Annotated in this window: 59 protein-coding genes and 1 pseudogene (2 of these 60 cut by a window edge); 35 read left to right on the forward strand and 25 right to left on the reverse strand. The window is 70.2% G+C overall.

Annotated elements, in window-relative coordinates; all coding sequences use genetic code 11:
- A protein-coding gene (locus tag J1792_RS16875) for a TetR/AcrR family transcriptional regulator (protein ID WP_086571780.1) crosses the window boundary here: on the forward strand, window positions 1-309 show its 3' portion. It extends 279 nt beyond the left edge of the window; the window shows 309 of its 588 coding nt (coding positions 280-588); its start codon lies off the left edge, out of view; the stop codon is at window positions 307-309.
- Between the two features lie 37 nt (window positions 310-346).
- Here the strand turns inward: J1792_RS16875 and J1792_RS16880 are convergent, their stop codons facing one another.
- On the reverse strand, window positions 347-883 hold the full coding sequence (locus J1792_RS16880; RefSeq protein ID WP_207247605.1) for a hypothetical protein: 537 nt from the start codon (window positions 881-883) through the stop codon (window positions 347-349).
- Window positions 884-1325: 442 nt separating this feature from the next.
- On the opposite strand from J1792_RS16880, the gene J1792_RS16885 reads away from it, so the two are divergent.
- Window positions 1326-2555 (forward strand): MFS transporter, encoded by a 1230-nt coding sequence (locus tag J1792_RS16885; protein WP_242646231.1) that lies wholly within the window; start codon window positions 1326-1328, stop codon window positions 2553-2555.
- A 63-nt stretch (window positions 2556-2618) separates the two neighbouring features.
- On the opposite strand, the gene J1792_RS16890 is transcribed toward J1792_RS16885, so the two are convergent.
- Window positions 2619-4865: an MMPL family transporter gene (locus tag J1792_RS16890; protein WP_242705148.1), complete on the reverse strand. Its 2247-nt coding sequence runs from the start codon at window positions 4863-4865 to the stop codon at window positions 2619-2621.
- Between the two features lie 333 nt (window positions 4866-5198).
- Between J1792_RS16890 and J1792_RS16895 the strand changes: the two genes are divergently transcribed.
- The 4 genes from J1792_RS16895 to J1792_RS16910 all read left to right on the forward strand — a co-directional run bounded on the left by J1792_RS16895 (window position 5199) and on the right by J1792_RS16910 (window position 8583).
- Window positions 5199-6386 (forward strand): sensor histidine kinase, encoded by a 1188-nt coding sequence (locus J1792_RS16895; protein WP_242705149.1) that lies wholly within the window; start codon window positions 5199-5201, stop codon window positions 6384-6386.
- 8 nt (window positions 6387-6394) lie between these two features.
- The gene (locus J1792_RS16900) at window positions 6395-7093 is read left to right on the forward strand and encodes a response regulator (protein WP_242645943.1); all 699 of its coding nucleotides are present in this window, start codon (window positions 6395-6397) and stop codon (window positions 7091-7093) included.
- Window positions 7094-7236: 143 nt separating this feature from the next.
- Window positions 7237-7665: a hypothetical protein gene (locus J1792_RS16905; RefSeq protein ID WP_207247607.1), complete on the forward strand. Its 429-nt coding sequence runs from the start codon at window positions 7237-7239 to the stop codon at window positions 7663-7665.
- A 216-nt stretch (window positions 7666-7881) separates the two neighbouring features.
- Window positions 7882-8583, forward strand: a complete 702-nt coding sequence (locus tag J1792_RS16910; protein WP_086571791.1) for a DUF4232 domain-containing protein — start codon at window positions 7882-7884, stop codon at window positions 8581-8583.
- A 47-nt stretch (window positions 8584-8630) separates the two neighbouring features.
- Here the strand turns inward: J1792_RS16910 and J1792_RS16915 are convergent, their stop codons facing one another.
- Window positions 8631-8996 carry a MerR family transcriptional regulator gene (locus J1792_RS16915; protein ID WP_086571793.1) on the reverse strand — a complete coding sequence of 122 codons (366 nt, stop codon included), beginning with the start codon at window positions 8994-8996 and terminating at the stop codon, window positions 8631-8633.
- Between the two features lie 82 nt (window positions 8997-9078).
- Here J1792_RS16915 and J1792_RS16920 point away from each other — a divergent pair, with 82 nt between their 5' ends.
- Window positions 9079-10221, forward strand: coding sequence for an alkene reductase (locus tag J1792_RS16920; protein ID WP_086571795.1), 1143 nt, complete (start codon window positions 9079-9081; stop codon window positions 10219-10221).
- Window positions 10222-10274: 53 nt separating this feature from the next.
- Here J1792_RS16920 and J1792_RS16925 read toward each other — a convergent pair whose 3' ends face one another.
- Entirely contained in the window at window positions 10275-11516 is a 1242-nt protein-coding gene (locus tag J1792_RS16925) for an MFS transporter (RefSeq protein WP_372446113.1), read from the reverse strand.
- 198 nt (window positions 11517-11714) lie between these two features.
- On the opposite strand from J1792_RS16925, the gene J1792_RS16930 reads away from it, so the two are divergent.
- Complete coding sequence (locus J1792_RS16930; RefSeq protein ID WP_207247608.1) at window positions 11715-12458, forward strand: carboxylesterase family protein; 744 nt, start codon at window positions 11715-11717, stop codon at window positions 12456-12458.
- On the opposite strand, the gene J1792_RS16935 is transcribed toward J1792_RS16930, so the two are convergent.
- A complete protein-coding gene (locus J1792_RS16935) occupies window positions 12388-13356 on the reverse strand; it encodes a GlxA family transcriptional regulator (RefSeq protein ID WP_207247609.1) in 969 nt (322 codons plus the stop codon). The two genes, J1792_RS16930 and J1792_RS16935, sit on opposite strands and share 71 nt — an antisense overlap.
- Before the next feature lie 105 nt (window positions 13357-13461).
- Between J1792_RS16935 and J1792_RS16940 the strand changes: the two genes are divergently transcribed.
- Window positions 13462-14151 (forward strand): HD domain-containing protein, encoded by a 690-nt coding sequence (locus J1792_RS16940; RefSeq protein WP_086567813.1) that lies wholly within the window; start codon window positions 13462-13464, stop codon window positions 14149-14151.
- Between the two features lie 397 nt (window positions 14152-14548).
- Window positions 14549-14782: a hypothetical protein gene (locus J1792_RS16945; protein ID WP_143587592.1), complete on the forward strand. Its 234-nt coding sequence runs from the start codon at window positions 14549-14551 to the stop codon at window positions 14780-14782.
- A gap of 405 nt (window positions 14783-15187) precedes the next feature.
- Here J1792_RS16945 and J1792_RS16950 read toward each other — a convergent pair whose 3' ends face one another.
- From J1792_RS16950 to J1792_RS35075, 4 genes are all read right to left on the reverse strand, one after another.
- Window positions 15188-15682 (reverse strand): hypothetical protein, encoded by a 495-nt coding sequence (locus tag J1792_RS16950; protein ID WP_179198810.1) that lies wholly within the window; start codon window positions 15680-15682, stop codon window positions 15188-15190.
- Between the two features lie 67 nt (window positions 15683-15749).
- The gene (locus J1792_RS16955; RefSeq protein ID WP_207247610.1) at window positions 15750-17066 is read right to left on the reverse strand and encodes an FG-GAP-like repeat-containing protein; all 1317 of its coding nucleotides are present in this window, start codon (window positions 17064-17066) and stop codon (window positions 15750-15752) included.
- A gap of 237 nt (window positions 17067-17303) precedes the next feature.
- Window positions 17304-17435 (reverse strand): hypothetical protein, encoded by a 132-nt coding sequence (locus J1792_RS35390; RefSeq protein ID WP_307843014.1) that lies wholly within the window; start codon window positions 17433-17435, stop codon window positions 17304-17306.
- Window positions 17436-17859: 424 nt separating this feature from the next.
- Entirely contained in the window at window positions 17860-17985 is a 126-nt protein-coding gene (locus tag J1792_RS35075; protein WP_278186286.1) for a hypothetical protein, read from the reverse strand.
- Window positions 17986-18197: 212 nt separating this feature from the next.
- Between J1792_RS35075 and J1792_RS16960 the strand changes: the two are divergent.
- Together J1792_RS16960 and J1792_RS16965 are read left to right on the forward strand one after the other, a co-directional pair.
- Window positions 18198-18994: pseudogene (locus J1792_RS16960) on the forward strand (IS5 family transposase); the annotation flags it as partial.
- A 47-nt stretch (window positions 18995-19041) separates the two neighbouring features.
- Complete coding sequence (locus tag J1792_RS16965; RefSeq protein WP_242645945.1) at window positions 19042-19530, forward strand: DUF4265 domain-containing protein; 489 nt, start codon at window positions 19042-19044, stop codon at window positions 19528-19530.
- A 27-nt stretch (window positions 19531-19557) separates the two neighbouring features.
- Here the strand turns inward: J1792_RS16965 and J1792_RS16970 are convergent, their stop codons facing one another.
- Window positions 19558-20049, reverse strand: a complete 492-nt coding sequence (locus J1792_RS16970; RefSeq protein WP_207247612.1) for a hypothetical protein — start codon at window positions 20047-20049, stop codon at window positions 19558-19560.
- A 49-nt stretch (window positions 20050-20098) separates the two neighbouring features.
- Window positions 20099-22072, reverse strand: a complete 1974-nt coding sequence (locus tag J1792_RS16975) for a serine/threonine-protein kinase (protein WP_207247613.1) — start codon at window positions 22070-22072, stop codon at window positions 20099-20101.
- 256 nt (window positions 22073-22328) lie between these two features.
- On the opposite strand from J1792_RS16975, the gene J1792_RS16980 reads away from it, so the two are divergent.
- The 3 genes from J1792_RS16980 to J1792_RS16990 all read left to right on the forward strand — a co-directional run bounded on the left by J1792_RS16980 (window position 22329) and on the right by J1792_RS16990 (window position 26352).
- The gene (locus J1792_RS16980; protein ID WP_086567835.1) at window positions 22329-23732 is read left to right on the forward strand and encodes a hypothetical protein; all 1404 of its coding nucleotides are present in this window, start codon (window positions 22329-22331) and stop codon (window positions 23730-23732) included.
- Between the two features lie 71 nt (window positions 23733-23803).
- Complete coding sequence (locus tag J1792_RS16985; protein ID WP_207247614.1) at window positions 23804-25066, forward strand: AAA family ATPase; 1263 nt, start codon at window positions 23804-23806, stop codon at window positions 25064-25066.
- Window positions 25063-26352 (forward strand): vWA domain-containing protein, encoded by a 1290-nt coding sequence (locus J1792_RS16990; protein ID WP_207247615.1) that lies wholly within the window; start codon window positions 25063-25065, stop codon window positions 26350-26352. The genes J1792_RS16985 and J1792_RS16990 overlap by 4 nt, the downstream gene beginning before the upstream one ends.
- A gap of 68 nt (window positions 26353-26420) precedes the next feature.
- Here the strand turns inward: J1792_RS16990 and J1792_RS16995 are convergent, their stop codons facing one another.
- Window positions 26421-27173 carry a nucleotidyltransferase domain-containing protein gene (locus J1792_RS16995; RefSeq protein WP_086567794.1) on the reverse strand — a complete coding sequence of 251 codons (753 nt, stop codon included), beginning with the start codon at window positions 27171-27173 and terminating at the stop codon, window positions 26421-26423.
- A gap of 301 nt (window positions 27174-27474) precedes the next feature.
- Between J1792_RS16995 and J1792_RS17000 the strand changes: the two genes are divergently transcribed.
- Together J1792_RS17000 and J1792_RS17005 are read left to right on the forward strand one after the other, a co-directional pair.
- Window positions 27475-27945, forward strand: coding sequence for a DIP1984 family protein (locus J1792_RS17000; RefSeq protein ID WP_207247616.1), 471 nt, complete (start codon window positions 27475-27477; stop codon window positions 27943-27945).
- 786 nt (window positions 27946-28731) lie between these two features.
- A complete protein-coding gene (locus J1792_RS17005; RefSeq protein WP_242645946.1) occupies window positions 28732-30018 on the forward strand; it encodes a M20 metallopeptidase family protein in 1287 nt (428 codons plus the stop codon).
- A gap of 30 nt (window positions 30019-30048) precedes the next feature.
- Here the strand turns inward: J1792_RS17005 and J1792_RS17010 are convergent, their stop codons facing one another.
- Window positions 30049-30333 carry a hypothetical protein gene (locus J1792_RS17010; protein WP_086567791.1) on the reverse strand — a complete coding sequence of 95 codons (285 nt, stop codon included), beginning with the start codon at window positions 30331-30333 and terminating at the stop codon, window positions 30049-30051.
- Between the two features lie 165 nt (window positions 30334-30498).
- On the opposite strand from J1792_RS17010, the gene J1792_RS17015 reads away from it, so the two are divergent.
- Entirely contained in the window at window positions 30499-31254 is a 756-nt protein-coding gene (locus tag J1792_RS17015) for a dienelactone hydrolase family protein (protein ID WP_086567831.1), read from the forward strand.
- A 71-nt stretch (window positions 31255-31325) separates the two neighbouring features.
- Window positions 31326-31898, forward strand: coding sequence for a hypothetical protein (locus tag J1792_RS17020; RefSeq protein WP_242705152.1), 573 nt, complete (start codon window positions 31326-31328; stop codon window positions 31896-31898).
- Window positions 31899-31954: 56 nt separating this feature from the next.
- Here J1792_RS17020 and J1792_RS17025 read toward each other — a convergent pair whose 3' ends face one another.
- Together J1792_RS17025 and J1792_RS17030 are read right to left on the reverse strand one after the other, a co-directional pair.
- Window positions 31955-32920, reverse strand: coding sequence for a glycoside hydrolase family 1 protein (locus J1792_RS17025; RefSeq protein WP_086567829.1), 966 nt, complete (start codon window positions 32918-32920; stop codon window positions 31955-31957).
- A 43-nt stretch (window positions 32921-32963) separates the two neighbouring features.
- Window positions 32964-33605, reverse strand: a complete 642-nt coding sequence (locus J1792_RS17030; RefSeq protein WP_086567787.1) for a PadR family transcriptional regulator — start codon at window positions 33603-33605, stop codon at window positions 32964-32966.
- Window positions 33606-33724: 119 nt separating this feature from the next.
- Here J1792_RS17030 and J1792_RS17035 point away from each other — a divergent pair, with 119 nt between their 5' ends.
- Entirely contained in the window at window positions 33725-34402 is a 678-nt protein-coding gene (locus J1792_RS17035; RefSeq protein WP_086567785.1) for a class I SAM-dependent methyltransferase, read from the forward strand.
- On the opposite strand, the gene J1792_RS35395 is transcribed toward J1792_RS17035, so the two are convergent.
- The 4 genes from J1792_RS35395 to J1792_RS17055 form a co-directional block, all read right to left on the reverse strand.
- Entirely contained in the window at window positions 34355-35104 is a 750-nt protein-coding gene (locus J1792_RS35395; protein WP_242705153.1) for an AraC family transcriptional regulator, read from the reverse strand. The genes J1792_RS17035 and J1792_RS35395 overlap by 48 nt on opposite strands.
- A gap of 59 nt (window positions 35105-35163) precedes the next feature.
- Complete coding sequence (locus J1792_RS17045) at window positions 35164-35538, reverse strand: VOC family protein (protein ID WP_086567783.1); 375 nt, start codon at window positions 35536-35538, stop codon at window positions 35164-35166.
- A 179-nt stretch (window positions 35539-35717) separates the two neighbouring features.
- Complete coding sequence (locus J1792_RS17050) at window positions 35718-36209, reverse strand: SRPBCC family protein (RefSeq protein ID WP_207247617.1); 492 nt, start codon at window positions 36207-36209, stop codon at window positions 35718-35720.
- Entirely contained in the window at window positions 36197-37093 is an 897-nt protein-coding gene (locus tag J1792_RS17055; RefSeq protein WP_086567780.1) for an RNA polymerase sigma-70 factor, read from the reverse strand. The genes J1792_RS17050 and J1792_RS17055 overlap by 13 nt, the downstream gene beginning before the upstream one ends.
- Before the next feature lie 217 nt (window positions 37094-37310).
- On the opposite strand from J1792_RS17055, the gene J1792_RS17060 reads away from it, so the two are divergent.
- The 4 genes from J1792_RS17060 (at window position 37311) to J1792_RS17075 (ending at window position 40457) form a co-directional block, all read left to right on the forward strand.
- Window positions 37311-37883: a hypothetical protein gene (locus J1792_RS17060; protein ID WP_086567778.1), complete on the forward strand. Its 573-nt coding sequence runs from the start codon at window positions 37311-37313 to the stop codon at window positions 37881-37883.
- 158 nt (window positions 37884-38041) lie between these two features.
- The gene (locus J1792_RS17065) at window positions 38042-38650 is read left to right on the forward strand and encodes a DUF7691 family protein (protein WP_207247618.1); all 609 of its coding nucleotides are present in this window, start codon (window positions 38042-38044) and stop codon (window positions 38648-38650) included.
- 77 nt (window positions 38651-38727) lie between these two features.
- Window positions 38728-39660, forward strand: coding sequence for an AraC family transcriptional regulator (locus J1792_RS17070; protein WP_179198807.1), 933 nt, complete (start codon window positions 38728-38730; stop codon window positions 39658-39660).
- A 125-nt stretch (window positions 39661-39785) separates the two neighbouring features.
- On the forward strand, window positions 39786-40457 hold the full coding sequence (locus J1792_RS17075; RefSeq protein ID WP_086567777.1) for a dioxygenase family protein: 672 nt from the start codon (window positions 39786-39788) through the stop codon (window positions 40455-40457).
- A gap of 51 nt (window positions 40458-40508) precedes the next feature.
- On the opposite strand, the gene J1792_RS17080 is transcribed toward J1792_RS17075, so the two are convergent.
- Window positions 40509-41642, reverse strand: coding sequence for an AI-2E family transporter (locus J1792_RS17080; RefSeq protein ID WP_242705154.1), 1134 nt, complete (start codon window positions 41640-41642; stop codon window positions 40509-40511).
- A 274-nt stretch (window positions 41643-41916) separates the two neighbouring features.
- Between J1792_RS17080 and J1792_RS17085 the strand changes: the two genes are divergently transcribed.
- The 4 genes from J1792_RS17085 (at window position 41917) to J1792_RS17100 (ending at window position 45144) form a co-directional block, all read left to right on the forward strand.
- Window positions 41917-42708, forward strand: coding sequence for an alpha/beta fold hydrolase (locus J1792_RS17085; protein ID WP_242705499.1), 792 nt, complete (start codon window positions 41917-41919; stop codon window positions 42706-42708).
- Window positions 42709-42925: 217 nt separating this feature from the next.
- Window positions 42926-43633 carry a M24 family metallopeptidase gene (locus tag J1792_RS17090; RefSeq protein ID WP_086567772.1) on the forward strand — a complete coding sequence of 236 codons (708 nt, stop codon included), beginning with the start codon at window positions 42926-42928 and terminating at the stop codon, window positions 43631-43633.
- 163 nt (window positions 43634-43796) lie between these two features.
- Window positions 43797-44735 carry a GDSL-type esterase/lipase family protein gene (locus J1792_RS17095; protein WP_086567770.1) on the forward strand — a complete coding sequence of 313 codons (939 nt, stop codon included), beginning with the start codon at window positions 43797-43799 and terminating at the stop codon, window positions 44733-44735.
- 250 nt (window positions 44736-44985) lie between these two features.
- On the forward strand, window positions 44986-45144 hold the full coding sequence (locus J1792_RS17100; RefSeq protein WP_107430997.1) for a SapB/AmfS family lanthipeptide: 159 nt from the start codon (window positions 44986-44988) through the stop codon (window positions 45142-45144).
- A 201-nt stretch (window positions 45145-45345) separates the two neighbouring features.
- Here J1792_RS17100 and J1792_RS17105 read toward each other — a convergent pair whose 3' ends face one another.
- The gene (locus tag J1792_RS17105; protein ID WP_086567768.1) at window positions 45346-46686 is read right to left on the reverse strand and encodes a YhgE/Pip family protein; all 1341 of its coding nucleotides are present in this window, start codon (window positions 46684-46686) and stop codon (window positions 45346-45348) included.
- 130 nt (window positions 46687-46816) lie between these two features.
- Between J1792_RS17105 and J1792_RS17110 the strand changes: the two genes are divergently transcribed.
- The 4 genes from J1792_RS17110 (at window position 46817) to J1792_RS17125 (ending at window position 48681) form a co-directional block, all read left to right on the forward strand.
- Window positions 46817-47500 carry a MerR family transcriptional regulator gene (locus J1792_RS17110; RefSeq protein WP_086567767.1) on the forward strand — a complete coding sequence of 228 codons (684 nt, stop codon included), beginning with the start codon at window positions 46817-46819 and terminating at the stop codon, window positions 47498-47500.
- 304 nt (window positions 47501-47804) lie between these two features.
- A complete protein-coding gene (locus tag J1792_RS17115) occupies window positions 47805-48038 on the forward strand; it encodes a hypothetical protein (RefSeq protein ID WP_086567765.1) in 234 nt (77 codons plus the stop codon).
- Window positions 48035-48385, forward strand: coding sequence for a DUF6247 family protein (locus tag J1792_RS17120; RefSeq protein WP_372446114.1), 351 nt, complete (start codon window positions 48035-48037; stop codon window positions 48383-48385). The genes J1792_RS17115 and J1792_RS17120 overlap by 4 nt, the downstream gene beginning before the upstream one ends.
- The gene (locus J1792_RS17125) at window positions 48382-48681 is read left to right on the forward strand and encodes a hypothetical protein (protein ID WP_207247619.1); all 300 of its coding nucleotides are present in this window, start codon (window positions 48382-48384) and stop codon (window positions 48679-48681) included. The genes J1792_RS17120 and J1792_RS17125 overlap by 4 nt, the downstream gene beginning before the upstream one ends.
- Window positions 48682-48874: 193 nt before the next feature.
- Here J1792_RS17125 and J1792_RS17130 read toward each other — a convergent pair whose 3' ends face one another.
- Together J1792_RS17130 and J1792_RS17135 are read right to left on the reverse strand one after the other, a co-directional pair.
- Window positions 48875-49528 carry a hypothetical protein gene (locus J1792_RS17130; RefSeq protein WP_207247620.1) on the reverse strand — a complete coding sequence of 218 codons (654 nt, stop codon included), beginning with the start codon at window positions 49526-49528 and terminating at the stop codon, window positions 48875-48877.
- 39 nt (window positions 49529-49567) lie between these two features.
- Window positions 49568-50185 (reverse strand): TetR/AcrR family transcriptional regulator, encoded by a 618-nt coding sequence (locus J1792_RS17135; RefSeq protein WP_086567759.1) that lies wholly within the window; start codon window positions 50183-50185, stop codon window positions 49568-49570.
- A 67-nt stretch (window positions 50186-50252) separates the two neighbouring features.
- On the opposite strand from J1792_RS17135, the gene J1792_RS17140 reads away from it, so the two are divergent.
- Entirely contained in the window at window positions 50253-51584 is a 1332-nt protein-coding gene (locus tag J1792_RS17140) for an alpha/beta fold hydrolase (protein ID WP_207247621.1), read from the forward strand.
- Between the two features lie 68 nt (window positions 51585-51652).
- Here the strand turns inward: J1792_RS17140 and J1792_RS17145 are convergent, their stop codons facing one another.
- Together J1792_RS17145 and J1792_RS17150 are read right to left on the reverse strand one after the other, a co-directional pair.
- Window positions 51653-52144, reverse strand: coding sequence for a cupin domain-containing protein (locus J1792_RS17145; RefSeq protein WP_179198805.1), 492 nt, complete (start codon window positions 52142-52144; stop codon window positions 51653-51655).
- A 48-nt stretch (window positions 52145-52192) separates the two neighbouring features.
- Window positions 52193-53113, reverse strand: coding sequence for a LysR family transcriptional regulator (locus tag J1792_RS17150; protein ID WP_207247622.1), 921 nt, complete (start codon window positions 53111-53113; stop codon window positions 52193-52195).
- An 89-nt stretch (window positions 53114-53202) separates the two neighbouring features.
- Between J1792_RS17150 and J1792_RS17155 the strand changes: the two genes are divergently transcribed.
- A complete protein-coding gene (locus J1792_RS17155; protein WP_086567752.1) occupies window positions 53203-54123 on the forward strand; it encodes a zinc-binding dehydrogenase in 921 nt (306 codons plus the stop codon).
- Window positions 54120-55069 carry the 5' portion of an alpha/beta hydrolase family protein gene (locus J1792_RS17160; RefSeq protein ID WP_086567750.1) on the forward strand. Its footprint extends 43 nt past the window's final position, so only the first 950 of its 993 coding nucleotides appear in the window; it begins with the start codon at window positions 54120-54122; its stop codon lies beyond the right edge, outside the window. Before J1792_RS17155 ends, J1792_RS17160 begins: the two co-directional genes overlap by 4 nt.

Below are 55069 nucleotides of genomic sequence, written 5' to 3' on the forward strand. Positions count from 1 at the left end.
GCCCTGTTCGGCTCCGTGGCCGTGGCGATCGTCGGTCTCGTCACCTCCCGGGACGAGCTGCGCGCCCGGCTTCGCCGCACCACGCCGACCGGCATCCCCCTGCTGACGGAAGCCGCCGCCGCGATCGCCTCCTACCTCACCGCCGAGCGGGAACGAGGCCGCGTCGCGGCGGACGCCGACGTGGACACGCTCGCACCCATGCTGATCGGGGCGGTGCACATGCTGTTCGCCGACCGGAAGGGCACTCCGCCGGAGAGCGGAGCCGTCCGTAAGGTCGTGGACGCGGTCATCACCGGCATCGGGCGATGACCGCTCACGGCTGTGAGACCCGGAATCTGTTCTTGTGTCAGTTCCAGGGGTTGGCCGGCTGGTCGTTGATGGCCGTCCAGAAGCGGGTGCCCGCGGGTACGTCGCCGTAGGCCCAGTAGCTCCATCCGCCCGAGCTCTCCAGGTTCGGGCCGTATCTGCCGTCATGGAACTCGGCCATGCGCCACCCCGCGCCGAAGGTGTTCGCGCACACCCCGTCCGCGACCGCGCGGTCGGCCAGACGCGTGCCCCGGATCGGACGGGTGGCGGCGACGGCCCCGCGCGCCCAGCCTGCGTAGAAGTCGGGAGTGATGCCGGCGGGGGCCGGGCGGCCGTCGATCTTCAGGCACAGCACGGGAAGCGCCGTGGTGGTGGCGGTGTCCCCCTGGTAGGGGTTGCTCAGGGCGCCACCGCCCACCTGGACCGTGCCGGCGGGTCCGTCCGCGAGCAGAGTCCAGGTCATGGCCTTGCCGCCGGAGGCGGTGGCGGCCGGAGCGGCCGTCGCCGGGGCCACGATGCCTGCCGCGGCGGCGAGCGCCGCCGCACCGAGAGCGAGAACCGTCTTCAGCGTGCGCATGGCTTCTCCTCACCGGCGTGACACGAGATGCATGGCATTGTGCATGGCGTTTCGGTGGGGAATTCTCTCGGGCCTTCGCGCAACTCCCAAGGAGAGAACCGGACACCAGGGTGGCGAACGACCCGATGGGGAACCTTTCTCCTGATGCGCGCATCCTGTACGGCAGAACGCACGGCCCGGGCGCGTGGCGCAGTCGGCCCGGAGCCTCCGCCCCCTCGAGCCCGCTGCGAACATCACGTGAAAATGATCACTGGACGTCACCAACCGCGAGCGACAGGTAGTACACCGGTTCTATTGCCGTAATGGCATCCGCCTTGTCTACCGGAGATGTCCTGTGACCACACTCCCTGTCGATTCCGGCCAGCAACCTGGTCAAGAACCCGGCCGGCAACCCGGCCAGCGGCCCGGCCGCCGACAGCCGCGTCCCGCGCGGCGCTTACGCCTGCTCGCCGATCTGACACCCCTGCGCGACTCGGCGGACTTCCGCCGCTTGTGGTGCGGGCACACGGTGTCGTGGGTGGGCCAGCAGATGACCGCGCTCGCGGTCTCCCTGCAGGTCTACGCGATCACGGGCTCGACGTTCTCGGTGGGCCTGGTCGGCCTGTTCTCGCTGTTCCCGCTGATAGCCGCCGGCCTGTTCGGAGGCGCGGTCGCCGACACGGTCGACCGCCGGACCCTGGGCCTGGCGACCGCGGCGGGCCTGACGGCCCTGTCCGTCGTGCTGGCCACGGTGGCGCTGCTGGACCTGCGGCAGGTGTGGCTGCTCTACACCGTCGTCGCCCTGCAGTCGGTGTGCTTCGCCATGAACAACCCCGCCCGCACCTCGATGATCCCCAGGCTGCTGCCCAAGGAACAACTGCCCGCCGCCAACGCCCTGGCGTCCCTGACGACCAACATCGGCCTCATGGGCGGGCCCGCGATCGGCGGTGCGGTCGTCGGGCTGTGGGGCTACCAGGCCGCGTATCTGATCGACGTGGTCGCGTTCTCGGGCTCCCTGTACGCCATGTGGCGGCTCCCGTCGATGCGCCCCGAGCCGGCCGACGGGCAGGCGGTGCGGCGCCGCGCCTCCGTCCGGGACGGCCTGCGCTTCCTCGTCTCCAGACCCAACCTGCGCGTCACGTTCGTCGCCGACCTCGCGGCCATGATCCTCGCCCACCCCAGGGCGCTCTTCCCGGCCGTCGCGGGACTCTGGTACGGAGGGGACACCAAGACGGTCGGCCTGCTGGTCGCGGCCCCGGCCGTCGGTGCGGTGCTGGGCGGGCTGTTCTCCGGCTGGCTCGGCCGTATCCACCGGCACGGCCTGGCCATCCTGCTCTCCGTCGCCGCCTGGGGAACGGCCGTCGCCGTCTTCGGGCTGACCCGCGATCTGTGGCTGGGGCTGCTCTTCCTGGCGCTCGCCGGGTGCGCCGACAGCATCTCCGCGATCTTCCGCATGACCATGATGCAGGCGGCCACCCCGGACGACATGCGCGGCCGACTCCAGGGCGTCTTCATCGTGGTGGTCGCGGGCGGGCCGCGGCTCGGCGACTTCGTCGCGGGAACCGCGGCCGACCTGGCCTCACCCTCCTTCGCGGTCGCGGGCGGTGGAGCCGCCTGCGTCGCGGCCGTCGTACTGATCGCCGCCCTATGTCGCCACTTCATCCGCTACGACGCGCGTTCACCGCAGCCATAGGATCCCCGGACCGGGGGCGTGCCTCGCCCCCTTCGTGCGCCGACGCTTCGTACGCCGGGCCGGTCAGTGCACGGGGACGCGGTCGACGTGCGGCTCGGCGGCCGGCGGTCCGGCGTGGTGGCGGCCCTGGGCACGGCCCGGTCGGACCGGCCACCAGATGCCCCGGCCGAGGATCGCGGCCAGCGCGGGCACCAGCACGATGGAGAGGACGAAGGCGGAGAGCATGATGCCGAGCGCCGTCGCGAAGCCGATCTGCTGGGTGGAGGGGGCCGCGTCGACGGCGAGGCTGCCGAAGGACGCGGCGAGGACGACGCCCGCCGTGGCGATGGCGGGTGCCGTGTGGCGCACGGCGCGGGCGACGGCCGCGCGGGCCGGGCCGGGGCGTTCCATCTCCTCGCGGATGCGGTCGCTGATCAGGATGTTGTAGTCGGTGCCCAGCGCGACGACGAAGAGGAAGAGCACCAGCGGCAGGACGAAGTTGACGCCCGGCTTGTCGAGGAGGTGCTGGAAGACGAGGGCGGAGGCGCCGAGGGTGGCGGCGAACCCGAGGCCGACGGCGATCATGAGAACGGCCGGGGCGAGCAGGCTGCGCAGCAGGACGAGCAGGATGAGGGCGATGAGCACGGCGGCGACCGGAAAGACGATCCTCAGGTCGTGGTCGACGGCCGTGGAGATGTCCGCGAAGATCGCGGCTGTGCCTCCGACATGGGCTTGCAGGCCGGCGGGGGTGTGGCGGGCGACGGTGTCGCGGACGGGCCCGGAGACGAGGTCGCGGGCCGCCTGGCTCTGGGTGTCGGCGGTGAGGTAGAGGTCGATACGGGCGGCGGTACGGTCGTCGTTGAGGGCGGTCCCGCCGACCTGCCCGACGCCCTTGAGCCCGGCGAGGGCCTGGGGCAGGGCGCCGAGGGCCTCGGCGGTCAGGGCGCGGCCGTCCTTCGCGGTGACGTAGACGGTGGCCGGGTCGGACACTCCGGCGGGCAGGGCGCGGGTTATCTCGGCGGACGTGGCGGCCGCCGGGGTGCGGTGGGCGCCGGAGGTCTGGCCGAAGTCCATCCGGATGCCGACCAGTCCGGCCGCCAGGGCGCCGAGCAGGGCGACGGACGCCAGCACGAGGGTGACCGGGCGTCGGGCCACCAGGTCGCCGACGCGCCCGGCCGTGCCGGGGCGGGGTTCGCGCTTGAGGGCGCGGGACGGCCAGAACATCTTGCGCCCGGTGACCGCGAGCAGCGCGGGCATGAAGGTGAGGCTGGCCAGCAGCATGACGAGCACCGAGACGGCGATGGCGGGGCCGAGCACGCGGAACTGCCCGAACGTCGCGATGCCGAGGGTGGCGAAGGCGGCCACGATGGTGAGGGCGGCGGAGGTGATCGCCGTTCCGACCCGGGCGCTGACCTCGGCCGCCACGGCGCGCGCGGGCAGGTCGGGGTGGGCTCGCAGCTGTTCGCGGAAGCGGAAGAGGAGGAAGAGGAAGTAGTCGACGCCGATGCCGATCAGCACGACGCTGATCATGCTGGGGGTGGAGGAGTCGAGCGTGATGCCGGTGAGCATCGCGACGCCGGTCACCGCTCCCGTCGCGGCGCCGCCGATGACGGCGACCGAGAGCAGGGGGACGAAGGCTGCCAGCACGCTGCGAAACACCAGGATGTTGATCAGCACGATCAGGCCCATCATGACGATGCCGACGACCGTCTGGGTGGTCTTCTCCGCCTCGTCGGTGTCGACGAGGTCGGCCAGGCCGCCGGTGAAACCGGTGCGCATCCCGGCCTCGGCGAAGTCGGCCTTCGCCCGGTCGCGGAAGGCGCGGTAGAGGTCGTGCATGCCGGGGTCCGTGGAGTTGCCGGTCAGCTGTACGGAGAGCAGTTCGAAGCTCCGGTCGGGCGCGACCATCGCGGGAGCGACCTTGGGCGTCTGGGAGTGGTCCTCGGCCAGGAAGGAGGGCGGCCCGTCCTCCTTGGGCGCGGGCATCGCGACGCGCCGGTGGCCCAGTCGCTCGGCGAGCGCGCCGACGCGGCGGTGGTCGGCTTCTGCGAGGGGCTTGCCGTCGGCGCGGGCGACGAGCACGGTCACCGCGTTGGCGTCGGGCTTCACCCCGAACCGCTCCTCGGCGACCTTGAGCGCGGCGGCCGAGTCGTACGTCGCGGGCAGGAAGTCGCCGCTCTGGGCCTGGGTGACGCGGTAGAGCAGCCCCTGTCCGAGCACGGTCAGGAACAGGCCCAGCACCGTCCAGAGGACGATGACCTTCCATGGGTTGCGGGTGGAGAGCCCGGTCAGGGCGCGGATCACGTTGTCCTCCGGCGGTGGGTGGTGCACCGGGTTCTCCCGGCAGGTGTCCAGCTCATCAGCGCGGATCGCGCGAATCGTCCGAGCGCGGGACGAGAAAGGGCCTGGGAGCGGGGGCCGGGCGGAGCCGCCGACCAGGATCGTGGTCCCAGAGCGGTATCGACTCAGGGGCCGGGGGAGGGGCCGGGAGCCGATGCCAGAATGGATCGTCAAATGACGGTCGTGCCGCACCGGACGTGGTCGGCGGGGCGGCCGAGGGGGAGGACCGTAATGTCGACGACACGCCTTGAAGCCAGGGCTCCGGGAGGTTCCCCGGGCTCAGGGACTTCCGGGGCTTCGGAAGCCTCCGCAGGATTCCGGGCCGTGCCGAGCGGCGACGCGCTGCCGTGGACGCGTGGCGACGCATCGCCCTGGACGCGCAACGACGCGCTGGTCGCGGTCGGGGCGGCGGTCGTGGACCTGATCGGCTTCACGCTCACCAGCCAGGTCGACCTGGGGTACGTCCCGGCGGTCGGCTGCGTGCTCCTGATGGTGTCCGCGCTGCCGCTGGTGGCCCGGCGCCGCGCCCCGGTGCCGACGCTCGCGGCCATCCTGCTGCTCGGCCTGGTGCTGAACCTGAGCGTCCCGGTCGCGCAGCATTTCAACGCCACGGTCGTGGTCGCGCTCTACACGGTCGTACGGACCCGGGGCGCGGCCGTGGCGGTGCCGGCGTCGCTCGTCGCCGTGACGCTGCCGCTGGTGGGGCAGACGTCGTGGCCGCGGCCGAGGCTCGTGGACGTGGCGGGCAACGTGTCCGCCGGAGCGCTCGTGGTCATCGCCGCGATCGTGATGAACCACTGGCAGCGGGACATCGAGGCCAACCGCCGGATGCTGGCCGACCGGGCGGTGGCCGACGAACGACGGCGCATTGCACGGGAGTTGCACGACATCGTGGCGCACCACATCACCACCATGCAGCTGATGGCCGGGGGCGCCCGGGCCAACCTCGGCGGTGACCCGGAGGTGGTCAGGGAGGCGCTGATCACCCTCGAGGGATCCGGGCGGATGGCGCTGCGCGAGATGCGTCAGCTGCTGGACGTCCTGCGGGCCGGCGACGAGGCCGAGGAGGCGCCGACCGCCCCGCAGCCGGGCGTCGGCGACCTCGAGCGGCTCGTCGCCGAGTCCTGCCGGGCCGGGTTGCCCACCGCGCTCGAGGTGCGGGGCGAAGAACGTCCGCTGCCGCCGAGCGTGGGCCTGACGGTGTTCCGCGTCGTGCAGGAGGCGCTGACGAACGCGCGCAAGTACGCGGGCGAGGCCAGGGCGTCCGTACGGCTGACGTACGAGCCGGACGGCGTGGCGGTGGAGGTGTCGGACGACGGCGCCGGCGTGAGCACGGCCTTCGGGTCGGGCTCCGGTTACGGCCTGGTCGGGATGCGGGAGCGGACCGTGCTGCACGGCGGGACGCTGGAGGCCGGTCCGCTGGACCAGGGCGGGTTCCGGGTGTCGGCCCGGCTGCCGCTGACGGCCGACGAACGGCTGCCGCAGGAGACCGGCGTGGGGGCGCTGCGATGAAGGAGACCATGGACGAGGCGATGGGAGAGGCGATGCGCGGGGGTGCGATCAGAGTGCTGATCGCGGACGACCAGCCGCTCGTGCGGCGCGGGCTGGCGCTGATCCTCGCGCCCGACCCGGCCTTCGAGGTGGTGGGCGAGGCCGGTGACGGCGCGGAGGCGGTGGTCCTCGCGCACCGGCTGCGGCCCGACGTCGTCGTGATGGACATCCGGATGCCGGTGCTGGACGGCGTCGCCGCGACCGGGCAGCTCGCACGGGAGCTGCCCGGCTGCCGGGTGCTGGCGCTGAGCACCTTCGACATGGACGAGTACGTGGTGGCCGCGTTGCGGGCGGGCGCCTACGGGTTCCTGCCCAAGGACATCTCGCCCGAGGAACTGGTCGCCGCCGTCCGCGTGGTGCACACGGGGGAGGCCGCGGTCGCTCCCCGGCTGCTGACCAGGCTGATCTCCACGTACGTCAGGACCCCGGACCGGCCGCGGCCGCCCGTCGCGCTCTCGGGCGACCTCACGCCGCGCGAGCAGGAGGTGTGGCGGCTGATGGCTACGGGGCTCGACAACGCGGAGGTCGCGGGGGAGATGGACATCAGCGTGTCGACCGTGAAGAACCACATCACCAGCGTCTTCGCGAAGCTCGGCGTCCGCGACCGGGCCCAGGCGGTGATCGCCGCGTACGAGACGGGGCTGGTGGAGGTGGGCGCACAGTCGTAGGGATCCCGGGCGGACGCCACGACCCTCGGTCGGGTGGTTTCGATCCGGACCCTTGGCTACCACGTCGGGACGGCCGGAAGGATGGGTCCGCTGTTGCCGTCGGCAGGGAGATTCGGGTCCGGCGGGACCAAGGGGAGGGAATCGTGGTGGGAACGAAGTGGTCTGTTCCATGGGGCGTGGGTGCGGCCCTGGTGATCGTCGTGGCATCCGCGGCGGCGCCGGTGGCTGCTCACAGCCCGGTATCGCACCGACTGGCCGAGCGCATCGTGCTCATGAACCCGGACAACGGCCGGTCCGTGCCCGCGAGTCTGGGTGACGACATCGAAGTCCGCCTCACCGGCTACCGTGAGAACGGGCTCAACTACACCTGGAGCACCCCGCAGTCCAGCGACTCCACGGTGCTGCGGCGTACCGCCGGCGGTATGACACCGGGCGGCGGCGCATCGGCGGTCTTCCACGCGGACCATGCCGGCAAAGCCACCATCAGCGCGCAACGACGCTGCCGCCCCGATTCGGGGCACATCTGCCCCCTGGTCGTCTCGCCGTGGAAGGCCACGGTGACCGTGAAGTGACGGGATGGGGCGGGGACCGGCCCGCGTCGGTCACCGTCCCACCGGACAGCCCGGTGGTGGTGCGCGTCGCGCCCGGCTGTGTGTAACAGGAATGTATTAGAGGGTGGTTGGGTGGAACGCTTCGCCGGGCCGGGTGCATCCTGATGATCAGAAACGCTCGCTTGTGCGAATTCGTGCGAGCGGTCGGCACCCCCAACCGATATTGAGGCAGACACGATGCGCGTTCACAAGCTCACTTTCGCCACCCTGGCCGTTGCCGCTGGTCTCTTACTCACGGCCTGCCAGGGCGACGACGACGGCACGGGGAAGAGCGCCCCGTCGTCCGCGTCGTCCGCATCCTCCGCGTCTTCCACGGGCGGCGGTTCGGGCTCGGGCGGTTCGGGCTCGGGCGGTTCGGACCAGGGCGGCGGGAAGGACTCCGCCGGGAAGAGCCCCGCCGGGAAGAGCTCCGGCGGGCAGGGCACGGCCGCTGGGACCGGCTCCAAGGAGAGCGGCAAGGCCGGCAAGTGCCGCACCGACGAGCTGGAGATCACGGCGAAGGACCGCACCATCGACGGTGACTCCGATGCCACCGTCGTGGTGGAGCTGAAGAACCGCGGCGGCCACAGCTGCGCGATCTCCGGGTACGCGGGCGTCGATCTGAAGACCAACGCGGGGTCGCTGTCCGCGAAGCGCACTGGTGAGCAGGCCCCCTCGACCATCCTCAAGGACGGGCAGTCGACGTTCTTCGGCATCAGCTATCCGTTCAACACGTCGGGTGGCTCCGGCGTCCGCATCACGGGACTGCTGGTGACCCCGCCGAGCGAGACGAAGTCGGTCTCCCTCCCCTGGCCGGGCGCCGCCACGTTGCCCGTCACGGACGGCTCCGGCTCCCCGGTGAAGGTCGGCCCGATCGGAAGCGCCGGTCAGGGCGGCTGATCCGCACGCCCTTCGGGGATGGCGTCATGTGATCTGTCGGGCACGCCTCAGGAGACGCCGACCGACGCCGTGGTGATGACCTCGTCCAGGACGTCGCGGGACCGGATCAGGTCGGTGATCAGTCGGTTGATACGGTCCCGCTCCGAGGCGAGCTCCACGACCAGTTGCTCGGTGGCGGCCTCGGACGGGCCGCCGTCCGTGTCCCGCATGCACGGCAGCAGCTGGGCGATCTTCTTGCTGTTGAGCCCCGCCGCGTAGAGCGCCTGGACGCGGATGACCCGGTCGACCGCCCACTCGCCGTACTGCCGCTGACCGCCCGGAGTGCGCTCGGCGTTCAGCAGTCCCTGCGTCTCGTAGTAGCGCAACGAACGCTCGCTCACACCGCTGCGTCGCGCCAGTTCGCCGATCCGCATTCCCCACCTCGCCTGCCGCTGCCGCTGCCTTGCCGCTACGGGACTTGAACCTGACACTGATGTCAACTCCTACGGTACCGGCATGACGAACACGCCAGCACCGTCCCGCCTCTTCGACCCCGCCCGTCTCGGCCCTCTGGACCTGCCCAACCGCCTGGTGATGGCACCGTTGACCCGCAACCGCGCCGGTGCCGACGGCGTCCCGCAGCCCATCATGGCCACGTACTACGCACAACGCGCCTCCGCAGGCCTGATCATCGCCGAGGCCGCCACACCGAACGCCGTGGGGCAGACGTACCCCAACATCCCCGCGATCCACAACGAGGCCCACGTGGCCGGATGGCGGCAGGTCACCGACGCGGTGGCGGCCAAGGGCGGCCGGATGTTCCTGCAGCTGCAGCACGGCGGCCGGGTCGGGCATCCCGACAACAGCGGACTGATGCCGGTCGCGCCGTCGCCGGTGCCGCTCCCGGAGACGATCCACACGCCCGCCGGGCGCCAGGAGGCCGTCGTACCAAGGGAGATGACCCAGGACGACATCCGGTCCACCGTGGCCGATTTCGCCGCGGCCGCCCGCAACGCCGTCGACGCCGGCTTCGCCGGGGTGGAGGTGCACGCCGCCAACGGCCACCTCCTGCACCAGTTCATGGCGCGCAACACCAACCACCGCACCGACGCCTACGGCGGCTCGGTCGCCGGCCGCATCCGGTTCGCCGTCGAGGTGGTCCAGGCGGTCGCCGAAGCCATCGGCCCCGAGCGGGTGGGCCTGCGCATCTCCCCGGGAAACACCGTCAACGGCATCGAGGAAGGCGACACCGAGAGCATCTACCCGACGCTCGTCGAGGCACTGGCGGACACCGGCCTGGCCTACCTGCACATCGTGTGGGCCGACCCCGACCAGCCCCTGTTCCAGGACCTCCGGAAGGCCTGGCCGGGCACGCTGATCGCCAACCCGGCGCTGGGCTGGGGAGGGCCGATCCCCGCCGACGGCGGCCAACTGGCGGGCGAGCGGCTGCTGGACGCGGGAGCCGACCTGATCGCACTGGGCCGCGCCTTCCTGGCCAACCCCGACCTGGTCGAACGACTGCGGGTCGGCGCACCGCTCAACCAGGTACGCGACCAGCACATGATGTACGTGGGAGGAGAGACCGGGTACACCGACTACCCCACGCTGGCCGCCGACGTCCCGCACGCCGCCCAGGCACTCGAACTCGTCGGATCGTGACCGGGACGAGCCGGGGCGGCCGCCCCCATCAGCCGCCCCACCGGCCGCCGTCCCTACTCCCCGCCGCCCCGCACCGCCACCGGCCGCAGCCACAGCAGTACCGTCGTGGTGGCCGCCAGCAGCGCCACGCACCCGCTGAAGATCAGCCCCGCCTGTCGCAGCCCCAGGGTGACGGCCATGATTCCCACCCCGACCACGGGGATCGAGATCGCCACGTACAGCACCACGAACAACGCGGAGGTGACCTCCGCCCGCCGCTCGGCCGGGCTGCGCTCACCCACCATGGTGACGCCGGCCCGGAACGAAAGCCCCTGCCCCGCGCCCGCGGTGAGCGCCCCCGCCACCAGCAAGAACAAAGAGGCCGTGATCAGCGCGGAGGAGATCATCGCCATCCCCGCCACGAGCACCACGCACCCCCACGGCAGCGCCCGGTGCACACCGACCCGCCCCATCAGCAGCTGACCGGCCGTCGACGCCCCGAAGACCGCGAAGACCACGGTGCCGGACACCGCCGGATCGCTCACCCCCACCACCTCGCTCAGGAAGCTCGGCGCCACCGACGTGAACAGACCCAGCGTGGCGAACCCGGCGAAGCCGGCCATGGCCGCCGGGACGAAGGCGGGGCGCACCGACGGCGGCACGCGCAGCCGCCGGGGGCCGCGCGACGTACCGTGCCGGTCCCGCACCGTCTCCGGGATCAGCAGCACGCCGACGAAGGCGACTGCCACGAGCACGAGGTCCACGACGAACACCTGCCGGAGCGGATCCGGAACGTACTGCGCCATCAGGCCGGCGAGCAGCGGTCCGCTGCCCAGCCCGCCCATGTTGGCCGCGGTGGCGATCAGCGTGGCGTGCGCGGCCCACCGCCGTGGGGCGAGCTCCACCACGGCGGCCGTCGCGGTCCCCGTGAACAGCCCCGCGGACAGTCCCGAGAGCACCCGGCCCGCGAAGAGCTCCGGCAGCCCGCTCTGGAAGAGGAAGCACACCGCGCTCATCGCCGACAGCACCAGACCGGCCAGCAGCACCGGCCGGCGGCCCACGGAGTCCGACAGCTGCCCCAGCAGGAGCAGCGCCACGATGACACCGACCGCGTACACCGCGAAGATCAGCGTCACCATGAACGAGGAGAAGCCCAGTTCCTGCTGGTACAAGCCGTAGAGCGGCGTGGGCAGCGTGGTGCCGCACATGGCGACGGCGAACGCGTAGGCGGCCACGGCGAACGGCCACCAGCGGTCGGTGTCATACGGGCCGGGCTCGGCGTCGCCCCCTCGACGCGCGGACGCATGGTTGCTCACCGTGACTGCCTATCAGGATCACCCTGGTCACGGCCCGCGCCCCGCGCGCGCCCGTGGTCACGACTCATCGGCTGGGCGAAGCCGCGACGGCGAGGACTCGCCCCTGCCGCTGCCACCACCGCCACCGCCACCGCCGCGGCCGTCGTCCCGGCCGTCGTCCCGGCCCGGGCGGGCGCCGGTGCGCCGGAGGACCCGGCGGTGGTCACCACGGACGCCGGACCCGTACGCGGCACCGTCACCGAGCGCGGCCGCGCCTTCCTCGGCGTGCCGTTCGCCGCGCCGCCGGTGGGGGAGCGGCGGTGGCGGCCGCCCCAGCCCCCCGCCCCGTGGTCCGACGTCCGGGCCGCCGCCCACTACCCGGCGTCGAACTACGGCGGTGACCACCGCCTGGCGTTCGCGGCCGCGTTCGGCGACTACCTCGTCGCCTGCCCCACCCGGGAGTCGGCGCGGCAGCTCGCCACCGCCACACCGGGCCGCGTCTTCGCCTACGAGTTCGCCGACCGCGCCGCCCCCGTCCTCTACAACGTCCACCCCGACTTCCCGCTGGGTGCCTACCACGGCGCTGAACTCCCGTACCTGTTCGACTACCTGCAGGCGGGCGACCTCCGGCTGGACCCGGCCCAGGCCCGGCTGTCGCAGGCCATGACCACCTTCTGGACCCGCTTGGTCACCATGACGGACCCCGTCCCCGGCACCTGGCCCGCGACCGCCCCGGACCCCTACCGCCCGCTCTCCTGGCCCGGACGCCATCACGCCCCGGACCGACTTCGACACCGCCCACCAGTGCGACTTCTGGGCCACGATCCCGCGCCCGACCGGCCAGGAACTGCTGACAGCGGAGGTACGCCGGCCACGGTCGCGGTGACGGGGTCTATTTGTCGAGATGTTGTCGCCGGAAGGCCGCGCGGTAGGCGTGGGGGGAGGCTCCGGTGCGGCGGGTGAAGTGATGGCGCAGGGTGACGGGGGAGCCGAAGCCGGTGCGGTCGGCGATGTGCGTGACGGGCAGGTCGGTGGTCTCCAGCAGTTCCTGGGCCCGGTGGATACGGGCGCCCAGGAGCCATTGCAGCGGGGTGGTGCCGGTCTGGGCGCGGAACTGCCGGTTGAGCGTCCGGATACTGATCCTGGCGTGACCGGCGATGTCGGCGAGGGTGAGGGGCCGGTGGAGGTGGCTCTCCATCCACTCCAGGACGGGCTGGAGGGTACTGAGGCCGGTCGGGGCCTCGGGGCGTTCGATGTACTGGGCCTGACCACCGTCGCGCTGGAGAGGCATCACGGTGCGGCGGGCGGTGGCGGCCGCGAGATCCGCACCGAGGTCGCGGCGGACCAGATGGAGGCACAGGTCGAGTCCGGCGGCCACCCCGGCCGACGTGATCAGACTGCCGTGGTCGACGAACAGGACGGCGGGGTCGACGTCGACGCGCTGGTGACGCCGGGCGAGTTCACCGGCGTACTGCCAGTGGGTGGTGGCGCGGCGACCGTCCAGCAAGCCGGTGGCGGCCAGGGTGAAGGCGCCCACGCACACCGATGCCAGACGCGCCCCGCGCGCCGCCGCCCGCCGCAGCGCCTCGACGACCGCGGGGGGCGGTGCGCCCAGGAAACCGGCGTGGGCGGGGATGACGACGGTGTCGGCGTCCGCGAGGCCGTCGAGGTCGTGAGGGGTGTGGATCCGGAAGGCGCCGTGCTCGGGTGAGGTGGTGGCGCTGCGGTCGGGAGCGCAGATCCGCAGGTCGTAGTGCGGCATGTCGGCGGCTTGGTTGGCGGTGCCGAAGACCTGGCCCGGGATGGACAGTTCGAAGGGGAGGACGCCGTCGAGCGCGAGCACGGCCACCACACGAGTCATGGCCAGAATTTAGCGCAGGACGGCATTGTGGCCGCTGGCCGAGGGATGCGGACGGCAGCAGGATCAAGGGCGTACCCACTGAACGACGTATGAGGAGTCCCCGCGGTGGATGTCGCCCTGCCCGCTGTCTACGACCCATTCGATCTGCCCCGGACGGACCTGGCCGCCCGCGCGCTGCGCTACGCCGAGGAAACCGAGCCGGCGGTCATCTTCCGCCACAGCGTGCGCAGCTACCTCTTCGCCCGGGCGCTCGCCGGCCACCGCGGCATGGAGGCCGGGACGGACTTCGACGACGAGCTGGTGTTCGTCAGCTGTGTGCTGCACGACCTGGGTCTGTCCGAGCAGGGCAACGGGGACCAGCGTTTCGAGGTGGACGGCGCGGATCTGGCGGCCCGCTTCCTCCGCGAACACGGCACCGGCGAGGACGCCGTGACCGTGGTGTGGGACGCGATCGCCCTGCACACTTCGGAGGGCATCGCCTCCCGCAAGGGCCCGGAAGTCGCGCTGGCTCACGCCGGCATCTCCGTGGACGTTCTCGGGTACGGCAAGGAACTCCTGCCCGACGGCTTCGCCGACCGTGTGCACGCCGCCCTCCCCCGCGAGGACCTCGCCTACACGATGACCGACATGATCGTCCACCAGGCGCTGGCCAATCCCGCCAAGGCCGGACCCCTGGGCTTCCCCGGCCAGCTCCTGCGCCGCCACCTGCCGCCCGGCACGATGCCCGACTGGTACGACCTGATCGCCCGGTCCGGCTGGGGCGACCAGCCCACCCCCACCGACCCGGCCGCCTGAACCCGACGAGAAGTCTCGGAATTCCCGGATCACATCCAGGGAACTGTTCCCACAAGAGCGGTCGTAGCCACCGCGGGGAGCAGCCGATGCGTGTCGCTCATTACTGGCCACCGCTGTCGTCCTCACGGGATCCCGCATCGGCAACAGCGACCATTACTGACGAAGTGCGGCCGGCACCTGGCAATCGGCCTCCGGAAGCGCCGTGGTGGCGGCCTTCACCGGGCTGTGGCGCTCCACCGCCGTGCTGATGCCGCATTCCTGGCGTGTGCGATTCGTCGCCCATTACCGGGAGTTCGCCGAAGGCACCTGCAGGGAAATCCGTCTATGGAACGGCGGGCGGCGACCGGGGCTGAGCGAGTAACTGGCGCTTCGCCGCAGGACCATCACGGTGCTTCCCATGCTCGACATTCTCGAGCGACCCGCACGACTGTGCCCCTCGGCTGCCGCGTACTCCGCACTCGAACCGCTGCGCGTGGCGGCCGCGGACATTTGCGACGGCGGCGTGTACGAACTGCGCTACCAGATGTCGATCACCGCGCCACCCGAGATCGTAGTTCTCTCCGACCGGACCATGCACGGTATGCGTCGGCTCATCCGAGAACTCAGCGCTGGCAAGACTTACAGCAGCTGAACCGCGCTCAAGGACGACAACCAACCATGGTTCGACGCCTTCAACGCCATGCGAGCCAAGATGCGCCTCGACCTCGACCCTTCAGCACGCTCCATCTCGGACGGTCAAACGCCGCAGCAGTGGTAGTCCAGCGCTCCGACTGCAGGGTGCGGCAAGCAGCCCAAACAACAACCCACCGCTAGAGACCCTTCGTTGGGTGGGGCTGGACCCAGATGATGTCCGGCTGGATGATCCGGGGCTGATCGAATGGCCTGAAGGAGGTCCTGGGGTGTGGCTCTGAGGCGGCACGGCCAGCGTTGAAGCGATCGGCCGGCATCGGATGACGGGGTGCCGGTAAGGGGATTGAGTCCCCGCCCCCAAGGGCGGGGACTCAATCCATGCCAAGTTGTCTACTTGAGCTCAGGTCTACTCTGGCCGTGGGATCGTGACGGGCCAGAACTGGAGAAGCCAGTGTTCTTCGGGGTCTTCGAGAGGCGCGTCCAGTTCATCCTCGTCAAAGTCTTCGATGAACTCTGGCACCTCTTCCTCTTCGTCAGGCAGCTCTTCACGTCTGTGCAAGATGCGCAGGCCGTAATTCCCTTCAGGAAGGACCAGTTCGCCGTACCTATCGCCGAACATGCTCAGCACGGCTACAGGGGCGTCGATTGACACGCCCTGAAAGACTCGCTGGTAGTCCCAGTCGTCAGGCGGCGTGCTTTCCGGAACCCTGGAGTGGTGTTCGATGCGCAGCATGGGGTAGCCGGATGCGTCACGACTGCTTAGTCGCAGGCTGTTTCCAGGTACCTCTATCGTGCTGTCGTTCTCCGGCCGTTGGCTGAACGCTATTGGGCCGATGTCGATAGTGCTGTAGTGAAGTTGTGGCCGTGTGTCAGTGGACGACACCAGGTGCTCGGTGGTCATGCTTCTCCCTGAGACTTGCCAGCTGTGGTGCTACGGCGATTGCATCATGCCGCAGGCGTGCGGCCCACTACCCGAGGGCCTTGATGTTCTGCCAACCGGCAGCCCCTACCTCTTTGCGGTAGGTGATCCAGGGGCGGCTGGAATCCGATGGGCGTGATTCGTCGACGACTGCGAGATCGTCCTTGATGTGAACGAGCTTGCCATTCCATGTCGTTGCCCACATGTCCATGCGGCCGTTGTCATCGGCGTCGTGACCGGACGTGATCAGCGGCATGCCTGCGCCATCGTAGAGCCTGGTCGTTGCCCTATCGCCGCTTTGCTCGCGAATCATAGCGGTACGCTGGGAGAGGTCACGGTTGAGCGGGCCTGGGTAGAAATATGACATTCCGTCATTTCTGTTTCTCGCCCCTAGATCCGAGTGGCCGTCACCGTTGACGTCGTCAAGCGATATCAGGTCAAACTTGTCCCAGCCGGCACCGCCGATTTGTATGGGATCCTTGAGGCCTGGCTCGTTGTTCGGGTCTCCTGGGTACAGCCAGAGTTTGTTGTCGTAGGGCGTAATGACGTCGGGGTAGTCGTCTCCGTCAGCATCCTCGACCGTAATGATTTTACTGATGGACGTGTCCCATTCTGTTCCGCTATTGAATACGCGTGGCGTTCCTACGGTGCCGTCGCCTTGACCCGGATATAGGCGTAGTTCATTACCGACTCGGGCGACCACATCTTGCTTTCCGTCGCTGTTGAAGTCGCCGCCATGAGAGATCGCCGCACCGGCCCATCCTGCACTACTGATCTCCTTCGCTCCCCCCAGGGTTCCATCGCCGTTTCCAGGGTAGAAACGCAGCTTCCCGGAGCCGTCGCTGTGAACAGCAACAAGGTCCGACTTGCCGTCGGAGTTCATGTCCCCCATTGTTCCCGGCCCCTTGTGCGGGGGAGGCGGTGCCGGAAGTACCATTTCGCTGCCGTCGGCTTTTACGACTTTGACGAAAAAATCATCGTGATCAATTATGCGCTGCTCGCGGTACCAATCATCGAGCTCTCGACCGCCCTGCTGATTGTCAGCGCTAGGTATGAGCCTGGCGGAAAAATGAGACGTGGCTCTCGTGTCATTGTCGCCCGTAAAAGCTCCCTGCCAGGTGGACGCGAAAGGGTATTCGTCACAGTCCCACGGACCGTTCGGGAGTTTCCCGTACCGCTTTCCGTAGTACTTCCTGCAAGCCGCCGTGCTCTTGCTTCGATTGTGACCGTTACTGTCGCCATATAGGCGCTGCAGCGGCTCGTTGGACTCGATCGAACCAGGTATGGACTTGTTTCTGGCGGTCGGCAGGGTCAGATCTGGGTAGTGCTGTGCCTCCCAGATATGCTTCGTCGCTTCCTTGACCAAGGCGAGCCTGCTCCGCTATAATTCGACGCTTTCGCAAGGAAGTTGACGATAAGTCAGATCATCTCTCTGTGCATCAAAGCTGGGTGTGGCAGCTAGAGCTGCGCGCCGCTCACTAGTGACACACAGGGTGGTGATCCACGGGCGAGCGACCTATCGGCGCACCCGGATGCGTCCGGACTGGTCCAGGCGCAGGCTGGATACATGTCGGGACCTGCACGGATAGTGGTTCACCCGCCGTCACCATCTGGCGGCCGACGGGTGACGATCAGGACGGAGTGCCTCGGCGTGGCGTACGGCCTGGCCGATCTGCTGGAGTTCCTCGCGCGTGCCGGCCTGGATCCGGATGACGTCCGGATCGATGATCCGCACTTGATCGAGTGGCGTGGCGGAGGGCCCAAGCGTTGGTGAAGGACGGACGGCCCACCGACGAGGCAATGCCATGCGCCGAGGGTGGCTGCGGCGGTACGTTTGGCATCAGCCCTTGGAGGCTGCCGGGATCAGGTCGGAGCCAGGTGACTGGATCCCTCCACCTCAAGGTGGTTGTGGCCCTCGTGAGCCCCTCCAAGGGCTGGACGCGGCCCGGATTCGCGTCCGGACCGCATCCGGATGGGTTCAGGGGAAGTTGATCCTGACCAGCTCATCCGGGCGGGCCTCGACAGGCATCTGCCAGGGGTCTTCGTCCAGGTCGATGCCGTATGGGCCCCAAGAGAACTACAGAGGATGGTGCCGTACCAGCCGCTCATTCTGTCGACGCGGTTGGTGATGCGGACGCGGTCGCCGATCTCGAAGTCATTCACAGCGGGCTCGCTGGCGCGCCCTCGGGCCAGGACACCGGCGATTCGGCGGCCGCGGGGGCGTCGTAGTAGTCCTCCGGGGGCTCCGGGTCGATCGGGGTGCCGTGCTCGGGCGTTCTTGCCATCGTCCCCGGACCCGTAACCGGCGGCGAGCACGCCGACGGCTATGACGGCGGCCAGAGTCCCCCACGTGTTCTTCATTGCCGACATTCCCTGGTGGCTGTCAGCGATCATCAAGGGATCCTACGGCCCTGATGCCCTGCGCTCTTAGAACTCCTAACGGAATGATCTTCGAGGTGGTTGGATCGCTCCGGGAGTGACGATCCGGGGGTGTGGGGTGGCTCGGTCGAAGCCGTGGCATGTTGAGGACGAGCTGTGGGCGGTGATCGAACCGCTGTTGCCGAAGGTTGAGCGCCGCTCTCGCTATCCCGGGCGCAAGCGGCATCCGGACCGGCTGGTGTTCCAGGGCATTCTGTTCGTGCTGCATACCGGGATCGCATGGGAACACCTGCCGCAGGAGCTCGGTTTCGGCTCGGGCATGACGTGCTGGCGCCGCCTGGCTGAGTGGACCGAGGCCGGCGTCTGGCACCGGCTCCACGAGGTTCTCCTGGCCGAACTCCGCAGGGCGAACCTGCTGGACTTCTCCCGGGCGGCGGTCGACGGCTCCCACATCCGGGCGTTAAAAGGGGCCCCAAGACGGGACGAAGCCCTGTTGACCGGGGTAGGACGGGCAGCAAGCATCATCTGATCACCGACGCCACCGGCATCCCGCTCGCCGTCATGCTGACCGGCGGGAACCGCAACGACGTCACCCAGCTCATCCCGCTCTTGGAAGCGGTGCCGCCCGTGCGGGGCAAGCGCGGCCGTCCGCGGCGGCGCCCCGATGTCGTTCTCGCTGACCGCGGGTACGACCACGACAAGTACCGACGCCTGGTCTGGGGGCTCGGAGTGAAGCCGCTGGTCGCCCGGCGGGGCACCGAGCACGGCTCCGGACTGGGCACTCAACGCTGGGTCGTCGAGCGCGCGTTCGCCCACCTGCACTGGTTCCGCCGCCTGCGGATCCGCTGGGAGATCCGCGACGACATCCACGAAGCTTTCCTGACCCTCGGATGTGCACTGATCTGCTGGCGACGTCTGAACACGCCCCGCTGCATCGAGGCCGCGACAGCTGTTGCAGGATCTTGGAGTCGGGACCCAGCTCCGGGAGGCACCCCATCACCATCATCACGCACGAGGACCCGATCGGCCGGGGCCCCACCAACTACGTGATCCACGCCGATCTGTCGGACCGGCAGGACGGCTGGCGCGAGCAGCTGTGGACCCGCCAGCTCACCGAGGACACATTCGAGGTGGCCTGTCTGCCGTTCTTCACCTATGGAATCTGCTACCGCGATGTGGTGACCATCGACAGCAACCACCTGGTGAACAGGGTTGTGCGCAAGTCCGGCCACCGGACCCTTCGCGTCGCACTCGTCGCGGAACACGCAGACCGAGACCAGGTGCACGAGCTTCTGCACGGCAAGGCTGTCGACGCCGGCCTGCCACATGAGTGGCTTCAGGGCACCTACCTGGCCGTGGACCTCCCGCCTGGCTCGGATGAGGCGCCCTTCGTCGAGGCATTGGAACCCCTTGCCCAGGCCGGCGCCCTCCACTGGGAGATCGACTCCTGACCCGAAAGATCATTCCGTTAGGAGTTCTTAGGGGAGGACGGGCTCGACTTCCAGCCAGTGCTGCCGTCGCTCACCCCGGTACGCCAGCGCGAGCCAGCCCAGCCCCTCGAGGGCCCGAGCGCACCGCTGCAGCTCGGCCTGCTGCTGGAGCGCGGCCCCGCTCCCCGGCGGGCCGAGCCATTCGACACGTGCCACGCTCCGCGGCTCACCACCGCGCGGCAGCGCCCCGGTCGGCTCGCTCGGGCGGACGACGTACCCGGTGCCCAGGCGCCGCCCGTCCTCGCCCACGGCGGAGGGCGGGATCCCGGCTGCTTCCAGGAGCAAGGCGACCGCGCGTACGGGCTGCCGGCGTTCCCACTCGGCCGGGACCGCTTCGGGCTCTGCGGCACCGGCGTTCATCACGCGGCGGATCTGCAACAGACCGTCGACGGCCTGCCGCACCGCGTCCGCGCGTTCACGGGGGTCGGCGCTGACAGGGCCCGTATCACCGGTCGCCACATCGAAACCCGTCGTACCCATCGCCTCATTCTCCCCAGCAGCGGCTCCCGGAACAAGCGCGGGTCTCGTCTCAGAGGCCCTTGAGCCAGTCGAGCAGGCCTCGGCGGGGAGCGGCTTGGGTCCACTCCTTCAGAGATGCCTGGACTTCGGCGGTGAACGAGGCGTCCGGCCCGAGCACCCTGACGCAGTCTGCCGCGAGAGGTTTCAGGAGGTCACGTGCCTGAGCGCTGTATCCGAACGAACCATGCAAGTCCGCGGTGAGCTTCCTGACGACAAGGGACAACGCCGAATCAGGGCCGTGGGCCGCCGCGCAGTCGGCCGCGAGCGCGGTCAGCCGCGTCACCCCCTCCTGGCCTCCGGCGAGTGCGGCGATGGCTACCGCTTGTCCGAGGCGTGCGAACAGAGTGAAGGGCGCGACCGGGCCGAGGACACGCAGGCAGTCGGACAGCAGCAGACCGACTGTGTCCAGCGCGCCCGACGGGTCGACGGCGATGTCACATATCGACGCGGCGGTGTGGATCTCGAGCGTGATACGCGCATCGCGTCCACGGGCGGCCGCGCAGTCGGTCACCAGCGACGAGAGCAGCTCCCTTGCCCGGCCTTCTTCTCCAGCGCCGTCCGTGGAGATCGCGTGCTGCATTCGCGCGCTCAGCGTCAAAGGGTGACCTGCTCCGAGCACGCGGGCACAGTGGCTGATCAGGATTGCACCGAGATCTCGTGCTTCGGCGTGGGCGCCTGTCGAGTGGAGGGCGTCGGCGTAATGGACCCGGGCTTCAAGCGTTTCGGCGGCGTCGGACCCCAGGACGGCAGTGCAGTCGGCTATCAGGGGCGGAAACAGATCTCGGGCGAGGTCCGGCCTCAAGGCGTCATCGGTGGATTCGGCGTGCTGGATCCTCGCCCGCAGGGTCAGAGGGTGCTCGGGCCCGAGGGCGAGCGAGCAACGGGCCATCAGCTTGGCGGCCTGGTCGCGCGCCTGCTCGTAGCCGCCCGCCTCAGAGGTGAAGTGCGCCAGCTGGAGCCGTGCCTCAAGGGTCTGAGGGTTTTCCTGACCCAGCGTCCGGACGTGATCGGAGACCACGCCGCGCAGGAGGTTCCTCGCCGTGTCGGCACGCCCCTTTTCGCCGATGTGCACAGCCTCCTGCAGGCGGTGGAGCAGGATCGCCTGCGGATCGGCGCCGGGTGCGCCGCTGGTGAGGACGGTGAGTGGACGCTCCACCTGCGAGGCCAGGGCGGCCAGCCGCGTGCAGACGGCGGCGGCGTCTGCAGGGCGCCGGCCGGGGTCCTTCGCCAGCAGGTCCAGGACCAGCCGGTCGGCTTCCTCGGGAAGGTCCGGGTGGGTGGCGCGGGGTGCCGGTGGCGGTTGGTGCAGGTGGCGGTAGAGCACGATGAGCGGCGCCGCGTCGGGGTCGGTGAAAGGCGGGTTGCCCGTGAGTAGTTCGTAGAGCACGCACCCCAGCGAGTACAGGTCCGAGCGCGCGTCCACCGGGCCGTTGCCCGCGCGTTCAGGAGCCGTGTAGTTCACCGTGCCGATGACTTCGCCCGTCATCGTCAGGTTCAGTGAGAAGGCTGCACTCTTCGCGATGCCGAAGTCGACCACCTTCAGGGTGTCGGTGCTCTCGTCGACCATCACGTTCTGCGGCTTGATGTCCCGGTGGATCACCCCGGCCGTGTGCGCGGCCTGCAGCGCCGCGCAGATCTGCCGCGCCCAGCGCAGTGCCTGCTGCGTGGGCAGAGGCCCGGCGGTGAGTATCTGCGACAGCGAACGCCCGCCGAGCAGTTCCATGACCAGGAAGTCCTGCCGGCTGCCGTTGTGTTGCGTCCGGCCGAACTCGTGCACCGTGACGATGTGCGGATGGGACAGGCCGCCGGCCGTGATCGCCTCCTGCCAGAAACGCACCTCCGCCTTCTCATGGCCGGGTTGTTCCGTGCGGGTCAGGACCTTGACGGCGACATGGCGCCGCAAGTGCTCATCGAACGCCTTCCATACGACGCCGAAGCCGCCCTCGCCGAGCGGGTCGATCAGCCGATAGCGCCCATCCAGCATGTCACCCGGCTCCATCGCTCCCCCATGCGCCGTCCGGATCCTGATCGCCAAGAGCGATCGTCTCAGTGCGTCTCGGTGATACCCCGCCTCAGCGGTGGGCACGCCCGGCCCCACTGAGGAAGCGTTCATGCCCCCTCAGGACGGAGAACATCCGGGCGCCCGGCAGACGGACCGGAGCGAGGAGCGATATGATCACTGCGATGATGACTCCTTCTTCTCACAGATCGGGGGTCCTGTCCGCGCAAGGTGAGTGCTGATGCTCACTCAGACCGCGAACGGGGATTCCCGCTTTTCCTTCTGGCTGCGCGTGCGCGAGTTCGCCGTGCCGCCGTCCATGATCGAGACTGCGACCGCCCGCCGGTACGCCGGCGACTGGGCGGGGGCGTGCGCCGCCGCAGGCTTCGATATCGATCTCAACCTTCGCTCCACAGCACGTACCCATGGCCAGGAACTCGCAGCCCGCGTCCGGGCCGACCTCCGTCACCTGGCGCCCGACCTGCTGCGCTGGCACATGCCGAGGATCGCTCCCAACGGGCTGCTGCGCCCAGGCCTGACCACTTCTCTGGCCCGGTACGACCTCGCGGGGCGCGACGGCGCGAGCCCCGTGCACCTCGTGGCCCGTACCCCGCCCGCCTGGGCGGACGCGGGCCAGCGGATCAGCCTCGCGCTGTGGGACGAATCCGGCTCCGAGGCCGGCGCCTCCCCTCATCCGCACTCCCGTCCCCACCAGCGGTTCCGCCTCGACCTGCACCGTCACCTGTGGGACGCGCGCAGGACCGGTGAACTACGGACCCGGTCCGGCGCCGACCGGCTCCCCGCGGAGAGCCGCCCTGTGTTGGGCGCGGAGCTGCTGGAGGCGGTGCCGCAGGGGCATCGCTGCGCCGTGGACCGGTGGGCGGCCGAGGCGGGCATCCTTCTGCACGCCGAAGGACGGTCCTCCGGCACCGTCACCGTACGGCTCGGGGCCCGGCATCGGCTGGTCCTGGACCTGGGCATGAACGAAAACGGCGGAGCACCGCCCCCGTTGCGGATCGCGGCGACGTCCACGGAAGGCGGAGTCTCCGTCCTGCCCGACGCGGCGACCTGGGTGCTGCCCGACCTCGAACTGCTCCGCACCGGTGCGATCGAGGCCGATCGGCTGCACCCGCTGGTCGCCTCGGCGCTCGTACCGGAGTACTCACTGCCCGACCCGTCCCGTCCGCCCCGGACCTCGGACCGGGCGGGAGAGCCACGCCTCGTGGAGTGCCGGGGAGCACAGCACCGGATCGCCCTGGTCAACGGGGTGCTCGCCCCGCTGGACCACGACCCGGCCGAGATCAGGCGGGAGGAACTGCTGGCCGCACTGACCGGCACTCCGCTTCCCTGCCTGCGGGCGATCGACGAGGCGCACCGTCATCCCGACTGCCTCACCGGCGTCCGCGAACGCCTGGACCATGGCGACACAGCCGGTGCGCTGGCCGTCGTCGAGGGCCTGCTGGGCCCCGACGCACTGCTGCGCGCCGGCGCCCTGCGGGACGAACTGGAGACGGCAGCGCTGCGGCGGATCACCTACGGGCTGTACAGGGCGGGTCTGTTCGGCCCCGGGCCCCGCCGTATCCCCCCGAAGCGTCGCCGTCCCGTTGCCCGCCGCTCCCACCCGCGCCACGCGATCTCCCGCTGACCCTGGGACCTCCGTCCCCCCCTGCACACGCACACCCATACGCCTCACCACGAACCCCTAGGTGATCACACATGCCCGCATGCGCCCCGTTCGCTGCCACCGAAACCCCCGCCGACCCGGCCCGCACCTCCCAACTCGACGTCGCCGGCGAGTTGCTGACCCTGCTGCGCGACACGACGACCGAACCGCGGCCCGACACACAACTCGAGGCCCTGACCCTGGCCGTGGCCGCCGACCTGCCCGTGCTGTTGTGGGGCGAACCGGGGATCGGCAAGACCGCGGCCCTGACACAGCTCGCCGCAGCCCTGGACCTTCCGCTGACCACAGTGATCGCCAGCGTGCACGAGCCGTCCGACTTCTCCGGCCTGCCCGTCGTCGGGGACGATCCCGCGGAACAGGGCGTCCCGATGGCCCCGCCGGACTGGGCGGTGCGCCTGGTACGGGCCGGCCGGGGACTGCTGTTCCTGGACGAGCTGTCCACCGCACCACCCGCCGTTCAAGCCGCCCTGCTCCGCCTCGTGCTCGAGCGACGGATCGGTTCCCTGCAACTGCCGCCCGGGATCCGGATCGTGGCCGCCGCCAACCCACGCTCCTCGGTCGCCGACGGCTGGGAGCTCAGCCCGCCTCTGGCCAACCGGTTCGTCCACCTGCAGTGGACCCACGACCACGAGGTCGTGGTACGCGGCCTCGGCGGGACCTGGCCCCGAGCGACGCTGCCACGGCTCGACCCGGAGAAGCTGCCGGAGGCCGTGAGCCATGCCCGCCGCGCGGTGTGCGGACTCCTCTCCGCCCGCCCCGCGCTCGTACACCGACTGCCCGGCAACGAAGCCCGCCGCGGCGGCCCCTGGCCGTCACCCCGGAGCTGGGAGATGACCCTTTGCCTGATCGCCTTCGCGACCGCGGCCGGCTCCTCCCGGGACGTGCTGTCCCTGCTGGTCAGGGGCACCGTGGGAGACGGGCCGGGGCTGGAGCTGCTGGCGGCTCTGGACCGGATGGACCTCCCTGACCCCGAGGCGCTTCTCGCCGACCCCGCCGGCGCCGCCCTGCCCGAGCGGGGGGATCTGCGCCAGGCCGTGCTCGACGGTGTGGTGGAGGCGGTCCGCCGGCGTCCGGAGCAGTCCCGCTGGGACGCGGCGTGGGCGCTCCTGGCCCGGGCGGTGGAGACCGGAGCCCCGGACCTGGTCGTCGTCCCCGCGACCACTCTCGCCACGCTGCGGCAGGAGGAGTGGGACGTACCGCCCTCGATCGAGGGGCTCGCCGGCGTGGTGTCCCTGTCCCGGCGAGCAGACCACGCGGCGACCCGGGCGACGGCCGCCGCGAAGGCCGGCCGATGACAGAGCCATCAACGACCTTGGACGTACCGACGACACCGGACACATCGACGACCCTGGACGCTCCGGGGGCACTCGACCTCGAGAAGCTCTTCGCCGCCCGGCTGCACGCCGTTCGGGTCCGGCCCTACTTGGCGACGGCCCTGTTCGCCCTGCACACCGTGGAGTCGCGGCGCGTACCGACGATGGCCGTCGACCGGTACTGGCGCTGCTACGTCTCCCCGGCGTTCGTGGACCGGACCCCCGTGGAGGAACTGGCCGGCGTATGGGTGCACGAGGTGTCGCACCTGCTGCGCGACCACCACGGGCGCAGCGACCGGGTCGCACGGGAGCGCGGGCTGACCGGCCCGGGGGAACGGCTGCGGATGAACATCGCCGCGGACTGCGAGATCAATGACGACGTGTTCGGCGACGGGCTGGTCCGGCCCGAAGGCGCCATCGATCCGGAGTCCTTGGGGCTGCCCGAAGGGGAGCTCATGGAGGACTACCTGCGCCAGTTCAGGCTCGGGCCGCACACGCTGAGCGTGACCTGGCTGGACTGCGGCAGCGGAGCCGACGGACTCGAACGGGAGTGGGACCTGGGCCCGGACGGCGCGCACGGCCTCAGCGAGCAGGAGATAGACGCGGTCCGGTTCCGGGTGGCGCAGGGCATCACCGGCCGTCCGGGGAACGCCCCCAAAGCGTGGCGGCGGTGGGCGGAGGAGGCGTTCCATCCGCCGCAGCCGTGGCGGGAGTTGCTGGGATCGGCGGTCCGCTCGGCCGTCTCCGGCTCCGGCGCGGGCGAGGACTACACCTACGGCCGGCCGTCGCGGCGCTCGGCCGGGGTGCCCGGCGCCGTTCTGCCGAGCCTGCGGCGCAGTCCGCCTCGCGTCTCCGTGGTCATCGACACCTCCGGGTCGGTCAGTGACACCGAACTGGGCAGCGCCCTCCTCGAAGTCACCGCGATCTCCCGTGCGGTGGGCGGCTGGCGCGACCTGATCACCGTACTGCCGTGCGACGCGGCGGCCCGGATCGTGCACCCGCTGTGCCGTGCCGAGGGCATACCGCTGATGGGCGGCGGGGGTACGGACCTGCGCACGGGTTTCGCCAAGGCGCTCCGGGCACAGCCCCGCCCCGATGTCATCGTGGTCCTGACCGACGGCCAGACGCCCTGGCCGGCCACGCGACCACCGTGCCGGACGGTGGTGGGCCTGTTCTCCCGGCAGCATGCGGCGTGGGACGAGGACGATCCCGATTACGTTCCGGACTCCCCGCCCGCGTGGGCGCGCGTCGTCGACATCGGGGCCTGATCCGCCGCTCGGTGGTCCTGGGCGTTCACGTCCCGCCCAGGACCACCGGCGCCCGCCCTGCCGTTCCTCTATGCGGCAGCGACCTCGAACAGCGTCTCGGCCTCGGAGATCGCCCGGGTCAGGGCCTCGGGATCCGGCCGCAGCCCGGCCACGATCGTGTCGACTCCTCGTAGGCCGGCCCGCTGCAAGAGCCGTTTCTCGTTGGTGACCCACTCACCGCGCGCCGCCAGCACCGCATGCGCCGTCTGCATGGCCGCGATGGCCAACGCACCCGCGACCTCGGCGGCCCGGCCGTGCCGGGCGTACGCACCCTTGGCGTACTGGAGTGTCGTGGCCGCCCGGTCGCGCCACATCGGCGGGGCCGCCTCGCGCAGCGCCTGCGGGTACTCGGGGCGGGGCAGCGTGCCGTGCAGCACCTGATTGACGGCGAGTTCGGCGACCAGCAGATAGCTGGGGATGCCGGCGAGGTGGAACATCAGCGGCTCCCAGTGGAAGCGCCCCTGCCGGGCCTCGGCGAGCTCGTGTTCGACGACGTCGAGGTCGCGGTAGTGGACGTCGACCTGCCGGCCGTCGATCCTGAGCCAGGCGCCGCCGTTGAAGACGCCCCCGCCCCAGTCCCCGATGCCGGAGACTTCGCCCTCCCAGCCGACAGCTCGTAGGTCGGCGGGGTCGAAACCGCCCCGGTAGTACACGGCCAGGTCCCAGTCGCTGTCGGGGGTGTGGGTGCCCTGAGCGCGCGAGCCGCCGAGCGCGACGGCGCGTACGGCGGGCAGGGCGGCGAGCCGGGCAGCGACGTGGTCGAGGAAGATGTCGTCGGTCATGGCGATCCGATCGTGAATCGTGAGAAGTGGATGACGGGCGATGCGGGCCGCGGCACACCGGATGAACGCCGGAGCAGGGCTCGGGCGGCGGTGTTGTGCGAATCGATGCACCGGGGCGTAGTCAGCACTTCATGAAGCAGACCTTAGCGTGCTTTCCCGCTGCCCCGGGGAGCCGGGGTGCCGGTGGCGGACCGTGCCTCGAACGGCCTGGTCCGAGCCCCGACGGAGCGAAAACCAGGTGCGTTTGAGCCGCTTTGCCTCCGTATACTTGCGCGAGCCGAAAAGACGGGAGGTGGGGACGATGAAGCTTGCTGAGGCGCTGGCAGAACGCGCGGAGGCGACGCGCCGTGTGGAACAGCTGCGAACGCGCGTCGTCGGCAGTGCGCGGTATCAGGAAGGCGAGAGGCCCGCCGAGGACGCGGCCGAGCTGCTGGCCGAGGCCGGTGAGGTGCTGGGCACCCTGGAGACGCTGATCCGGCGGATCAACCGGACCAACGCGGCAGTGGAGATGGGCCAGGACGGCACGCTCACCGACGCGCTCGCACGCCGCGACGTGCTGCGGCTGCGCCACTCGGTGGTCACCGCGGCGGCGGACGCGGCAGCGGGCACGGGCGAGCGGGGCTACGGCCGCCAGCTCCGTTCCGAGCTGATGGTGCTCTCCGCGCTTCCTGTCGCGGAACTGCGCCGTCAGGCAGATGGCATCGCCCGGGAGATCCGTGAGATCGACATGCGGATCCAGCGGGCGAACTGGGAGGCCGACCTGCTGGACTGAACAGTCCAGTCCCAGCAGGCGTGACGATGTGGAGCAGGTAGCCGTTTCGGAGGCGTGCACAAACCGAGGGCCGGCGGTTTTCCGGCCCACCTATGGCGCGTGAAGAGCAACGCTGGGGTTCGACTCCCCATGAACCGTGCAGCTCAGCATCGCGTACAGGTAAAAGTGCACATCGCACAGAACATCACCATGTGCAGATCCGAAGCGGCGAGGGCGGGTTCGGGGCATTCCACATCCCATCAGCAGGCCGGACGGTAGGGGCCGTCCGGCGCAGGAAGTTGCCGGCCTCAGACGGAGAAGCCGGAGATCCTCTGCGGAGTCACCCGGACGACCAGCCGGAGGACATCGTCCGACCCGGCGGGCGGGTCCTCGCCGAGGTACTTGCGCGAGAGCCTGCGCGGAAGCGACTTCTTCCGGTCCCGTCCAGAAGCTTGCGCGTCTCCTCGTCGAACGCCACTGACATGGCCTCACCCTTTTGTTCAGCATTCCGTATGTTCTCTGCCTGCGTGGAACGGATGCGAGGGCCGAGTTCCTCCCGACGCGGGATCAGATAGCCGGCGTCCCGGCCGTACTGTCGCGATCTTGCTGAACGTGCTGTGCCGGGAAGGGCGGCGTGGTCGTGGATGCGTGGGGGCCCGACTGGGAAGAGTGGTGGGGACTGGTACATCCATAGGCGGCTGGGGAGGTATCACCCGTGCGTGTGGCGTTGCTCATCGGTACGGTCGGACCAGCGCAGGCTGTGCGTGCCGTCCTCGAGGCGGTGACCGACCGATGAGCCTGAACGGCATGGACCGGGTCGAAGCGCCGGGCGACGAGGAGGCGATGCCCCCGTCACCGCTGCTGGCCGAGGCCCGCGGGCTGTTGCCCGGCATCGTCGCCGTGCGGCGCGAGATCCACCGCACTCCGGAGGCCGGCATTCATCTGCCCCGGACGCAGCAGACCGTGCTGCGCGCGCTCGCCGGCCTGGGGCTGACCATGTCCGTCGGTGAGCGCCTCAGCTCGGTCGTCGCCGTCCTCGAGGGCGCGGCCCCGGGCCGTACCGTTCTGCTGCGGGCCGACATGGACGCACTGCCGCAGCAGGAGGAAACCGGGCTGGAGTTCGCCTCGCAAAGCGAAGGCTTCATGCACGCCTGCGGTCATGACACGCACACGGCCATGCTCGTCGGGGCGGCCTGGCTGCTCGCCGCCCGCAGGCAGCGGCTCGCGGGACGGGTGGTGTTCATGTTCCAGCCGGGGGAGGAGCTCAGCGGCGGGGCCCAGCTCATGCTCGAAGAAGGCGTACTGGGCGACGCGGAAGACTCCCCGAAAGTGGACGGGGCGTTCGCCCTGCACGTCGCCGCCCGTTATGAGGCGGGGACGGTGCACCTGCGCCCGGGGCCGCAGTTCGCCGCCGCGGACTTCGTGCGCGTCACCGTGCGCGGCCGGGCCGGTCACGCGGCCGCGCCGCACAAGGTCCTCGACCCGGTGCCCGTGGCCTGCGAGATCGTACAAGCCCTGCAGACCATGATGACCAGGACTGTCAGCGTCTTCGACCCCGCCGTCCTCACGATCGCCAGCGTCACGGCGGGCAGCACGTTCCACGTCGTGCCCGAGACCGCCGAGCTCCACGGCACCTACCGCACCTTCACCGACGCCAGTCGGCAGGTGGTGCGCGACGGCATCGTCCGGGTGGCCCACGGCGTGGCCGCGGCCCACGGAGCGGTGGCGGACGTCGAGCTCGTCGACGGCTCCCCGGCCCTGCACAACGATCCGCTGTTCACCGCCGGCGCCCGCCAGGCGGCGGCGACGGTGGTCGGCCCCGGCCGCGTCCACGAGATGCCCCACCCGACCATGGGCGGCGAGGACTTCTCGTACGTCCTGCGGCGCGTGCCCGGCGCGATGGCCTTCCTCGGCGCCTGCCCACCGGGCCGTTCGCCCGCGACGGCTCCCGACAACCACTCCAACCGCGTCGTGTACGACGAGAGCGTGATGGCGATCGGGGCGGCCGTGCACACCGCGGTCGCCGAGGCGTTCCTGGCGGTTCCGGCGACCGAAGCACGTCTCTTCGGGGAGGGCGCGGACGGGAGTGCGTAGGCCCCTCGAGCCGAGAGTGGAGGCCGGCTGTCAGGTCTCGTCCTCCATCGCGGCGTCGCAGGTGCTGCAGACCCGGTCGGCGTATTCCGGGGCGTACCACGGGGAACCGGGGTGCTCCGACGGTTTCCCCGGCGCCGCCTCCATGGCGAACGTGTCCTTGCCGCAGAACGTCCGAGGGCCCAGTGCCGAGGAGCCCGGGGCGGTCGGCGCCGCATGTACCCGGCGGACGACCGGGGTCGCCTCCTCCCCACCGGACGCCCTGTCGGCCGCGGTCGGCGCCCTCTCGAGCTCGTACACCGTGATGATCTTCATCATGTGTCCGACCGTAGACCGCCTGGCGGGAAAACGCCGGAACGCGCGCCGTGGACGGGATGTACCGAGCCGAAGCGGACAGAGGAGGATCCGAGGCCCTCTCGGCTCGCTCCACCGGCACGCGCTAGCGTGACGGACACCAACATGATCAAGAAAGAGCGGTGCGCGATGTCCAGCCAGATGATCGACGTTCCCACACCCGACGGTACGGCCGATGCCTTCCTTGCCATACCTGATGACGGCGGCAGCCATCCCGGCGTCCTCCTCTACATGGATGCCATCGGGCTGCGGCCCGTGCTCCGCGAGATGGCCGAGCAGCTGTCGGCGCACGGCTACTGCGTTCTCGTCCCCAACGTCTTCTACCGTGCCGGTCGCGCGCCCGTTCTCGAGATCCCCGACCTGACGAACGCGGAGAGCCGCGAGACTTTCATCTCCCGCGTCATGCCGCTGCTGACCGAACACACCCCGCAGCGTGCGTTCTCCGACGCCCAGGCCTACCTGGACTTCCTGACGGTGCGGCCCGAGGTCCGTCCCGGCCCGGTCGGTGCCGTCGGATACTGCATGGGGGCGACCCTGGCCCTACGGACCGCCGCCACCCACCCCGGGCAGGTGGCCGCCGTCGCCGGCTTCCACCCCGCCTCCCTCGCCACGGATGCCCCCGACAGCCCCCACCTGCTCGCTCCCAAGGTGAGCGCGGAGGTCCATTTCGGGATCGCCGAACATGACGAGTCGATGCCGCCCGAGGCCGTCGCGCGCCTGAGCGCGGCCCTGGACGCCGCCGGCGTCCGCAACACCTGCGAGGTCTACCCGGGCACGGTGCACGGCTTCACCATGGCGGACACCGCGGTCTTCAACCAGGCCGGGCTCGACCGGCATTGGGACCGCCTGCTGGATCTCCTCGCACGGACCCTCACCGTCGGCTGACGGCCAGGGAGCCCTCCACCCATGCCCCCTGACCGGCTACGACGGCCCCAAGCCCGGTAGCCTCTGCCGCTGTGACCGCTACTGATGTGACCGCTCCTGACGCCGCGCCCATATCGCGCTTTCTCGTTCTGCACGACTACGGCATGGGCGGCTTGTGGTGGTGGATCCACGCGAGGTCGGAGCGGGAGATCCTCGAAACGTTCGCGTGGGTCGAGGTCGTCACGGACCCGGAGACGGTGGCATGGCGGGAGGCCGACGACAGCCTCGAGGAAGTCGACATCGACGCCCCGCGGATGCCTGCGGGCCTGGACGGACTGCGCGCCAAGCGTGACGCGCAGCGCGGGCAGCCCGGCTTCGGCGCACTCGCGGGCAGGGATGTCGTGTACCTGCGCCGCCGCTGGGACGAGGAAGACGACGAGGACCTGGCGGCGGTCTATCTGATGGAGCTGGGGCCCGACGGGCGCCGCCTTCGCGAGGTGGAGCTGGCCGAGGACGGAACCGGCCTCAAGAGCGGCCCCGACGACTGGCCCTTCAACCCGCCGGTTGTCGATCTCTTCGACCCGGAGCTTGTGGGCCAGGAGATCAGCCGCGGCGAGTTCGAGGAGCAGTGGGCCCGCGCCCGCCAGGCGGACACCGGCCCGTAGGGGGAGGCAGGCGGCCGTGTGCCGCCTGCCGAACTCTTTCAGGCCCTTCGGGTTCTTCAGGCGCTGAAGCGCTCGATGAGCGTCTTCATGCTGTCGAAGGCGGGCTTGGGAGTGTAGTCGTCGGTGGTGAGCCCGAATCGGTGGAACAGGCCGGGCTTCGCACTGTCGGCGTCGCGCAGCGAGAAGTGCGTATAGCCGCTCAGGTTGAGTTGTTCCGATTGGGCGGCGATGACCTGTACGACGGTCTCGACGATGTCGGCCTGCCGGTGCGGGGGACGGTGGGGTCCGGTGGGCCAGCCGTGCTCGGTGATGTGCAGGGGCAGGTGGCCCAGGCCGGCGGGAGCCAGCACCGCGTCACGGTGGTGGCGCAGCAGCCCCTCGACGGCCAGCGCGAGGTCCGGCATGGCGACAGGCTGGAAGACGTCGGGGAAGAAGTCCAGGCCCACGTAGTCCAGATCGGCGATGAAGCCTTCGCCTCCGCGGTGGGTGAGGTCGGCGACGAAGGAGGTGGCCGGGCCGAAGAGCGGGGTGGTGTTGAACCCGGCGCGTAGGTGTGTGTACCCGAGCTCGCGTGCTCGCTCCTTGACGACGGACACCCCACGGACGACCGCCTCGTGCACCGCCGGGTAGTAGCCGTCGAGCATCGGGTTCGAGGTGAAGTTGGGCTCTTCCGTCACTTGCAGGGTGCTCGTGACGGCGCCGTACTGCTCGACCAGCTCGCGCAGGAAGTCGCAGTAGCCGTCGACGTCTCCGGCGGTGGACTGGTACTGCGCCACCAGGTCCAGGCTGCGCCCCCGGGTGGCGTACCGGTCCGCGTCGGCCGGCGTCGCGGTGGCGTGCGGCTCGCCGAGCCGGGTGGCGTCGTCGAAGCGGGTGTAGGCGCGCACCAGGAACGGGCGGTCCGGCCGGCCCTGCAGCAGGTCGAGTGCGCTCGATATGCGGGCCGGGTCGTCGGGCGGGCCGACGGCCAGGCCCCCGGCGTCGTCACCGGAGATTCCCCCCGGGTAGATCCCGAAGAGCATGCCGTCATGCGCTGTCAGCGTCACGCGTTCGATTCCTCTCGGTTCAGTGGTCGTGCGGTCGTGCGGTCGGGGAGTGGTTGTCCCAGTGGTCCTGCGGTGGGGGAGTGGCCGTCGAGGCGGCCGGCCAGGTCAGCGAGCCGCCGCGGATGTCGTCGATGACCGAGGCGATCCATGCCAGCTCGGCGCGAGCGAGGCACAGCGCGTATTCGGCCTCGACCACGTGCAGGCGAGGCACGCCGGCCGCCAGGGCGTCCGCGAGGCGCTCCTCATCGGCGTCCGTGCGCTGCCGGAGGCGTTGGGCGCGCTCTGTCAGGGCCTCCACCGCGCCGCTCGGGCCGAGGGCGCCGAGGTAGGCGACCGTGCCCAGGAACTGCGAGAACTCCCGCCGCGGGTTGCGGACCTGGGAGTCCAGGCGCCGTACGAGTTCATCCCAGCCCGCCTGCGTCAGTGCGTAGACGGTCCTCTCCGGACGGTTTCCCAAGCGCTCCCGGCCCTGCTCGGCCACCCATCCCGCTTCGGCCAGGGCGGCGACGGTGTTGTAGAGCGTGCCCCGTGTGATCGCGGCCGCGTGGCTCTCGCTGCGTCGGCGCAGCTCGTTCAGCATCTGGTGGGGGTGCGAGGGCTGTTCCAGCAGGAGTCCCAGCACTGCCAGGACGATCGGGTTGTCGAGGGCGCGGCGTGGCATGGTCGAACTCTATCAGTCCAAATAGACTATCCAGCCCGAGGTGGTGGGCAGGTGGCGGGACCGACCGCGCGAGCGGTTCGTTCAAGACCGGGCGGCATCGCTGGCCCGAAGCTGCCCGTATGACCGAGCGAGCGACAGAGCCAGTGACTGAGCGACCCTTCACGCCCGCGCTGGGCCGCATCGCCCCCGTGCGCTTCTTCGATCTCGTCCTCGCCCTCATGCGTGAATCCCTGTGGCGCGGCCTGCTGGCCGCCCATGCGGCGCCGCGCCCGGGCGACGTGATCGTCGACGTGGGCTGCGGAACCGGCTCGCAGGCCTTGCTGTTGAAACGTGTGGAACCGGACGCCCGGATCGTCGGCGTCGATCCCGACCGTGACGTGCTGGCGCTGGCACGGCGAAAGGCGGATGCCGCCGGAGCGGTGCTGGAATGGCGGGTCGGCATGGGTGACGTGCTGGTGGAGCTCCTGGGCGCCGGATCTGCGGACACGGTCGTCTCCAGCCTGGTGCTCCATCAGTGTCCGGTCGCGATGAAACGGGCGGTGCTCGCCTCGGCGTTCGCGGTACTGCGGCCCGGCGGGAAGCTGGTGATCGCCGACTTCGGGCTGCAGCGGACGAGGCTGATGCGCCTGGCGTTCCGGTTCGTACAGCTGGCGGACGGCAGGGCGGACACGCAGCCCAATGCGGACGGCGTCCTGCCCGGGATGATCACCGAGGCCGGATTCCGGGAGGTGCGCGAAACGGAGGTGGTCTCAACGGCCTTCGGTTCGATCTCGGTGTACGTCGCTCGTCGCGGCTGACGGGCGCGGAATCGGCCGTAGCAGTATCGGCCGTAGGACCGAGGGGGTGAGGCCCATCATGTCGCGCATCTGCCGGTTGAGATGGGCCTGGTCGGCGAAGCCGCCCGTGATCGCCGCGTCGGCGAGCGACTGGCCTTCGCGCAGGGCCTCGGCCGCACGGATCAGCCTCTGCCAGATACGCCAGCGGGCGAGGGGCATGCCCAGCTGATGCCGAGCCAGCGCGCGAAGACGCTGGGGCGAGAGCCCCACCTCCTCGGCGAGTCTCGGCATCGGTACGCTCCGGTCCGCCAGCGCGTCCATCGCCGCCAGCAGCCGCCCGTCGATCCTGCTCGAGGGGCGCGCGCCGGCGGGACGGACATGCTCTTCACGGAGTTCGCTCAGGTCGGGAGCGGCGGTGATGCCGTTGACGTCATCGCCGCAGCGTTCGCGCAGCCGGTCCGCGAACGCGCAGTGCGGGTCGACGAAGAAGACCCGCAGGCTCGTCGCCGCGAGCATGCGGTGACGGACCATCGGCGGCACGATCAGCGCCACGTCGCGATGGCACGTCCCGGACGCGTCCAGCATGGTCACGCCGCCCTGGAGGGCGATGGCGATCTGGAAGGCGGCGTGACCATGAAACGAGCTGTTCGTCGACGGACCCAGATAGCACGCGTATCCCGCACGAATGACGAAGCGCGGCACCGACTCCTCCCCGGCCTCCACGCCCCGATGCTGCCAGCTCGGAGCCCCGCCGACGAGAGGCCGTCGTCCCCGAACGCCCCTTACAGGTACGGGCGGGTGATCAGCTCGATCGCGTGACCGGCGGGGTCCTTGAAGTACACCCCTCGACCGCCGTGCTCGTTGTTGATCTCGCCCGGGCGTTGCATGTGCGGATCGGCCCAGTGCTCGATGCCGCCGTCGTTCAGCCGCCGGTACGCCCGGTCGAACAGCTCGTCGTCGATCAGGAACGCGTAATGCTGCATCTGGATGTCCACCGGCGGCTCGGCGAACTGGAGCAGTACGCCATCGGTGAGCTGGATGTTGACGAACGGCCCCCAGGACGGCGCCTCGGGGATTTCCAGCAACTCCCGGAAGAACCGCGCCGACTCGTGGCGGTCCTTGGCGGCGATGATGGTGTGGTTGAACGTAACTGTCATGCGGTTGACCTCATTGATGTTCGACAGGAAGAACGGACTCGTGGTGCGCGAGCTGCGCTGGGGGTCCGCGTGCCGAACTGAGGGGGTGCCTTCTTCGCACCCGTCGCGTGATCAGCCCCCCACCGGGTGGCCAATCCGTGCGTGGCGTAGAGCCGTTCCGGTGTTCACGTCGGGTGACCCTACTTGACCTGGCGGTCCGTCACAACCGGATAGGCCTGTCGAGCCGATCCGCCGATCAGCGCGGCGTCGGCAGCGCCCAGGATGTTGCCGAAGGTGCGGGTGATCAGAGGCCGTACGAGGAGCCGTGTGAGGGCGGCACCGAGCAACGGGAGGCGCATCTCGGCGCGAGTGGTCCAGAGCACCCGGGTGCCGCCGTCGACCTCGGTGAACGTCATGCGGCCGAGCTCGTGCCTGGACGGCGGCAGGCTGCGCTCGACGACGTACTCGGTGGAGTACGGCGGGTCGTACTGGGTGACGCGTTCCCGGAACCAGCCGATCAGCCACAGGTGATTCCGGATCGCGCCGACGCCGTAGGGCGCGGTCTCGCCGCGCCGGGTCAGGCGGCAGCGCTGCACCAGGGGCGAGCTCGTGTAGTTGGTGGTCGTGGTGAGCCAGGCGAAGACATCGTCGATCGGGGCGTTGATGACGCGTTCGACCGTCATGGTTTCCACGGCTGATGACCTCCTCGGTCGAGTGGGCGCACCGTTTCGGCACGGTGCAGCTTGTCGGGGTTGCGGATGCCGTAGAGGCCGGTGATCCGTCCGTCGTGAATCTCGAACGCGACCAGCCAGTCGAGTTCGCCGTCGGTGAGGAACCGTGCCGCGGGCATGCCGTTGTAGGTGACCTGTTCGACGCGGGTCGTCGCGGCGGTGGCGCGGGTGACGCCGAGGACGAAGCGGGCGACGTCGTCGCGGCCGATGATCGGGCGACGGGCGGCGACGACCTTCCCGCCGCCGTCGGAGAGCTGCACGACATCGGGTGCCAGCAGGTCCATCAGCACCTGGACCTCTCCGGTCGCCGTCGCGAGCAGGAACCGTTGGACGATCGCCCGTGTGGCCTCGGAGTCGGGCTCGAAGCGACGGCGCCGCGCGTGGACGTGCCGGCGGGCGCGGTGGGCGATCTGGCGGACGGTGACCTCGGTCTTCCCGATCGAGGCGGCGATCTCGCCGTGGGAGTAGCCGAACACGTCGTGCAGCACGAACACCGCGCGCTCGGTCGGGTTCAGCGTCTCCAGGACGAGCATCATGGCCATCGACACCGACTCGGCCAGGACCGCGTCCTCGCTCACGTCGGGTGCGGTACGGATCGGTTCGGGCAGCCACGTGCCCACGTATTCCTCGCGCCGTGCCTTGACCGCACGCAGATGATTGAGGGCCTGCCGGGTCACCACCCGGACCAGGTAGGCGCGCGGATGCTCGACCGTGTCCGGATCGACCGCGCTCCACCGCAGGTAGCTCTCCTGCAGTACGTCCTCGGCGTCGCCGGCGCTGCCCAGCATCTCGTAGGCGATGGTGAACAGCAGCGGACGGTGTTCGGTGAAGGCGTCCTCAGCCATGGCCCGACCTCGGCCCGAGCACGCGTTGGCATCCCGGCATCACACCGGCTCCTCTCTTCGGTTGCCCATCGAGACACGCCGGACCGGCGAACCGTGACAGTCCCTCATTGTGATTCGCTTCACAACGCCCCTCCAAGGTCGCTGCGTTGGCCACAGCATGCAGCCCGTCGTTCGAAAATCACCGGCCGTCGCCGGTCTCACCAGCGAAGATGGGCGCATGCAGAAGATCTCTACGCTCTTCGTCCGTGACCCCGACGACCGCCGGTACGTCCTCCCCGAGGTGACGCCCGGCTGCGAGTGGGTGATCGCGGGCGAAGGCATACCGACTCGCAAGTACGACGGCACGTGCGTGATGCTCGACGGCACCGGCGAGTGGTGGGCCCGTCGCGAGGTCAAGCCGCGCAGGACGCCCCCGCCCGGCTACCTGGCGGTCGAGACGGACGAGGTGACGGGCAAGACCGTCGGCTGGGAGCCCATCGCGCAGTCGTCGTTCGCGAAGTTCCACGCGGAGGCGCTGGCGAACTTGGCGGCGGAGGCCGCCGGGACGTTCGCCCCGGGCACGTACGAGCTGGTCGGCCCGAAGGTGAACGGCAACCCGGAGCGCAAGGAGCAGCATGAGCTGATCGCCCACCGGGGTGCCGCGCAGTGCGACATCCCGGAGCGTTCCTTCACCATGATCCGCGACCGCGTCCTGACCTTCCACACGTCGGACGGCTGCGAGGGCGTCGTCTTCCACCACCCCGACGGCCGGATGGCGAAGATCAAGGCCCGCGACTTTCCGTCGTGCTGATAGCCGCCCGGCGGGGCGGACTGGAGCAGGAGTCCGGGGTATGGGTCCTCGCCCAGCACCTCGGCCGCGGGACAGCCGAACAGATCGATCCCGTCGAGCACGACAGGAACGACTGCCGGAGCGGGGCGTTGTCAGTGGGGGCGGCTAGTTTCCTTCTCATGAGTTCCGCACTGAGTGTCTATCTGCTCGACCCCGCCGCGACGCGTGCGCTGGTCGGTTCCCGCGACGACCAACTGCTCGAGGTGATACGCGACAGTTTCGGGGACCAACTGGCCCATGACGACGACTGGTTCCGTCACGAGATCGAGAAGGGCGCCCCCACCGCGTACGAGGCGCTGCGTACGGTCGTGCACGGCGGCCCCTTCAGCGAGGACGAGCAGCACGCCTTTCAGTACGGGTACGCGTACAAGCGGCTGTGCGAACTGACCGGCTCGTTCCTCGACAACTCCTGCTTCACCCCGCACCGGGGCGACTGGCTGTCGGTGGTGGACAAGGGGCTGACGGAGCTGGGGATCACCGCGGTGTCGGTGGCGGAGTTCGGCTATTGCGGCCTGCCGAATCCGCTGCCGTGGACGTACATGCCGGGGTGCGGCGTGTGGACGCCCGAGCAGTGCGCGCAGGCGCTGGAGCAGTTCGAGGAGACCAAGCGGAAGGGGCACGCGCCGCCGCTCGAGCCCGAGGTCGTGGACGCCGTCTTCGACTGCATCGGCTGGCTGCGGCTTGCGGAGAGCCGACCCGGGTTCGGTGTCATCGGCTTCGTTTCCTGAGATGGTGCATTCCGTTCCGAAGGAGCACCGGAGGGGCCGGGCCGCGCCGGATTGAGAGGCGGAGCATGAAGCGGAGCATGAACACGTGCGCGCATGAGGACACTCGGCACACCGACTCCGTCCCCCTGCACCGCTTGCAGGTCCCCCGGCCGCAGGTGCCGCCGTTCGCCATGGGCTCGTTCGACTCCCTCGGCCCCGATTCCCGGGCGGGCTACCCCCACCGGCACACCTTCTACGAGATCGTCTACGTAACCGGCGGTTCGGGTACGCACGTCATCGACCTCGTCCGCCGGCCGCTGCGCCCGCCGCACCTATGCGTACTGCTGCCCGGTCAGGTGCACCACTGGGAACGGGCCTCCGACCTCCGCGGTGTGCTGATGCTGTTCACCGAGGACTTCCTCCTGGCCCGTCCCGGCGACCGGCACCTTCTGCGCGCGCTCGGCGAGCGGCCATGGCTGCACCTGCCACCCGGGCCGCCGACCGGCCTTGCCGAGCCCGCCGAGCCGGGCGAGGACGGCGCCGGCATTGGTGCGCTGTTCCGGTCCATGGAACGGGAATGCACCGCCAAGGCGGACGGCTACGTCTCCGTGCTGGAGGCCTACCTTCACATTCTCCTCATACGCGCCCTGCGCCTGCCCGCCGCCCGGGAGCACGGCACGGCCACGGGCCGGGCGGTGGAGGTGTCCCGGACGTTCGGCCTGCTCTTGGCCGAGAGTGCAGGGGCCGAGGGATCGGTCGGTGCCTACGCGGCCCGCCTCGGCGTCTCGGTCGGCTACCTGAACGAGGTGGTGAAGCAGGCGACCGGCCGGACCCCCGGCGAGCTGGTGCGCGCGGCACGGCTCCTGGAGGCGAAACGTCTGCTGGCCGGCTCCGGCCTCGGCGTGGGGCAGGTCGCGCGGCGCGTGGGGTTCACGGATCCCGCGTACTTCTGCCGCTTCTTCCGCCGGGAGACCGGCATCAGCCCGGGGGCCTTCCGGCGGGCGGCCGCAGGCGCGGCCACGGAGGAGTGAGTCGGGGGACCGCGTCGGAGCGGACACCCACAGGAATCACCACGTTCACCGAACGGAGTCCATCGATCCGCACGTTCGTTCTCCCTAGGTTCGTCAGCGAGCCACTCACCCCCAGGAGGCGGACCATGACGGACGAGCACCCCGGCGCCGGAGCCGGCGCCGACGCCCCGGAACCCTTCGGACGGCGGTCGGTCAGTCGCAAGACGCTGCTGAAGGCGGCACTCATCGCGGTGCCCATGCCCGCGCTGCTCGGCAGCGGAGTGGCTCTCGCCCGCGACCACCGGCCGTCGGACCCGCCCCTCACCCCGACGCCGTACTGCGACGACGGGGACGATCCGACGCCGCCGCAGACCGAAGGCCCGTACTTCAAGCCGGACTCTCCCGAACGCGCCTCCCTGCTGGAACCCGGTACGCGCGGCACCCGGCTCACGATCAGCGGCTACGTCTTCGGCCTGACCTGCCGCCCGGTCGCGCACGCTCTGCTGGACTTCTGGCAGGCGGACACGGCCGGTGCGTACGACAACACGGGATTCCGGCTGAGAGGACACCAGTACACCGACGCGCGCGGAGCCTTCATGCTGACCACCATCGTCCCCGGGCTCTATCCGAGCCGCACCCGCCACATCCACGTCAAGGTCCAGGCGCCCGGGGGCCCCATCCTCACCACCCAGCTCTACTTCCCTGGTGAGCCCCGCAACAACACCGACCCGATCTTCAATCCGGCCCTCCTGATGAACGTCCGTCAGGCCGGCCCAGCGAAGCAGGCGACGTTCGACTTCGTCATCGGCGGAAGCTGACCGATCAACGTCCGGGGCGCGGCACGTCAACGCCGGATCGCGAGCGGAGCGTCACAGCGCGTCGATCCGGGGGAAGACGGCCTCGTCCAGAACGATTCCGATGCCGGCCGCGACCGGAATGGCGATGAGCGCGCCGACCACCCCGAGCAGCGCACCGCCGATCACCACGGCGACGACCGTGACGATGGGGTGCACGCTCACGGCGTAGCTCATCGCCTTCGGCATGATCAGATAGTCCTCGGCCAGGCGGAAGCCGACGTAGAAGCCGGCCGTGGCCAGCGCGACCGGGAAGGACACCGAGAGCGCGACCAGGCTGACCACCAGGCCGCCGATGGTGGAGCCGACCACCGGCACCATGTCCATCAGCGCGACGAAGACGCCGAGCGCGGCGGCGTAGGGCACGTCCAGGGCCACGCACCACAGGAACGTGGCGAGACCCGCGATGGCGGATGTGACCGCGTTGCCCAGCATGTAGCGACCCACGCGCCACAGGATCTCCTCGGTCACGTCGATCACCTTGGCGCGCCGGCTCAGCGGTACGAACCGGTAGGCGAATCGTTTCAGGTGCTCCATGCCGGCCATGAAGTAGATGGTCAGGATGATGACGAGGCCGGTCCCGGTGACCGCGCTGAGCACGATGTGACCCGCGCCCAGCAGCCCCCCGAGCACGGCCGAGCCGCCGCCCGCCCCGAGCTGCTCGCGCAGCTTGGCGACGAGGTGGTAGCGATTCTCGAGCCGGCCGAGCAGCGAGTGGCGGTCGTGGAGCTGCTGCAGCCACTTCGGCACGGCGTCGGCGAGCGCGGAGACCTCCTTGGATACCGGGGGGATGACCAGCGCGAGGAAGCCCGCGAGCGCCACCAGCAGGCCCGCGATCACGACGACCACCGCCCAGCCCCGGCCGATGCGCCGCCGCGCGAGCCACCCCACCACCGGCTCCAGGCTGATCGCCACGAACAGGGCCAGCAACAGGAGGGTGAGCAGGTCCCTGATGTGCAGCACCGTCTGCAGCGCCACGAAGGCGAGCGTCAGCCCCAGGCCGATACCGAAGCCGACGGCGAACCAGGACGACGTCGGTCGTACCCGGCGCTCGCGCCCCGCACGCCGTCCGCCCGGTCGCGCGCCGGCGCCCTCGGATGTCGCGTCCGCTCCCTCTTCTCCCTCTTCCGCACCGTTGCCGGTCAGCACTCCCTCCTCTCCGCCACCGGGCCCGGACCGGCGGTCGTCGGCCCGGGCCCGGTCGGTGCATACCCCTCCGGCGCGGCGCGTGACCGAACGGCGCGGAATACCACCTGCAGGGAGCATGGGGAGCCAGCCAGCCAGCCAAGCAGGCAGGCAGACGGTCCGCGGCCTCCGGCGACGGCGGATCCGCTGAGTGCCACCCGTGGGCCATTGCCGGCCATTGCCGGGCGTCCCGTCTCCCGTGCACCCTGATGGTCTTATGGAGACACGTACGTTGACCGTGCCCGGGGCCGAGATCTACTACGAGGTACGCGGATCGGGGCGGCCTCTTCTGCTCGTCAACGGTGGCGACGGCGACGCGGCCCTCTTCGGGCCGCTGGCCGCACTGCTGTCGGAGACCTACACCGTCATCACGTTCGACCTGCGCGGCAACTCCCGCAGCCGCCTCACGGGCCCGCCCGAGGAACAACGGATCGAGGGGCACGGCCAGGACGCCCACCTGCTGCTGAGCGCGGTCGCCGGCGGCGAACCGGCGTACGTCTTCGGCACCAGCTACGGCGGGATGATCGGCATGGACCTGCTGGCCCGTCACCCCGACCAGGTGCGGGCTCTGGTGGCGCACGAGCCGTTCCTCATCGATCTCCTGCCCGACGCGGACCGCTGGCACGCGTTCTTCCAGGAGATCTACGACCTGTACGAGCGCGAGGGGCTCGACGCCGCCTTCCGGAAGCTCGGCGACGCGATCGGCGTGGACGCGCCGCCGGAACCGGCGGAGGGCCTGCCCGAGCCGGTGCGGCAGATGCTGGCGCGCCTGCGGGTCAACATGGACACCTGCCTGCGGTACGAGCTCCGCTCGTTCGTCCGGTTCAGGCCGGACGTCGCCGCACTGCGCGCCGCGCCGTTCACGCTGGTGGTCGGCGGCGAGGGGCCGCAGACGCTGCTGCACCGTACGGCGGGCGTCCTGGCGGAGAGCGTCGGCACCGGGATCGTGGAGTTCCCGGGCGGACACGTGGGCTTTCTGACGCACGCGGCGGACTTCGCGACAGCGTTGCGCGGCACGCTCGAGGGCTGAACGACGGCGACCGTCACCGTCCCGTATTCCCTTGTGCCCCCAGGGAACGATGTGGTGATCGACACGCAGATACGCGCCTCGCTGGATGGCTAAGCTTGCGAACGCGTGGCCGATGAAAGGGTTTTCCGGCCATGGAGGATCCCGCGTGTGTGCAGCCCGGTCTGCTGCCGCCGTGAGGAGCAGACCACCGTTCCAGGTGAAGTGGGGGAATTCGAACATGGCAGTGAAACCGCCCAAACACGACGAGGCCCGGCGCGTCGCGGGCCTGGAGGCCGCACAGGAGAAGGCGATCGCGCTGTTCGCCGAGGTGGAGGCGCGCGGGCTGGTGGCGCCCGGCGTGGGGGAGCGGGAGGCGAGCGACCGCATCCGGGACCTGGCGAACGAGATGTTCGGCACGACCAAGCACTGGCACAAGCGCATCGTCCGTTCCGGTCCCAACACCCTCGCCCCGTACCAGGAGAACCCGCCGGACCGCGTCATCGACGAGAACGACATCGTCTTCGTCGACTTCGGTCCGATCTTCGAGGAGTACGAGGCGGACTTCGGCCGCACGTACGTCTTCGGTGACGACCCGGACAAGCACCGGCTCGTCCGCGACCTCCCCCGCATCTTCGACGCCGGGCGCGCCGCGTTCGAGGCCGATCCCGGAATCACGGGCAAGCAGCTGTACGCCGAGGTCGAGCGCCTGGCCGCCGAGGCCGGCTGGAGCATCGGCATCTGGCACACCGGGCACCTCGTGGGCGAATTCCCGCACGAGACCAACGAGGGCGCGAAGACCCAGTCCTACATCACGCCCGAGAACGACGGCCCGCTGCGCCGCACCGACCGCGGGGGCCGGGTCTGCCACTGGATCCTCGAGCTGCACCTCGTCGACGAACAGCGCCGGTTCGGCGGCTTCTACGAGCAGCTGCTCGACCTGGCCTGACCCCTGGCAGAGTACGGCTGCCGGACCGCCGGCGGGACGTCGGGCGGGGCGTCGTCGCAGGTGAGCGTCGTGCGGTGTGCCTGCCTGCCTGGCTTGCTCTGCGGTCCGGCTCGGTCGTTAGGGTGGCGTGATCATTGTTTGAAGAAAGGCCACGGCGTTCACGGTGACCGAGTCCCGCCCCCACTTCCTGTTCTCCTTCGGCACGCTGAGGGAGGAGCACGTCCAGACCGCGCTCTTCGGTCAGTCCGTGCCCAGTTCCACGGCGTCGCTGGTCGGCTACACGACCAGGCCCCTGCCGATCACCGACCAGTCCGTGATCGACGCCAGCGGCCTTGATGTGCACCTGACCCTGGAGCGCAGGATCGGAGCCGTCGTCGACGGTGCCGTCCTGTGCCTCACCGACGAGGACCTCGCCGCGGCCGACGCGTACGAGGTCGACGACTACACCCGCCGGCGGGTGCTCCTCACCTCCGGTGAGAGCGCCTGGGCGTACGTGGACGCGAAGCCGCTGCGCTCGGCGGAGCGCATCGTCATCGTGGGCGACAGCATCGCCTACGGACGCTGCGATCCGCACGGCGGATGGGCAGCGCACCTGGCGGCCGCTCACATCGCCCGGAACGAGGCCGCGCACCGGGTCTTCAACCTGGCCATCCCCGGCAGCACCCTGACCGACGTCAGTGAGCAGACGCCCCCGCTCCTGGCCGCTCGCCGGCCCGACACCATCCTCGTCGCCGCCGGCATCAACGACTCCGCCGTGCCGCTCGCCACCCAGCCGGCCGGCCACGACGGGCTGGCCCGCCTCGCGGACGACCTCGGCTCGCTGGCCGCCACGGCCCAGAGCCACAACGCGCGGCTCGTCGTCGCGGGCCCGACGTGGCTGGACGAGGCGCGCACCGGCGACTACGAGGGCTTGTGCTTCACCCGGGCCCGGGCGCTGGCCCTGCGCGAGTCCATACAGGCCTGGTGCGCGGAGAACCACGTCGACTTCCTCGACATGTGGGAGCCGCTGCGCGACAGCCCCGAACTGTTCGTCGACGGCCTTCACCCCACCGCCGAGGGCCATCAGGTGCTCTACCGACACCTGGAATCCCTCAGCCGCTGAGCCCACGATGGCAGCGGGCAGGCCTTCGGGACCGTTCGGGCTCGCCCGGGACCGGGTCTTTTCCGCGCGGCGCACGAACGGGACCCGGCAGGCGGTCCAACGACGCACGCGCCGCCCGAACACGCCTGCCCGCTCCCTGACCTGGGTGCTATTGCTGAGGTAAGCGATCGGTGAGTGCGCGGCCTCCTGGCCGTGCGGGCCGGGTCGGCCGTGCTGTGGGCACGCTGCGGGCCGGGGAGAGGTGCGGGAAATGATCCTTCTTGATCTTCAGGTCATGGGCGTCGCGTACCGGGTGTACGACGCGCGAGGCGAGGGGCTCGATGCCTCCACCGGACCCAACAGCGATCTCAGCGTCGGCACCTGCGACGAGCCGAGCAACTTGAGCGTTCTTTTGTGCCACGAAGGGTGATGGTGGGGAGGCCGCGGGCGGTACGTCGTCGGACTGCCCCGCCGGCGCCCGTTCGTACGCCGTGGCGTTCCCCTTCGCCAAAACGCCAAAACGCCGTTCAGGATGCCGGTTGCGGCATCCTGAACGGCGTTTCCGGAGCGTTGGGTGGGCGGCGAGGTCCTGTGCGGCAGGGGCCTCGCCGCCCTGTTGCGTCTACGCCCCTCAGGCTGTGGCAGACGCCGGAGCCGACTCGGCGGCCTCGGCGGTCTCGACGGCCTCAGCGGTCTCGTCGGCAGGGGGGATGCGGTGCATGCCCTTGCGGTCGTAGAAGCGGGTGACGCCGAAGCCGAAGACGACGGAGACGGCCAGGGCGATGCCCATGGAGACCCAGGCGCGGGTGAGGCCGGCGTCGGCCTGGGCGTCGTAGTAGAGGATGGAACGCATGCCATCGGTGATCTGCCGGAGCGGTTCGAACTCCGAGAGCCCGTGGAAGAAGCCGGGCAGCGCCTGCAGCGGGACGGTCGCCCCGGAGGAGGGCACGGCCATGGCGACGAAGATGATGGCCGAAAGCAGCATGCCGGGGACGCCGAAGGCGGCGAGCAGCGCCAGGGCGCTCACGCCGACGACCGCGATCGCGCCCACGGAGTAGAGCCACAGCAGACCGAGGTGGGAGGCGTCCATGCCGAGGACGCCGACGGTGGCGAACTCCACGAGGGAACCCATGACCACGGAGAGGGCGAGCATCAGGACGGTGCCGATGCCCAGCGTGCGGACCCGGCTCGTGTGCTGGAGGGGCATGCGCTGACGGATGGGCCCGAAGTCGGCGTGCAGGTAGCCGAGCGCGGTGTCGACCTGCGAGTTGATCGCGTTGGCGCCGAGCATGCCGCAGACGACGAGGACCAGCGCGTAGTAGAAGGCGCTCAGGCCCATGGCGCTGTGCGAGCCGAGCGGGTGGCCGTCGGCGATGACCACGGTCGCGGGATCGGCGAGCATCAGCTGGGAGGCCGGAGTGAGCTTGGCCCCCTGGCTGTTCGCACGGCTGAGGAGCTCCTTGCCGAGCTGGGCGGAGGCGGCGTGGGCGGCCTTCTGGTTCGCCTGGCTGGCCATGGAGGAACCGATGCTGCCGGCCGACTGGTTGGTCAGCACGGTCAGGGTCGGCCGTACGGGCTGCTTCTGCTGCTTCTGCTGCGGGCTGGTCAGCCCCATCACCGCGGCGGTGAAGTCCTTCGGCACGACGAGCGCGCCGAAGACCTTGCCCTGGCCCAGCCGCTTGTCGGCCTCCTTCTGGCTGAGGATCTGCCAGTCGAAGCTGTGGTTGTTGGCGGCGTTCTTCTTGATGCCAGAGACGACCTGGTCGCCGAGGTTGACGGGCTTGCCGCCCGCTTGGGCGCCGCTGTCGTTGTTGACCAGGGCGACGGGCAGGTCGCGCAGGTTGCCCTTGGGATTCACGTTGCCACCCACATAGAGCAGGGCGAACAAGGTGGAGACCACGGCGAGGATGAGGCCCGACCCGATCCACAGCCGCGGGCTGCGGAGCGCGGAGGAGGGCTGAGGGGAAGGCATGACTGCTCCGGATGGTTACATAGAGTAGCTAGATATTTAAGGTATCCAGTACTGGATAGTGGCAGTATCTTCTTAAGGTGTCCAGTCGTCGCCGACGGATGCCCGGTCGCACCACCAGCGAGGACGCCGCATGAAGATCTCGGAGCTCAGCCGCAGGACCGGTGTGCCGGTCGCCAGCATCAAGTACTTCCGCCGCGAAGGCCTGCTTCCCGCCGGCAGGGCGACGGCCGCGAGGCTGGCCGAGTACGGGGAGGAGCACGTCCAGCGCCTCCGGCTGATCAAGGCCCTGACCACCCTGGGCGGGCTGTCCATCGCCGCCACCCGCGACGTACTGGCAGCGGTCGACCAGGCCGAGACCACGGACGGAACCCTCCGGGCGATCAGCTACGCCCTGCCCGTACCCGTCACCGCGGCCTCGGCCGGAGACGCCGAACGGGACGCGGACGCCGAAGCGGCCGCGGAAGCGGACGTGACGCGCCTCATCGCGGCCATGGACTGGAAGATCCCCGACACCTCTCCCCACATCCGGGGTCTGGCGATGGCGCTGAGAGAGCTCAGACGCCTCGACGCGGACTACCGGCCGGAAAGACTCGTCGCCTACGCCGAACTGGCCCACTCCATCGCCCGCCTGGACCTCGAACGCGCGGCCGCCTTCGACGACTCGCCGGCCCTCGCCGAACAGGCGGTCATCGTCCTCGCCCTCTCCGGCCCCATGCTCGAACTGCTGCGACGCCTCGCCCAGGAGGACCAGGTCCGCCGTCGCTCCACACTCGACGACAACCCCGAGGAAGGTCCGGGCGACGGACCGCGCTGACCATCTACAACCCGGGTGAAGGGCCACCCGTACGCCCGCCCGTTCTAGCGAAGCGATCTGTGATCCAGCCGGTGTGCCCCGCGGGGCTTGCCGCTTTGTCGCGGCCTGCCTTTCGCCCGCGTAGTGGCGGACCGGCAGCACCCAGCCCTACATGGCCCGAGTCGACGGCGGAGTGCGGGCGCTGCGCGGTCGCGCGATGGTCGAAGGTCGAGCCTCTGCCTGACCCACTGTTCGTACCGTCTCGGGCTGGCGATTCCGAAGAATAAAACGCAGAAAAGTGCGGACCCTGATACGATGAAGGGTCATGATCAAGAAGAAGGGTGAGGACCTCACCCTCGACGCCGTGACCTCTGCGCGCCATGCATGGAAGAAGGCCGAGGCCGACTTCCATGCCGCCATCGTCCGCGCGTTCGAGGCCAAGCCCATCCACGGCCGCAAGGCCGAGATCGCGGGCGCCGCCGGCTTCTCCGACTCCCGCGTCCGCCAGATTCTCAACGACGCCGCCACGGCCGAACAGGACAAGGGGCAAGCCGCGTGAACAGCCACTCCGCCACCCAGCGCCCCGCCGGAGTTCCGCCCATGCCCGAACGCAACCCGAAGGCGCTTCGGGAAGCGATCGCCGCCCACGCCCCCCAGCTTCTCGCCGACTTTGACCGGCACTGGAGGCGGGACATCGCCGACACCTACGATCTCACTCCCGTACCCGGGTTCATGGCCCGCTGGTGGACCGAGTACGCCCTCGCCCGCAACCCTGAGCTGGACGCCCAGGTGACCGACCTCGAGGACCAGGCCGCCGAAGCCGACGACACTGCCGAAGCCCACGCTCTCCTCGAACGGGCCGCACATCTGCGGCGGGAAGCAGGACACGCGGAGCCCGGTCAGTGAGCGAGGGGTTCATGGGGCCGCCCTGGCAGATCGACTACGTCGAAGCCGCCCGCGCGTACCGTGATTCACTGCCCGACGGCGTGAGGAACAGGTTCCGGGACGCTCTCATCGATCTCCTCACCGCCAAGGACCCCTACCGGCCAGGCGAACACGTCCCGGTCGAACCCGCCCGGTCAACTCGCTTCCGCGGCCCTCACGTTCTCGCCTTCGACAGCGGCCGAGGATGGGCCCGTTTCGTCTTCATCCGCCGTGCCGCAGACCCGCAGATCATCATCGAAGAACTCTTCTGGCAATGATCATGCTCCCAGCACTCCTTCGCCGAGGAGGCAGGAGTCCCGATCAACAACACGCAGGTCTCAACGGTCGGCTGAATACCGAGAGCGAGAGCGAGAGTCGACTGGAGATCGGGCTCCAAGGCGGGTTTGCCGACAACGAGCGCTACAGAACACCTGAGGTACATCCCCTCGGGGCCGGGATCCGCCTCAGCGCTCAACCGGTGGAGCCCGCCTTGTTGTTCGGTGCTCCGTCGCCGACTGGCGGCAGATCGCCCCGCTCGACAGGCTGCCCACCGCTGCTCTGCTTGGGAGGCAGTACGGCGTCGAGTTCCGCGTCGCTCGCGGTGTGCGCGGCTTCGGCCGCCTTGCGCAGGGTCGCGCGATCGACGGTCCCGGTGTCGGCGTTGACCTGCACCAGGCGCCCGTCCACCTCGCTCGCGTACTCGTGTTGCTTGCCGCTCGTGCGGTACCACCTGTTGCCATCTCTCACGCACTCGACGACGCCGCCCATGTCACCGTTGCCGCCCCTGAGCGGGGTCTTCGGGCAGCTTGCCGCGTCCATGGAACCCTGATCCACAGCGAGGCGTATCTGCACCCCCGTTTCCTGTTTCACATACGTCGCCGAGAACCCGTCGGAGCCGAGGACGCCCACAGACTGCTTGGCGACCTCGTAGCCGGGCACCTTGGTGACGTAGACGTTCTTGATCGACACCTGGGCGGCACGCGCACGTGCCTCCAGTTCGGACCGGTCAACTCCGGAGTGGACGGCCCCACTTCCGGCGGATTCGGTCCCGCAGGCGATCAAAACAACGGACACCACAGCAATCACGGGTAACAAGGGGCGCGGCAGGCGCGCGGCAGACACCATGCGGCCATGGTGTCGCACGAACGTTCCCTCGCGCCGCTGTTACGGGGCGGGATCGGTGTGCCGGAGGGTGCGGAAGACGTCGGGGGTTGTCCAGCCGCGTAGCGTCGCGTGGATCGTCGGGCCAAAGGTGGCCTCGGCTGTGCCGGCGTCGAGGGCTCCGGCCAGTTCGAGGGTCACAAGCCCGTGCAGGGTCACCCAGAGCGAGAGGGCGATGAGGGTCGCTTCGCCGGCGAGGACGGATTCCGTCAGGGCGCGATCGATCGCCGCGAGGAGTGGCTGGATGGGGTCGCTGGTGCCGACTGCGCCGGACGGATCGAAGGCTTGCACGCCGCCGAACAGCACCGTGTAGAGGTGGCTGTGGTCGCGTCCCCATCGACGGTATGCGGCGGCCAGTGCGTAGAGGTCTGCGAGAGGGTCCTCGGAGATCGGGACTGCCGACACGTCCTGGAACAGACCGGCGACGGCTCTGTTGCGTACCTCGCCGATCAGACCGTCCTTGCCGCCGAACAGGGAGTACACCGCCGTCGTCGACGTCCCGGCGGCGGTGGCGAGGGCGCGGACTGTGAGCGACTCCCGCGGGCGGGTGGCGAGCATCTCGGTCGCGCACGCCACAAGGCGCTCTTTGACGGTCTCGTCGTTCGTTCTGGGCCTACCCACGGCGAACAGCTTACCCGCTCTGATAACGTCGTTTTGAAACAGTGTTCTGAAACGACTGGAGGCCCTCGTGCCAACGTTGATACGTCCTGTCCGTTCGGCCGGTCGTCTGCTGCTGGCCCTGGCTGCCATCGCGGTGCTGGTCGTCCTCTTTCTGGCGCTCATCGTCCTCACGGACGGAGCGGGATCGGGGCTTCCCGCGTTGTTGACCACCCTTGGAATCGGGGCTGCCGCCGCGCTGTGGTGGGGTCGGCGCCGCACCTGGCCGGCGCGGCTCGTGCCGTTCGTGCCGGTGGTCGTCGCGGCGGCGTTGGCGGCGTCGGTGTGCATCCCGACCGCTCCCACGGCACGGCGGTACCCGCCCGACCTGCCTTTCGTGGCCACGCAGCACTGGAGCTTGGCTACGGGCAGCCGGGTCGCGGTGTATCACTACCCGCCCGCGAACGCCGGCACCCGACACCCTGTTCCCTTGGTGTACCTCAACGGCGGGCCGGTTCGCGGCATCTCGGTTCTCGACCACCGGTTCCTTCAGCTCCTGGCGCGACAGGGCTACGACGTCTACGCCTACGAGCAGGCCGGCGGTGGGCGAAGCGACCTGCTTCCCATGGGCCAGTACACGATTTCCAGGTCGGTCCGCGATCTCGCCGCCTTCGCCGACCGCCTGGGCAAGGGCAGGGTCGACATCCTCGGATTCTCCGCAGGCGCGGTCGTGCTCACGCGAGCCCTGGCCGACCCGGACGTCGCCGCACGCCTGCACCGGGCGATCGTCGCCGAGCCCGGTCCGATGGACGGACCCACCGCGCACATCACCGGGCACAAGGGCCGAGACTCCGCGCGCGGCCTCGCGCCGGCCATGACCGGACCGCGGTCGACGCACACCCCCCGGTACGCCGTCGCATTCGGCTTCATGCGGCTCGGGCTCCTCACCCCCGACAGCGGGCTGATCGGACAGGCTGAAGGCGACAACGCGTTCACCGCCGCCGATCTCGGCAGCGACACCGCCTCCGCCTACTGCGCGCGCGACGCGCACCGCATCCCCGTCGAGGACACGGCACGGAACTTCTCCTTCAGCCCCGCCGCCAGCCTCCGCGTTCAGCAGACGACCAAGGACTCTCCCTCCATCGCCCCGCAACTGCGGCAGTCCCGGACGCCCGCGATGCTGATGATCGCAGAGTGCTCCTCCCAGGTCCGCCAATGGGCGACGGCCATCCTCGCCGACGATCCCGCCATCCAGCGCACGCAGTACATGCCCGGCGTCGGACACCACATGTGGAACGGCCTCGACGACAACAACAGCCGAGCCGCCGCCACCATCACCGCGTTCCTGCAGGACAAGGCGGCGCCCCTGCCGAACCACCCGACCCGCGGCGAGATCCCCGCCTTCCTCCGCGACCGCAGGTGACGGCGAACCGCAGCCCGTCACCGGCTCGGTGGGCGAGTGGCGGCAAGGCTTCCGGTCTTCCGGCAGAGCTAGTTCCCGTCCGAGGAGACCTGGTGGGAGCTGGTCCGGTACCGGCTCCGGAATTCGGCCAGCAGCTCGTCGGTCACCTCGGCCCCGGCGTTCACGGCGGCGTGGACGTCGCGGAAGTAGTTCTCGTAGCCGGCAGGGGTGTAGAGGCACAGGGCGCGTGCGGGGACCGGGCCCGCGTTGCGGAAGCCGTGCGGGGTGCCGCGGGTCGCGGCGAGCAGATGCCCGGGGCCGGCCGTCAGCTCGCCGTCCCCGGTGTGGAGCGTCAACTCGCCCTCCAGGACGTAGAAGTACTCGTCGTGTCCATCGTGCACGTGCGGCCTGGCGCCGATGGTGCCGGGGGCGAGGCTGAACTCCTCGAAGGCGAAGTGCCCGCCCGTGTGCTCGCCGGTGAGCCGGAAGAAGTGCGCGACACCGGCGACGTCCAGGAGCTCACCGTCCTGGGGGCGACGCAGCAGCGGACGGGCGGAAACATGGGCCTGGTCATCAGTCATGGGGGGCATTGTGACCGAGGGCTCCGCCCTGGAGTCACTGCAGGGTGATCAACCGGGTGGTTCGGGCAGCCAGTCGTGGGCCGGGTCGTACTCCAGCCAGCGGCTTCGTCCCGCTTCCGTGGCGCAGGCGGCGGTGAGGCCGTCGAGTCCGGGGTGTTCGTCTCCGGTGCGCCACAGCAGGGACCAGGCGTACAGCGGGGTCGGGTCGACCAGGGGGACGGCGCGCAGGCCGGGGATCTCCGGCAGGGGGACGTCGGCGGGGAGCAGGGAGAAGCGTTGTGGGTCTCGTGCCACTTCTTCGAGGAAGTGGGCGAGCCCCAGGTTGACGCTCGCGGCCCTGTCGCGGATGTCGAATCGGTCGGCGAACTGGTGGAGGAAGTCGAGCCGGTCCAGATTTCCGGGGGCCCACAGCAGGCTGCCGCGCAGTTGATCGGGTCGTAGCGCCGGTTCGGCTGCGAGGGGATGGGCCGCGCTCAGTACGGCGTCGACGGGTTCGAGGCGGACGAGGCGGTGGGTCAGCCCTGTGTGCAGCGGGGGGTGGACCCGGCCGAAGGCGGCGTCGATGTCGCCGTGCAGCAGTGCGTTCGTCACCGACGGCAGATCGCGCCCGTGCCCCAGGGCCAGGTCCCCGGCCCGTTCCGCGACCTGGGCCAGTGTCCGCATCGGCGCGTAGAGGTGTCCCCAGACGTCGACACGCAGCGGGCGGTGCGTGCCGACGGCCGCCGCGACCGCGGCGTCGGCGGCTGCCAGGGTCCGGCGGGCCGGCGGGAGGAAACGCTGTCCGGCCTCGGTGAGGTGTACGCCGTTGCCGCCGCGCTGGAACAGCGTGACGCCGAGCAGCGATTCCAGCCGCGCGACCCTCTTGGACAGCGCCTGCTGGGAGATGGCGAGCGTCCCGGCCGCCCGCCCGAAGTGCCGTTCCTCGGCGGCGCGTACGAAGGCACGTACATGTACCACGTCGAGATCCATGGCTCTCACCATAGGTGACAACCAAAGGTTGTCGGTCCTGCGTGTTCGTTGTTGGATCGCCGGGGGGCCGCGGGGGTTGCATTCGGGGCATGCAAAGACTGATTCCCACGGGCGACGCGGCACGTCCGGTCGCTTTCGCCGAAGCCCCTCAGCCCGTCCCGGAGCGCGATGAGGCACTGATCAAGGTCGAGGCGTTCGCGCCGAACCGAGGCGAGACGTTCCTCCTCGAAGCCCCCCGCCCGGGGCTGCTGCCCGGCAAGGACATCGCGGGGCTCGTCGTACAGGCCGCCGCGGACGGCTCGGGCCCCGGCATCGGCACCCGCGTCGTAGGGCATCCGGCACACAGCGGCTGGGCCGAGTACGCCGCCGTGCCCACGCACTCTCTCGCGGTGCTTCCGGACGGCATCGACAGTGTCCGGGCGGCGGCCCTGCCCCTGGCCGGGATCACCGCCCTGCGCCTGCTGCGCACGGCCGGTTCCCTGGCCGGGCGACGGGTGCTGCTGACCGGCGCCTCGGGCGGGGTCGGCCACTACGTCACCGAGCTGGCCGTGGGGGCCGGCGCCGACCTGACCGCGGTCACGGCCACACCGGTGCGCGGCGAGCGGCTCGCCGAGCTGGGCGCCACGGTGGTGCACGATGTCGCGGCGGCCCAGGGGCCGTTCGACGTCGTACTGGAGTCCACGGGCGGGCCGGGTCTGCCGCTCGCCCTCTCCAAGATGCGCCCGGACGGCCTCCTCGTCTGGTTCGGCCAGGCGAGCCGCACCCCCGTCACCCTCGACTTCTTCGACCTGCTGGGTGGACCGGAGCGCGTCACGATCCAGCACTTCCACTACGCCGGCGCCCCGTACGGCGCTGACCTGGAAGCTCTGGTGAGCCTTGTGGAACGGGGACGGTTGCACCCGGAGATCGGCCGGATCGCCGACTGGTCGGAGACCGCCGGCACTCTGGTCGACCTGCGAGAGCGCCGGATCCGTGGCAAGGCCGTGCTGCTGACAGGAGGAGCACGATGAGCGCCGCCGAGTTCGCCGCCGCTCAGTGGACGCGTGCCACCGGTGCGGGCGTCGACCCCCACGAATATCGTCGCGTCACCGATGGCCTCGCCTCCGTCGCCGACTGGGGGCCGTCGTTCCGGCAGACCGGACACGGCTACCTCGAGCGCGCCGAGGACGCGGGATCGTCCCTCTCGGCCGGTGAGTACCTGCTGATGGCGGCCCGATGGTTCCACCTCGCCACGCTCGCGCCGTACGCGGAGGCACATCGTGCCGCCGCCGAGGCGGACCACGCCTTGAGCCGGGCGCTTACGGTACTGGAGCCAGGTGCCCGGCGCGTGAGCGGCGAGGGATTCACCGGTTTGCTGCGAGGCCCGGCCGACGCGCCCGGCACCGTGGTCGTCGTCCCCGGCCTGGACTCGGCCAAGGAGGAGTTCCTCGATCTGGTGTCCGCGCTGCTGGCCAGGGGGCTGGCGGTGTTCGCCATGGACGGCCCCGGGCAGGGCGTGCTCGCGGCCACCACGACCCTCAGGCCGGACTACGAGCAGGTCGTGGGCCGGGTCATCGACGCCCTCGGCGTCACCCGCATCGGACTGGTCGGCCTCAGCCTGGGCGGCTACTTCGCGGCCCGTACCGCGGCACTGGAACCGCGCGTGGCGGCGGCCGCCACCGTCAGCGGTCCCTTCCGCCTCGACTGGGAGGAGCTGCCGGCGCCGGTGAGGGACATCCTGGCCCGACGCACCGGAGGGACCGACGCCGCCCGCGGGTTCGCCCGCCACGTGGACCTCGCCACCCTGGCGCCCCGCATCACGGCCCCGTTGCAGGTCGTGGACGGAGGTCAGGACGTCATTCCCGGCGTGACGAACGGCGAGCCCCTTGCCCGTTCGGCACCACACGGCACCTACCTGTCCGTCCCGCACGGCGACCACCTCCTCGGCAACGCCCGGCCCGACTGGCTGCCCCACCT

It is taken from the genome of Streptomyces triculaminicus, assembly GCF_017349075.1.
GTDB classification, from domain to species: domain Bacteria; phylum Actinomycetota; class Actinomycetes; order Streptomycetales; family Streptomycetaceae; genus Streptomyces; species Streptomyces triculaminicus.

Coding starts and splice junctions, on each gene's coding strand:
- J1792_RS17150 (WP_207247622.1), bottom strand. CDS start 53,113: ATGGATCTCGACGTGGTACATGTACGTGCCTTCGTACGCGCCGCCGAG.
- J1792_RS35075 (WP_278186286.1), bottom strand. CDS start 17,985: ATGGCAAGAACGCCCGAGCACGGCACCCCGATCGACCCGGAGCCCCCG.
- J1792_RS17010 (WP_086567791.1), bottom strand. CDS start 30,333: ATGATGAAGATCATCACGGTGTACGAGCTCGAGAGGGCGCCGACCGCG.
- J1792_RS17000 (WP_207247616.1), top strand. CDS start 27,475: ATGAAGCTTGCTGAGGCGCTGGCAGAACGCGCGGAGGCGACGCGCCGT.
- J1792_RS16880 (WP_207247605.1), bottom strand. CDS start 883: ATGCGCACGCTGAAGACGGTTCTCGCTCTCGGTGCGGCGGCGCTCGCC.
- J1792_RS17145 (WP_179198805.1), bottom strand. CDS start 52,144: ATGACTGATGACCAGGCCCATGTTTCCGCCCGTCCGCTGCTGCGTCGC.
- J1792_RS17155 (WP_086567752.1), top strand. CDS start 53,203: ATGCAAAGACTGATTCCCACGGGCGACGCGGCACGTCCGGTCGCTTTC.
- J1792_RS17060 (WP_086567778.1), top strand. CDS start 37,311: ATGCAGAAGATCTCTACGCTCTTCGTCCGTGACCCCGACGACCGCCGG.
- J1792_RS16985 (WP_207247614.1), top strand. CDS start 23,804: ATGCCCGCATGCGCCCCGTTCGCTGCCACCGAAACCCCCGCCGACCCG.
- J1792_RS16990 (WP_207247615.1), top strand. CDS start 25,063: ATGACAGAGCCATCAACGACCTTGGACGTACCGACGACACCGGACACA.
- J1792_RS16970 (WP_207247612.1), bottom strand. CDS start 20,049: ATGGGTACGACGGGTTTCGATGTGGCGACCGGTGATACGGGCCCTGTC.
- J1792_RS16900 (WP_242645943.1), top strand. CDS start 6,395: ATGGACGAGGCGATGGGAGAGGCGATGCGCGGGGGTGCGATCAGAGTG.
- J1792_RS16975 (WP_207247613.1), bottom strand. CDS start 22,072: ATGCTGGATGGGCGCTATCGGCTGATCGACCCGCTCGGCGAGGGCGGC.
- J1792_RS16915 (WP_086571793.1), bottom strand. CDS start 8,996: ATGCGGATCGGCGAACTGGCGCGACGCAGCGGTGTGAGCGAGCGTTCG.
- J1792_RS16920 (WP_086571795.1), top strand. CDS start 9,079: ATGACGAACACGCCAGCACCGTCCCGCCTCTTCGACCCCGCCCGTCTC.
- J1792_RS16995 (WP_086567794.1), bottom strand. CDS start 27,173: ATGACCGACGACATCTTCCTCGACCACGTCGCTGCCCGGCTCGCCGCC.
- J1792_RS16950 (WP_179198810.1), bottom strand. CDS start 15,682: ATGACCACCGAGCACCTGGTGTCGTCCACTGACACACGGCCACAACTT.
- J1792_RS17035 (WP_086567785.1), top strand. CDS start 33,725: ATGACCGAGCGAGCGACAGAGCCAGTGACTGAGCGACCCTTCACGCCC.
- J1792_RS17025 (WP_086567829.1), bottom strand. CDS start 32,920: ATGCTCTTCGGGATCTACCCGGGGGGAATCTCCGGTGACGACGCCGGG.
- J1792_RS17030 (WP_086567787.1), bottom strand. CDS start 33,605: ATGCCACGCCGCGCCCTCGACAACCCGATCGTCCTGGCAGTGCTGGGA.
- J1792_RS17100 (WP_107430997.1), top strand. CDS start 44,986: ATGATCCTTCTTGATCTTCAGGTCATGGGCGTCGCGTACCGGGTGTAC.
- J1792_RS17005 (WP_242645946.1), top strand. CDS start 28,732: ATGGACCGGGTCGAAGCGCCGGGCGACGAGGAGGCGATGCCCCCGTCA.
- J1792_RS17130 (WP_207247620.1), bottom strand. CDS start 49,528: ATGGTGTCTGCCGCGCGCCTGCCGCGCCCCTTGTTACCCGTGATTGCT.
- J1792_RS16935 (WP_207247609.1), bottom strand. CDS start 13,356: ATGACTCGTGTGGTGGCCGTGCTCGCGCTCGACGGCGTCCTCCCCTTC.
- J1792_RS16945 (WP_143587592.1), top strand. CDS start 14,549: ATGCTCGACATTCTCGAGCGACCCGCACGACTGTGCCCCTCGGCTGCC.
- J1792_RS17110 (WP_086567767.1), top strand. CDS start 46,817: ATGAAGATCTCGGAGCTCAGCCGCAGGACCGGTGTGCCGGTCGCCAGC.
- J1792_RS16910 (WP_086571791.1), top strand. CDS start 7,882: ATGCGCGTTCACAAGCTCACTTTCGCCACCCTGGCCGTTGCCGCTGGT.
- J1792_RS17115 (WP_086567765.1), top strand. CDS start 47,805: ATGATCAAGAAGAAGGGTGAGGACCTCACCCTCGACGCCGTGACCTCT.
- J1792_RS17045 (WP_086567783.1), bottom strand. CDS start 35,538: ATGACAGTTACGTTCAACCACACCATCATCGCCGCCAAGGACCGCCAC.
- J1792_RS17065 (WP_207247618.1), top strand. CDS start 38,042: ATGAGTTCCGCACTGAGTGTCTATCTGCTCGACCCCGCCGCGACGCGT.
- J1792_RS17090 (WP_086567772.1), top strand. CDS start 42,926: ATGGCAGTGAAACCGCCCAAACACGACGAGGCCCGGCGCGTCGCGGGC.
- J1792_RS17015 (WP_086567831.1), top strand. CDS start 30,499: ATGTCCAGCCAGATGATCGACGTTCCCACACCCGACGGTACGGCCGAT.
- J1792_RS16980 (WP_086567835.1), top strand. CDS start 22,329: ATGCTCACTCAGACCGCGAACGGGGATTCCCGCTTTTCCTTCTGGCTG.
- J1792_RS17055 (WP_086567780.1), bottom strand. CDS start 37,093: ATGGCTGAGGACGCCTTCACCGAACACCGTCCGCTGCTGTTCACCATC.
- J1792_RS17075 (WP_086567777.1), top strand. CDS start 39,786: ATGACGGACGAGCACCCCGGCGCCGGAGCCGGCGCCGACGCCCCGGAA.
- J1792_RS17070 (WP_179198807.1), top strand. CDS start 38,728: ATGAACACGTGCGCGCATGAGGACACTCGGCACACCGACTCCGTCCCC.
- J1792_RS17105 (WP_086567768.1), bottom strand. CDS start 46,686: ATGCCTTCCCCTCAGCCCTCCTCCGCGCTCCGCAGCCCGCGGCTGTGG.